Source organism: Ectobacillus ponti (genome assembly GCF_024294785.1).
Taxonomy (GTDB): Bacteria; Bacillota; Bacilli; order Bacillales; family Bacillaceae_G; genus Ectobacillus; species Ectobacillus ponti.
The window spans coordinates 1-57,514 of the sequence record NZ_JANCLT010000018.1 but is presented as its reverse complement, the minus strand read 5'-3'; the positions used below and the strand labels follow the sequence as shown (position 1 = coordinate 57,514).

General features: G+C 55.0%; 54 protein-coding genes and 1 riboswitch (1 of these 55 cut by a window edge). Of the genes, 13 read left to right on the top strand and 41 right to left on the bottom strand.

What is annotated here, in order from left to right; translation table 11 throughout:
- The 9 genes from NK662_RS21340 to NK662_RS21300 form a co-directional block, all read right to left on the bottom strand.
- On the bottom strand, positions 1-303 hold the 5' portion of the coding sequence (locus NK662_RS21340) for a riboflavin kinase (protein WP_254760998.1). The gene continues 87 nt to the left of window position 1, outside the view; 303 of the gene's 390 nt are visible here — the first part of the coding sequence; the start codon lies at positions 301-303; its stop codon lies beyond the left edge, outside the window.
- Positions 304-379: 76 nt separating this feature from the next.
- Positions 380-871, bottom strand: coding sequence for a flavin reductase family protein (locus NK662_RS21335; RefSeq protein ID WP_254760996.1), 492 nt, complete (start codon positions 869-871; stop codon positions 380-382).
- An 11-nt stretch (positions 872-882) separates the two neighbouring features.
- Entirely contained in the window at positions 883-1,440 is a 558-nt protein-coding gene (locus tag NK662_RS21330) for an NADPH-dependent FMN reductase (protein ID WP_254760995.1), read from the bottom strand.
- A gap of 12 nt (positions 1,441-1,452) precedes the next feature.
- A complete protein-coding gene (locus NK662_RS21325; protein ID WP_254760994.1) occupies positions 1,453-1,863 on the bottom strand; it encodes an ArsC/Spx/MgsR family protein in 411 nt (136 codons plus the stop codon).
- The gene (locus NK662_RS21320) at positions 1,860-3,017 is read right to left on the bottom strand and encodes an LLM class flavin-dependent oxidoreductase (protein WP_254760993.1); all 1,158 of its coding nucleotides are present in this window, start codon (positions 3,015-3,017) and stop codon (positions 1,860-1,862) included. Before NK662_RS21320 ends, NK662_RS21325 begins: the two co-directional genes overlap by 4 nt.
- A gap of 45 nt (positions 3,018-3,062) precedes the next feature.
- Positions 3,063-3,476 carry a thioredoxin domain-containing protein gene (locus tag NK662_RS21315; RefSeq protein WP_254760992.1) on the bottom strand — a complete coding sequence of 138 codons (414 nt, stop codon included), beginning with the start codon at positions 3,474-3,476 and terminating at the stop codon, positions 3,063-3,065.
- A gap of 15 nt (positions 3,477-3,491) precedes the next feature.
- Entirely contained in the window at positions 3,492-4,685 is a 1,194-nt protein-coding gene (locus tag NK662_RS21310; protein WP_254760991.1) for an LLM class flavin-dependent oxidoreductase, read from the bottom strand.
- A gap of 18 nt (positions 4,686-4,703) precedes the next feature.
- The gene (locus NK662_RS21305) at positions 4,704-6,227 is read right to left on the bottom strand and encodes an aldehyde dehydrogenase (RefSeq protein WP_254760990.1); all 1,524 of its coding nucleotides are present in this window, start codon (positions 6,225-6,227) and stop codon (positions 4,704-4,706) included.
- A gap of 12 nt (positions 6,228-6,239) precedes the next feature.
- Positions 6,240-6,923 carry a GntR family transcriptional regulator gene (locus NK662_RS21300; RefSeq protein ID WP_254760989.1) on the bottom strand — a complete coding sequence of 228 codons (684 nt, stop codon included), beginning with the start codon at positions 6,921-6,923 and terminating at the stop codon, positions 6,240-6,242.
- 238 nt (positions 6,924-7,161) lie between these two features.
- On the opposite strand from NK662_RS21300, the gene NK662_RS21295 reads away from it, so the two are divergent.
- A complete protein-coding gene (locus NK662_RS21295; protein ID WP_254760988.1) occupies positions 7,162-8,586 on the top strand; it encodes a sigma-54 interaction domain-containing protein in 1,425 nt (474 codons plus the stop codon).
- An 80-nt stretch (positions 8,587-8,666) separates the two neighbouring features.
- On the opposite strand, the gene NK662_RS21290 is transcribed toward NK662_RS21295, so the two are convergent.
- The 7 genes from NK662_RS21290 to NK662_RS23665 all read right to left on the bottom strand — a co-directional run bounded on the left by NK662_RS21290 (position 8,667) and on the right by NK662_RS23665 (position 16,696).
- Entirely contained in the window at positions 8,667-8,957 is a 291-nt protein-coding gene (locus tag NK662_RS21290) for a Dabb family protein (protein WP_254760987.1), read from the bottom strand.
- An 89-nt stretch (positions 8,958-9,046) separates the two neighbouring features.
- Complete coding sequence (locus NK662_RS21285) at positions 9,047-10,129, bottom strand: GerAB/ArcD/ProY family transporter (RefSeq protein WP_254760986.1); 1,083 nt, start codon at positions 10,127-10,129, stop codon at positions 9,047-9,049.
- An 18-nt stretch (positions 10,130-10,147) separates the two neighbouring features.
- On the bottom strand, positions 10,148-10,363 hold the full coding sequence (locus NK662_RS21280) for a hypothetical protein (RefSeq protein ID WP_254760985.1): 216 nt from the start codon (positions 10,361-10,363) through the stop codon (positions 10,148-10,150).
- Positions 10,360-11,541 (bottom strand): Ger(x)C family spore germination protein, encoded by a 1,182-nt coding sequence (locus NK662_RS21275; RefSeq protein WP_254760984.1) that lies wholly within the window; start codon positions 11,539-11,541, stop codon positions 10,360-10,362. Before NK662_RS21275 ends, NK662_RS21280 begins: the two co-directional genes overlap by 4 nt.
- Complete coding sequence (locus NK662_RS21270) at positions 11,538-12,992, bottom strand: spore germination protein (protein ID WP_438503652.1); 1,455 nt, start codon at positions 12,990-12,992, stop codon at positions 11,538-11,540. Before NK662_RS21270 ends, NK662_RS21275 begins: the two co-directional genes overlap by 4 nt.
- Positions 12,993-13,504: 512 nt before the next feature.
- Positions 13,505-16,255, bottom strand: coding sequence for a phosphoenolpyruvate carboxylase (ppc, locus tag NK662_RS21265; protein WP_254760983.1), 2,751 nt, complete (start codon positions 16,253-16,255; stop codon positions 13,505-13,507).
- Between the two features lie 306 nt (positions 16,256-16,561).
- Positions 16,562-16,696 carry a hypothetical protein gene (locus tag NK662_RS23665; protein ID WP_279665494.1) on the bottom strand — a complete coding sequence of 45 codons (135 nt, stop codon included), beginning with the start codon at positions 16,694-16,696 and terminating at the stop codon, positions 16,562-16,564.
- A 114-nt stretch (positions 16,697-16,810) separates the two neighbouring features.
- On the opposite strand from NK662_RS23665, the gene NK662_RS21260 reads away from it, so the two are divergent.
- Positions 16,811-17,434 carry an alpha/beta fold hydrolase gene (locus tag NK662_RS21260; protein WP_254760982.1) on the top strand — a complete coding sequence of 208 codons (624 nt, stop codon included), beginning with the start codon at positions 16,811-16,813 and terminating at the stop codon, positions 17,432-17,434.
- Here the strand turns inward: NK662_RS21260 and NK662_RS21255 are convergent.
- Positions 17,426-18,208 (bottom strand): arylamine N-acetyltransferase family protein, encoded by a 783-nt coding sequence (locus NK662_RS21255; RefSeq protein WP_254760981.1) that lies wholly within the window; start codon positions 18,206-18,208, stop codon positions 17,426-17,428. The two genes, NK662_RS21260 and NK662_RS21255, sit on opposite strands and share 9 nt — an antisense overlap.
- Positions 18,209-18,402: 194 nt before the next feature.
- Between NK662_RS21255 and NK662_RS21250 the strand changes: the two genes are divergently transcribed.
- The 6 genes from NK662_RS21250 to NK662_RS21225 all read left to right on the top strand — a co-directional run bounded on the left by NK662_RS21250 (position 18,403) and on the right by NK662_RS21225 (position 25,858).
- The gene (locus NK662_RS21250; RefSeq protein WP_254760980.1) at positions 18,403-19,803 is read left to right on the top strand and encodes a cytochrome ubiquinol oxidase subunit I; all 1,401 of its coding nucleotides are present in this window, start codon (positions 18,403-18,405) and stop codon (positions 19,801-19,803) included.
- Positions 19,791-20,804 (top strand): cytochrome d ubiquinol oxidase subunit II, encoded by a 1,014-nt coding sequence (gene cydB, locus NK662_RS21245; protein WP_254761008.1) that lies wholly within the window; start codon positions 19,791-19,793, stop codon positions 20,802-20,804. Before NK662_RS21250 ends, cydB begins: the two co-directional genes overlap by 13 nt.
- A complete protein-coding gene (gene cydD / locus NK662_RS21240) occupies positions 20,804-22,516 on the top strand; it encodes a thiol reductant ABC exporter subunit CydD (RefSeq protein ID WP_438503651.1) in 1,713 nt (570 codons plus the stop codon). The genes cydB and cydD overlap by 1 nt, the downstream gene beginning before the upstream one ends.
- The gene (cydC, locus tag NK662_RS21235) at positions 22,513-24,177 is read left to right on the top strand and encodes a thiol reductant ABC exporter subunit CydC (RefSeq protein ID WP_254760978.1); all 1,665 of its coding nucleotides are present in this window, start codon (positions 22,513-22,515) and stop codon (positions 24,175-24,177) included. The genes cydD and cydC overlap by 4 nt, the downstream gene beginning before the upstream one ends.
- A gap of 43 nt (positions 24,178-24,220) precedes the next feature.
- Entirely contained in the window at positions 24,221-24,991 is a 771-nt protein-coding gene (locus tag NK662_RS21230; RefSeq protein WP_254760977.1) for a hypothetical protein, read from the top strand.
- Positions 24,992-25,153: 162 nt separating this feature from the next.
- On the top strand, positions 25,154-25,858 hold the full coding sequence (locus NK662_RS21225; protein ID WP_254760976.1) for a vanadium-dependent haloperoxidase: 705 nt from the start codon (positions 25,154-25,156) through the stop codon (positions 25,856-25,858).
- A 36-nt stretch (positions 25,859-25,894) separates the two neighbouring features.
- On the opposite strand, the gene NK662_RS21220 is transcribed toward NK662_RS21225, so the two are convergent.
- Positions 25,895-27,193 carry an acetamidase/formamidase family protein gene (locus NK662_RS21220; protein WP_254760975.1) on the bottom strand — a complete coding sequence of 433 codons (1,299 nt, stop codon included), beginning with the start codon at positions 27,191-27,193 and terminating at the stop codon, positions 25,895-25,897.
- Between the two features lie 133 nt (positions 27,194-27,326).
- On the opposite strand from NK662_RS21220, the gene NK662_RS21215 reads away from it, so the two are divergent.
- The 4 genes from NK662_RS21215 (at position 27,327) to NK662_RS21200 (ending at position 31,321) form a co-directional block, all read left to right on the top strand.
- Positions 27,327-27,692 (top strand): hypothetical protein, encoded by a 366-nt coding sequence (locus NK662_RS21215; RefSeq protein ID WP_254760974.1) that lies wholly within the window; start codon positions 27,327-27,329, stop codon positions 27,690-27,692.
- A 179-nt stretch (positions 27,693-27,871) separates the two neighbouring features.
- Positions 27,872-28,114, top strand: coding sequence for a hypothetical protein (locus tag NK662_RS21210; protein WP_254760973.1), 243 nt, complete (start codon positions 27,872-27,874; stop codon positions 28,112-28,114).
- Positions 28,072-30,318 carry a putative bifunctional diguanylate cyclase/phosphodiesterase gene (locus NK662_RS21205; RefSeq protein ID WP_254760972.1) on the top strand — a complete coding sequence of 749 codons (2,247 nt, stop codon included), beginning with the start codon at positions 28,072-28,074 and terminating at the stop codon, positions 30,316-30,318. Before NK662_RS21210 ends, NK662_RS21205 begins: the two co-directional genes overlap by 43 nt.
- Positions 30,296-31,321: a GGDEF domain-containing protein gene (locus NK662_RS21200; protein WP_254760971.1), complete on the top strand. Its 1,026-nt coding sequence runs from the start codon at positions 30,296-30,298 to the stop codon at positions 31,319-31,321. Before NK662_RS21205 ends, NK662_RS21200 begins: the two co-directional genes overlap by 23 nt.
- Before the next feature lie 37 nt (positions 31,322-31,358).
- Here the strand turns inward: NK662_RS21200 and NK662_RS21195 are convergent, their stop codons facing one another.
- The 12 genes from NK662_RS21195 to NK662_RS21140 form a co-directional block, all read right to left on the bottom strand.
- A complete protein-coding gene (locus NK662_RS21195) occupies positions 31,359-31,907 on the bottom strand; it encodes a YARHG domain-containing protein (protein WP_254760970.1) in 549 nt (182 codons plus the stop codon).
- 29 nt (positions 31,908-31,936) lie between these two features.
- Positions 31,937-33,370, bottom strand: coding sequence for a TcaA second domain-containing protein (locus tag NK662_RS21190; protein ID WP_254760969.1), 1,434 nt, complete (start codon positions 33,368-33,370; stop codon positions 31,937-31,939).
- Positions 33,371-33,421: 51 nt separating this feature from the next.
- On the bottom strand, positions 33,422-34,906 hold the full coding sequence (locus NK662_RS21185; RefSeq protein WP_254760968.1) for a zinc ribbon domain-containing protein: 1,485 nt from the start codon (positions 34,904-34,906) through the stop codon (positions 33,422-33,424).
- Positions 34,896-35,384 (bottom strand): zinc ribbon domain-containing protein, encoded by a 489-nt coding sequence (locus NK662_RS21180; protein WP_254760967.1) that lies wholly within the window; start codon positions 35,382-35,384, stop codon positions 34,896-34,898. The genes NK662_RS21185 and NK662_RS21180 overlap by 11 nt, the downstream gene beginning before the upstream one ends.
- Before the next feature lie 114 nt (positions 35,385-35,498).
- Positions 35,499-38,057: an Ig-like domain-containing protein gene (locus tag NK662_RS21175; RefSeq protein ID WP_254760965.1), complete on the bottom strand. Its 2,559-nt coding sequence runs from the start codon at positions 38,055-38,057 to the stop codon at positions 35,499-35,501.
- Between the two features lie 57 nt (positions 38,058-38,114).
- Positions 38,115-39,281 carry a TcaA NTF2-like domain-containing protein gene (locus NK662_RS21170; RefSeq protein ID WP_254760964.1) on the bottom strand — a complete coding sequence of 389 codons (1,167 nt, stop codon included), beginning with the start codon at positions 39,279-39,281 and terminating at the stop codon, positions 38,115-38,117.
- A gap of 132 nt (positions 39,282-39,413) precedes the next feature.
- Entirely contained in the window at positions 39,414-40,727 is a 1,314-nt protein-coding gene (locus tag NK662_RS21165) for an APC family permease (protein WP_254761007.1), read from the bottom strand.
- A 133-nt stretch (positions 40,728-40,860) separates the two neighbouring features.
- Positions 40,861-41,310 (bottom strand): hypothetical protein, encoded by a 450-nt coding sequence (locus tag NK662_RS21160; RefSeq protein WP_254760963.1) that lies wholly within the window; start codon positions 41,308-41,310, stop codon positions 40,861-40,863.
- Positions 41,311-41,804: 494 nt separating this feature from the next.
- Positions 41,805-42,563: a DUF4261 domain-containing protein gene (locus NK662_RS23820; protein WP_254760962.1), complete on the bottom strand. Its 759-nt coding sequence runs from the start codon at positions 42,561-42,563 to the stop codon at positions 41,805-41,807.
- A gap of 64 nt (positions 42,564-42,627) precedes the next feature.
- Positions 42,628-43,893 carry an acetylornithine deacetylase gene (locus NK662_RS21150; RefSeq protein WP_254760961.1) on the bottom strand — a complete coding sequence of 422 codons (1,266 nt, stop codon included), beginning with the start codon at positions 43,891-43,893 and terminating at the stop codon, positions 42,628-42,630.
- Positions 43,894-44,053: 160 nt separating this feature from the next.
- Positions 44,054-45,058 (bottom strand): adenosine deaminase, encoded by a 1,005-nt coding sequence (gene add / locus NK662_RS21145; RefSeq protein WP_254760960.1) that lies wholly within the window; start codon positions 45,056-45,058, stop codon positions 44,054-44,056.
- 69 nt (positions 45,059-45,127) lie between these two features.
- Positions 45,128-45,226, bottom strand: a riboswitch (purine riboswitch).
- Positions 45,227-45,763: 537 nt separating this feature from the next.
- Positions 45,764-46,399, bottom strand: coding sequence for a glycosyltransferase (locus NK662_RS21140; protein ID WP_254760959.1), 636 nt, complete (start codon positions 46,397-46,399; stop codon positions 45,764-45,766).
- Positions 46,400-46,619: 220 nt separating this feature from the next.
- On the opposite strand from NK662_RS21140, the gene NK662_RS21135 reads away from it, so the two are divergent.
- A complete protein-coding gene (locus NK662_RS21135) occupies positions 46,620-47,291 on the top strand; it encodes a hypothetical protein (protein WP_254760957.1) in 672 nt (223 codons plus the stop codon).
- Positions 47,292-47,475: 184 nt separating this feature from the next.
- On the opposite strand, the gene NK662_RS21130 is transcribed toward NK662_RS21135, so the two are convergent.
- The 11 genes from NK662_RS21130 to NK662_RS21080 all read right to left on the bottom strand — a co-directional run bounded on the left by NK662_RS21130 (position 47,476) and on the right by NK662_RS21080 (position 57,401).
- A complete protein-coding gene (locus NK662_RS21130; protein ID WP_254760956.1) occupies positions 47,476-47,847 on the bottom strand; it encodes a cyclic-phosphate processing receiver domain-containing protein in 372 nt (123 codons plus the stop codon).
- Positions 47,844-48,281 (bottom strand): GNAT family N-acetyltransferase, encoded by a 438-nt coding sequence (locus NK662_RS21125; RefSeq protein WP_254760954.1) that lies wholly within the window; start codon positions 48,279-48,281, stop codon positions 47,844-47,846. The genes NK662_RS21130 and NK662_RS21125 overlap by 4 nt, the downstream gene beginning before the upstream one ends.
- 14 nt (positions 48,282-48,295) lie before the next feature.
- Complete coding sequence (locus NK662_RS21120; protein ID WP_254760953.1) at positions 48,296-48,853, bottom strand: restriction endonuclease; 558 nt, start codon at positions 48,851-48,853, stop codon at positions 48,296-48,298.
- A gap of 167 nt (positions 48,854-49,020) precedes the next feature.
- Positions 49,021-49,758 carry a glycerophosphodiester phosphodiesterase gene (locus tag NK662_RS21115; RefSeq protein WP_254760952.1) on the bottom strand — a complete coding sequence of 246 codons (738 nt, stop codon included), beginning with the start codon at positions 49,756-49,758 and terminating at the stop codon, positions 49,021-49,023.
- Complete coding sequence (locus NK662_RS21110; RefSeq protein WP_254760951.1) at positions 49,755-50,783, bottom strand: LacI family DNA-binding transcriptional regulator; 1,029 nt, start codon at positions 50,781-50,783, stop codon at positions 49,755-49,757. Before NK662_RS21110 ends, NK662_RS21115 begins: the two co-directional genes overlap by 4 nt.
- A 30-nt stretch (positions 50,784-50,813) precedes the next feature.
- Complete coding sequence (locus NK662_RS21105) at positions 50,814-52,373, bottom strand: CehA/McbA family metallohydrolase (protein ID WP_254760950.1); 1,560 nt, start codon at positions 52,371-52,373, stop codon at positions 50,814-50,816.
- 40 nt (positions 52,374-52,413) lie between these two features.
- Positions 52,414-53,247: an ABC transporter permease gene (locus NK662_RS21100; RefSeq protein WP_254760949.1), complete on the bottom strand. Its 834-nt coding sequence runs from the start codon at positions 53,245-53,247 to the stop codon at positions 52,414-52,416.
- Positions 53,244-54,404 (bottom strand): extracellular solute-binding protein, encoded by a 1,161-nt coding sequence (locus tag NK662_RS21095; protein ID WP_254760948.1) that lies wholly within the window; start codon positions 54,402-54,404, stop codon positions 53,244-53,246. The genes NK662_RS21100 and NK662_RS21095 overlap by 4 nt, the downstream gene beginning before the upstream one ends.
- A 2-nt stretch (positions 54,405-54,406) precedes the next feature.
- Complete coding sequence (locus NK662_RS21090; protein ID WP_438503650.1) at positions 54,407-55,465, bottom strand: ABC transporter ATP-binding protein; 1,059 nt, start codon at positions 55,463-55,465, stop codon at positions 54,407-54,409.
- A 3-nt stretch (positions 55,466-55,468) separates the two neighbouring features.
- Positions 55,469-56,290: an ABC transporter permease gene (locus NK662_RS21085; RefSeq protein WP_254760947.1), complete on the bottom strand. Its 822-nt coding sequence runs from the start codon at positions 56,288-56,290 to the stop codon at positions 55,469-55,471.
- Positions 56,291-57,122: 832 nt separating this feature from the next.
- Positions 57,123-57,401, bottom strand: coding sequence for a hypothetical protein (locus NK662_RS21080; RefSeq protein ID WP_254760946.1), 279 nt, complete (start codon positions 57,399-57,401; stop codon positions 57,123-57,125).
- Positions 57,402-57,514: the final 113 nt, after the last annotated feature.

Genomic DNA, 57,514 nt, shown 5'->3' with positions numbered 1-57,514 from the left:
CAATCCCGCAAACTTTTGCTCCGGCCGTATGTGCCCGACTACGCTGACCGTCAGTGAATGGCCGTAAATATGTTCATGGAAATCGAGAATATGAACCTCGACCGACAGCTGCTTGTCATCAGCCACAGTCGGCCGTCTTCCAATGTTCATGACACCTGTATACATCCGATCCCCATGCTGCACCAGCACCGCATACACGCCCTTGGCGGCAATGTCCCCTGTCAACAGCTCCAAATTGGCGGTTGGAAACCCGATCGTCCGGCCCAGCTTATCGCCGTGAACAACAATACCCGTATAGATCATGCTGTCACCATTCCTTCTCTTCCAGATTGGGGCAAGGGAGAAGGGACGAACTGCCCCGGCAATCCGTCCCCCGCAATCACACCGGCCAATGCTCCGGAATTTTGCCGACATGCCTGCGGAAATACAGCATCGGCTCCTTCTCTTCCTTCTCAATGGCTATGACTTCCCCGAGAAAAATCTGATGGTCGCCAGCCTCCATTTGCTGCACCTTCCTGCACTGCAGGACACCCAGCGATCCTGAGATGACAGGCAGGCCGTGCTCCGACTGTGCCCACTCCACCTTTCCGAAGCGGTCCGGCTCCTTGCCGGCAAAGGCCCAGCATACATCCTGCTGCTCCGCCGCCAGCACGTGCACCGCAAACACATCCGATTCACTGAAGGCTGCCAGGGCGGAGGAGCGGTTGTCGAGGCACCACAGCACGAGCAGCGGATCCAGGGATACAGAAGCGAAGGAGTTCACCGTCAAACCAGCCGGTGTGCCGTCCGCGCCTGTCGTTGTCACAACGGTCACACCCGTCGGATAGCTTCCCATAATTTGTTTAAAAGCGGCTGTTGCTTCGTTGTTCATTTCGTCCCCTCCTAATATAAGGCCGGCCCGAGCACCCGGCCCTCTGTCATCTGTGCCAGCTGCACCACATCGCGGCCAAACTGCTCCGCCTGCTCCCGTACCTTCTGCTCCACAATGCGGCCGTCTTCTACTGTAAAACGAGATTGGTAGAGAATGCCCGGTATGGTATGCACCCGGAAAAATGACATGGCTGTGCGAAAGCCCAAATCGAGTCCGAGATAATGGTGATCGCTGCCGCCGGTTGCTGCCAGTCCGGCCGTTTTCCCCTTTATATACGCGTCCGGCAGCAGGTCAATCAGATTTTTCAGCGCCCCGGTCATGGACCCCCGGTACATCGGGGATCCAAAAATATAGGCGTCCGCGTCACGCATGCGCTCAAGCACGCGCTGTGTCTCTGTGCTGTATGCCTCCGCTGCTCTTCCATCACAAAAGTCAAGCGTCACCTCTGACAAATCAATGATGTCTGTTTCCACGCCGCCGGCAAGCCGCGCCCCGGCCAGCGCTTCCTCCACCAATGCGCGGGTCCGCCGGCTGGAGGCGGAGCTGCCACAAATTCCGATTACAAGCATGTGCTTCCCCCTTTAGGCCATCGTGACGTCTTTTACTTTGACAAAGCGGAAGGTGTTCACGAGTGTCTCCAGATCATACCCGATGATGAGACGCTTGCCGTCCGTCAACAGCGGCGTAATGAGAAGGGACGGAAAATCCATGATTTTGTCCACGATCTCTTCCTGTGACAGATTGCCGTCCTGAATGATGGAAATCTGCCCCTTTTCCGTTTGCCGCTGCGGATTGATCATAGAAAACGAGAACGCATCCGGATACACAAGCTTGCGCGCATCACCCGCCAGCGCCGCCAGTTGTTCCACATCCGCCCGCTTCACATCATAAATGCTGCGGCCTTCATATGGCATACCGTTGTTCACCATCCATGCTTTCATGATATCAAAGGCCGGATTGCCTCTCTTTCCGTACAGTACCCACTGATTCATGCTTGCCCCTCCCCTACAAGTGCTTCCTGCTTCACTGGCAGACGGATGCCCTCCTGCTCTAAGAGCGGCAGTACCTGTTCATTGAAATATGGCATTTCCTGCAGATAATCCACAAAGCTGACAAGCGTGCCGGATACACCTGTTTTGGACAGGCGGATCATTTCATCAGCCACCTGCTCCGGCGTGCCGACAAGCGCCCAGCCGCCCCAGCCGCCGATGAAGTTCTCGCGCATCTTTGTCAGGAACTCCTGTGAATTGGAGGAGGATTCGATGCCGAACATATCGCAGATGATATTGGCAACCTCCCAATCTCCCTGCTCACGCACATAATAGTTGTAGTACTCCCGCGCTTCCTTTTCTGTCGGGCGGCAGACGACAAAGCTTGTCGTGAACGTGTTGATTTCCCGCTTGTACTTCTCCCAGGCCATCTTCTTCATTTGCTTTGTCCACTCGGCGGAATGCTCCAGTGACTCAATGAAGCCAAAGTTGAAGTCGGAGAATTTCGCCGAATAGTCCCGGCCGCGTGAGGACGTTCCCGCACTGATCAGCACCGGCCGCGGACTTTGCGACGGCTTTGGCTCCTGCCAGGCGTCCTTGATGTCGAAGAACTCGCCCTTATGGTCGAAGAATTGCTCGGACCAGAGGCGCAGCACGATCTCCATCCATTCGTTCGCATAGTCATAGCCCCGGTCATGCTCCAGCTTCTTGCCATTGAACATGTTCATTTCCTTCGGGAACCAGCCGGTTACCGTATTTAAGCCGATGCGGCCGCCGGAAATGTCGTCAATGGTGGCCAGCATTTTCGCAGCCGCAATCGGGTGCATCGTCGGCACGTGGGACGTGCAGAACAGATAAATTTTCTCTGTCACCGCCGCCATGGCTGCCGCCCATGTATAGGTTTCCATACAGCGGCCGTTGAAGTTGCTGGAGCCGCCGAAGCCGCGCCAGCGCGCCACCGGCACAATGCACTCATACCCGGCAGCCTCCATCATCCCCGCGATTTTGACGTTTGTGTCAAAGTCAGGGGTGAAGGTAGTCTCTGCCAGCGTCATGGAACAGGAATTGCTGACGTTCGGGCCAAAAATGCCAAGCTTTAATTGATTTTCGTTAAACATGGGATTGCCTGCTTCGCGGAATACATCAAAACGGCTCATCGTTTTCCTCCTTTTTTAAAAGGCCCGCCGGCAGCGGGCCCGCCCTTATGCCAGCGTTACGTCTTTTACCTTCACAAAGCGGAAGGTATTCACCAGCGTATCCAGATCATAGCCGACGATGACCTGCTTGCCATTTGTCAAAATCGGTGTCAACAGAAGGGCCGGGTGATAGCCCAATGTCTCCAGCGCCTCGGTTTCGGACAGCTTGCCGCTTTGGATCTCCGTCACATACTGCTTCTCCGCATGCTTTTGCGGATTGATGAGCGAGAAGGAGAAGGTGTCCGGATAGACAAGCTCCTTCACGCCGCCCGGTACAACTGCCGCAAGCATCGTGATGTCCTCCTGTGTCAGCTGGAATACACTCCGATTCTCAAACGGAATACCGTTGTTGACGAGCCATGCTTTCGTAATTTCATAGGACGGGTTGCCGACCCGGCCGTACAGAATCCAATGGTCCATGCTGATTCCCCCTTCTTATTTTGCTGCAGCCACTTCTGCAGCTGCGCGCTCCGCTTCCACCATGCCGGCTTCCGCGGCAGCGCTTTCTTTATTTGGCTTGCGCACGCCTGCCTGCTCCAAGAGCGGCAGCACCCGCTCATTGAAGTACGGCATTTCCTCCAGATAATCGACGAAGGACACAAGCGTACCGGACACACCGGTCTCGGATACCTTCACGAGCTTCTCCGCGACCTGCTCCGGCGTACCGACAAGCGCCCAGCCGCCCCAGCCGGCGATGAAGTTCTCGCGGAACTTCTTGTTAAACTCCTTGGACTGGGATGCTGTATCAACGTTGAAGAGACGGCAGATCATATCCGTTACCTCATCATCGCCGCGCTCCCGCACATAGTAGTTGTAATACTCCCACGCTTCCTTCTCGGTCGGGCGGCACACCACGAAGCTTGTCGTGAACGTATTGATTTCGCGGTTGTACTCCTCCCATGCGAGGCGCTTCATATGATTCGTCCATTCCTTTCCCTGCTCAATCGACTCGAGGAAGGAGAAGTGGAAATCTGTATATTTCGCTGCAAAATGCATGCCCGGGGCGGAGGAACCGGCATTGATCAGCACCGGCCGCGGACTTTGGGACGGCTTTGGCTCCTGCCAGGCATCCTGAATCTCGAAAAATTCACCCTTATGGTCAAAGTACTGCTCCGACCACATGCGCTGGACGACTTCAATCCACTCGGTTGCATAGCGATAGCCCTGCGCATGCTCCATCTTCTTGCCGAACATTTCCAGCTCCTTCTGGAACCAGCCGCACACCATGTTCAGCCCGATGCGGCCTTTGGACACATCGTCAATGGTTGAAATCATTTTCGCTGCCACGATCGGATGGACGGTCGGCACGTGGGACGTGCAGAAGAGATAAATCTTCTTCGTCACCGCCGCCATTGCGGATGCCCATGTATAGGTTTCCATACAACGCCCGTTAAAGTTGCTCGGCCCGCCAAAGCCGCGCCAGCGCGCCACCGGTACGATACACTCGTATCCGGCGTCCTCCATCATGTGCGCGATTTTCACATTTGTTTTAAAATCCGGCTTGAAAGACGTTTCTGCCAGCGTCATGGAGCAGGAGTTGTTGACGTTTGGCCCGAAAATGCCAAGCTTCAACTGGTTGTCATTGAACATCGGATTGCCGGCTTCACGAAATACATCAAAACGGCTCATCTTCATCCCCCTCGTTTTTTATAAAATTTTGAACGGATCCGTAATGACAGACCCAGTGTCCACCCATACGCTTTTTACCTGCGTATACTCATGCATTGCCTGGATGCCGTTTTCGCGTCCGATGCCGCTCGCCTTGTAGCCGCCGAACGGAGAGGCGTAGGAAACCTTCCGGTAGTTGTTGATCCACACCGTACCGGCATTGATCTTGCCCGCCATGCGGTGCGCCCGCTGCACATCCTTCGTCCATACCGCAGCGGCGAGGCCGAATTGTGTATCATTGGCAATCTGGAGCGCCTCCTCTTCATCACGGAAGCGGATGAGGCAGACGACCGGTCCAAAAATTTCCTCTTGGGCAATTCTCATGTCATTGCGCACATCGCCGAAAATCGTCGGCTCCACAAAAAAGCCGTTCTTCAGCTCCGGTGTCATCGGGCGTTTGCCGCCATACAGCAGGGTGGCGCCTTCTTCCTGCCCAATGCGGATGTAACGGAGCACCTTTTCATGCTGCCCCTCAAAGGCCACCGTCCCCATTTCACTCTCCATATCAAGCGGGTTGCCAAGCTTGATGCGGCTTGTGCGCTCCACAAGGCGCTCCACGAACTCATCATAGATGGAGTCATGCACGAGCACGCGGGAGCCCGCCATACATGTCTGGCCGGACGCTGCGAAAATGCCGGCAAGCACGCCATTCACTGCATTGGACAAATCCGCATCGTCGAAAATGATGTTCGGCGATTTGCCGCCAAGCTCCAGCGACACGCGCGCAAACTGCTCCGCAGAATTTTTGATGATGAGCTTGCCTGTTGCGGATGAGCCGGTGAAGGCAACCTTGCGGACATCCGGGTGCTTGGACAACGCGTCGCCCGCTGTCTGGCCGTAGCCGGTGACAATGTTCACCACACCTGGCGGGAAGCCGGCTTTTTCAATGAGAACCGCCAGCTCCAAGAGCGAAGCCGGTGTAACCTCAGACGGCTTGATGACCATCGTGTTGCCGGCAGCAAGCGCCGGGCAAAGCTTGAACAGGGTCAACAGCAGCGGGGAGTTCCACGGCACGATGGCGCCGACGACGCCAAGCGGCTCGCGCACGGTGTAGTTAATCATGTTCGGAATATCAATCGGGATGCTTTCGCCGTGCACCTTGTCGGCCAAGCCGGCAAAATAGTAGCACCAGCCCGGCAGCGATTTCATCTGCCCGAGCATTTCCCGGATGAGCTTGCCATTGTCCGCCACCTCGCTGATGGCCAATTCTTCGGCATGCTCGCCGATCAAGTCGCCCAGCTTGCGCAGGAGTGCCGCCCGCTGCGCCCCTGTATACCGGGACCATTCACCTGTTTCAAAAGCAGCCTTCGCCGCCTGCACCGCCCGGTCAATGTCTTCCTTATCGCCAAGCGGCGCCTGTGCCCAAACCTCTCCTGTAAACGGATTGACAGAGTCAAACGTCTGGCTGGAAGCGCTGTCCACCCACTCGTTATTAATAAACATTTTGTACTGCTTGATGCCGGTAAACGGGAGCTGATACACTGTTTTTGTCATCGTATCCATATGAAGCCTCCTCTACATTTTCATTAAGCTTTCTCTTTCACCCAGATAGGACTGCTGAAAATATTGCATGTCGCGGTACATATGCTCCTGCATCCGCTCCGCCGCCAGCTCCGGATTTCTCGCCTGCAGCGCATGATAGATGCCATAGTGCTCAGACAGGAAGCTGTCGCCGCGGTTGTATTGCTGAATAATTGTGTTGCGGCATAAGCGGACCAGCGAACGAATGTGATACATCATAGCTGACAGGCGGGCATTGCGGCTGCTGGACACAATAAGTTCGTGAAATTGTGTGTTCAGCGAAATGATTTCCTTTCGCTGCTGCTGCGCCACGGCCCGCTCGGCTGCCCCCAGCAAGTCCTGCAGCCGCCGCAGCTCATCCGCCATCGCATGCACGGCCGCCCAGTAAGCCGCCACCGACTCCAGCCCGACACGCACCTGGTACAATTCAAGCACATCCTGCAAGGATGGCGTGAACACCGTAACGATTCCCTCATGGTTTGTCAGCAGCCCATCGCCCTCCAGCTTGCGGAAGGCCTCCCTCACCGGGCTTCGGCTGACCCCGAATTCCGCGGCAATTCTCGTATCAATCAGCCGTTCGCCTGCGGCAATGCCGCCTGTCAAAATACTCTCCTCCAGGCTGTGGTAAATTTGCTCATACAACGGGTCCACCCGCTTAATGTTTGGCACCTTCCGCACCCATCCCCTCTTTCTCGTTCCTCTGCGATATACTGTAGATTGTCATCTGTCGACTATTCATCTATCTATATTGCAAGCAGCGTGCCAACCGTCTGACAGCCTTTCTATCCCATTTCTGTCTGATTTTCAAACATTTTTAACAAAAACCTATCTATCTTTCAGACAACCATCCGTTATATTGACAATATTCTGAATTAAAAGTATATTTTGGATATGAATTTGGCTAGGGGGTGCTGCGATGGTATTATCGGCAGTCCAAGTGGACATGTCCTTTCTTATGAATATGTTCGATGCGATTTATGATGGGGTAAAAATTATTGACCGGCACGGGAGGTTTCTTTTCATCAACAAGTCAGCCGAACGGAACATGGAAATTGTCCGTGACGAGTGGATTGGGCGGCATGCGGAGGAGCTGATTCCAAACTCCATTATCTTGAAAGCGCTTCACACCGGGACCCCGCAGATGCACCAGCACAGCGTTGTGCTCGGCAAGCACTTTATTGTCCATGCCTCCCCGCTGATGTACCAGGGAGACGTCATCGGCGCTGTCTCCACCCATAAGAATGAGGCCGAGCTGGAGCAGCTGAAAACCTCCTTTCACCATGCCCAGTTGAATAAGTACGTTGATTTTTTGGAAAATGAATTGCACCGCGCGCAGGAGCTGCCGGCGGAGCTGAAGGAGTTTGTCATCAGCAAGGGCAGCCCGCTCATGAGCCAGCTGGCGCGGCTGCGGAAGCTGGCCCCTACAGACATTCCGATTTTAATCCGCGGGGAAAGCGGTGTCGGCAAGGAAGTGATTGCCCGCGGCATTCATCAGTTGTCCAACCGGATGGGCAAGCCGTATATCACCATTAACTGCGCGGCTATTCCAGAGGCGCTGCTCGAAAGTGAGTTGTTCGGCTATGAGGAAGGAGCGTTTACGGGGGCAAAGCGGAGCGGCAGCAAAGGAAAGTTTGAGCTGGCGAACAAAGGCACGATTTTTCTCGATGAAATCGGGGATATGAGCTACCACCTGCAGGCGAAGCTGCTCCGGGTGCTGCAGCAAAAGGAGCTCGTCCGCGTCGGCGGCAGCACGGTCATTCCGCTGGATGTGCGCATCATCGCTGCGACAAACTGCAATTTGGAGTCCATGATGCAAAAGCAGGCCTTCCGCGAAGACCTGTATTACCGCATCAACGGCTTCACCTTCACCATCCCTCCGCTGCGGGAACGAAGGATGGATACCGATATGCTCATCGTCCATTTCCTGAAGGAGCTCTCCTACAAATACAACAAGCAGATCCGCATCAGCCGCGAAGCACATGAATACTTGCTGCAGCATCCCCTTCCCGGCAACGTCCGCGAATTGAAAAGCGTGCTCGAGCATGGCTTTGTGCTCGCAGAAGCAGACGAAATTCAAATCACCGATTTGCCCCACTTTCTTACAGGCGGCCAAGACCCGCAGCCGGCCCCTCCGCAGCCGGGCCGGCAAGAGACATCGTTCGACCTCACCGAGAATGTAGCGCGTCTGGAAGTTGAACTCATCGCCAAAGCCCTCCAGCACACAAAGCACAACCGAAGCCAGGCAATTAAACTGCTCGGCATCTCCCGGCAGTCCTTCTATGAACGGCTGAAGCGCTATGAAACGGAAATTGCCGCCCGCCTGCAGGAGCAGCGCGCATAACAAAATCATGGCGCCGGCACTTGGCGGAGAAGACATCACGAAAAAGCCCGGAGCTGCACAGCCCCGGGCTTTTTCATATCCTATAGGTTCAAATCCACGCCAATGCTGTCCACACGGCCGACTTCACGGATATAGGCCGCCACAGCCTGATGCTCCGGATGCACCGCATAAGAATCCAGTGCCTCCTGGTTCTCAAAGCGGACCATCAGCACGACCTGATATTCCTTGTTGCGCCCGGTGTTCAAGCCCGCCTGCACCTCCACCACGCCTTCCAAATGCTCCTGCAGCGCCTGGAAGCGGTTCACTACCTCCTGCAGCTGCTCCTTTGTTGTGTCCTCAGCAAACTTTACCAGCACGATTCGTTGGATCATGGAAACGCCCTCTTTTCGTTGTATTTTTATATGTAGGATTTACACTTTTTGATTGTAGCGGACGGCTGTTCCAAGTGCAACGAAAAGCTTTAATGGGCCGGCTTTTCCTGCTTGGCCGGCTTCTTCAGCCGCACCAGCAGATAGATGCCGACGGGCAGCAGCAGCTGAACCACCATGGCGATGGCTGTCCACTCCTTCGTGAAGGAGAACAGCTGCAGCGAGTTTTTGAAAAGCCAGAATGAGCAGACGAAGCCGAGCATGCCAAGCGGGGACACCGCCAGCTTCCATGGAATATCCGGAACGATCCGATGCAGCGCATAGGAAATGATATACAGGCTGTAGGCAATTTTCGTAATCATCGTCGGCGCCCAAACGCCGACGATGACCAAATCAAACCGGTCCAGAAAGTCCGTAACCCGGATTTGCCGGATCAATTCATAGTTTGGATATAAAAATTTGGCTGTCAGCTCGGGCCCGAGCACCAAAATATCGAGCATGCTCAAGATCATAATCAGCCCCACCCCAATTCCAAGCCCTATCACACCGTGCCGGAAGCGGAACGTATTGCCTGTACAAATGAAGGCAATGGCCAGAATTTCCCCGACATAGGAAAAGGCGTACCAGCCGCCGAGCACCACGCCCGGTACATCCATCGCAAAGAAGGGCCGCAGCGCGACCACCTCAATATCCTTTGTCACAAACAGCGGCAGCGTCAGGATCACAATGACAAACAGCGGCGCGTACAGCTCGGTGATTCTGCCAATTGCGGCAAGCCCGCCCCTTGCGATCCAGACCGTCGTGATGACGACGAGAGTGGATATGACCACCAAGGGCGTACTCGGCAGCAGGGCCACGCTGCAAAAATCCACGAACATGCGGACATCTCTGGTGTAAATATACAGATAAAACAGCAGCAGCGCGGCTGCGGCGGCCCGCCCCAGCACTGGATACGCCTTTGTCAAAGCCTGGAGCAAATCCTGTCCAGGATATCGTTTTGTCACCAGGCTCAGCAGCCACAATACGAGTAAAATGAAGGGGACAGGCACCAGAAAGCTGAGCCAGCCATGCTGCTTGCCGTGAAATGCCGTCTGTGCGGTCGTACTGACCAAAGAGCTGTCCAAAATATACATGGCTCCAATGAGAATCAATTGCCGGCCTCCAATTTGCTTCATGCCCTCATCCTCCTTCTCTTAAAATGGCAGCAGCCTCTCTATCATGTCATGCAGCCACACAGTCGGATACCAGATATGCTTGACCAGCGCGATATACAGCCACAGACCCCAGCTGACGCCGACACAAAGCAGGAAGAACCCTTTAACGGTTCGTGTTGCCTCTCTGAGCTGCGGCCAATGAAACAGAAGCATGCCGAGCGACCATAGGGACAGAATCGGAAACATGAGCCTCATTTTTCCTGCTCCTCCTTTTGAATGCCAAGCGGTGTTACCAGTGTGCCGCCATGCTCAATTTCTGAATCCAGACTGACGGAAACAGGCACCTTCGGGTACAGCTTGGGCCATTCATGATGAATGCTCTGCCACAGCTTTGGATTGTCTGCGTGGATGCTTCTGCCGATTCCCATCGCATCCGAGCCGGCCTTCTGCAAAGCCGCCACCCCTTGGATGACTTGCTTCTCAAGCGTACGGTTCAGCAAGTTTTGCAGCTTCTGCAGGTTATCCATATTGGCCATGCCCATTTTTGTATCATTTTCCACAATGAGCGCGCGCACCTTGCCGTGAATATGGACCTTCACCTGCTTTCCGCTGGTGACCGGATCAATGCGAATGCTTGTTTCCTGCACCTGCAGCGCCACCCCGTGCTTTCCTTTTTTCGGGAAAATGGATATTTCCGTTGCGCGGGCCCTGTTTAACGCAAACAAAACAGCTTGGGCTTCCTTATCGTTCAGCATGCCTGCCAGCTTATTCTGATCGTTGAATACCGCCATACCGGACACACCGACAGTCGACTGCGAATCCCCTTTCGCCCCCGGGTCCGTGTTTCTTTTTGTCACAACCGGCAGCGCGGGGTCAATGCCTTCCGTCAGCATTTCGCTGACCATATCCTTTAAGGTGGTCGGCTCCTCTGAGGAATTGGAAATCAGCTCGCGGACCATCTCAGCCGGAAACATTTCCGTCGGCGCCTCCACCTGCAGCAGCTCTGCCGCCCGCCCCTTGGCTATCACCGGAAACGAGGTCAGACGATTTTGCGGGGCACGGCCGAATAAATCGACCATCTGTTCCATCCCATCCTTGGCCAAATCCTCACCGATCATCACGACCCGCCGATGGGCGAAATACAGTCTTCGGGAAATGGCCTTCTGCTGCTTCGCATTGGACTCGCGGATTGTGCGTCCGGTTGCGGATTCAAGGTACCATGTTTTGGATCCGCTTGTACCGCCCCCGCCTCCGCCGCTTCCGACGCCGCCCATCTGGCCCGGCAGCGGAATTTGCACTGTGGAGCGGTACTTGTCGCCTTCTTTATCAAGGGCCGTCGCAATTACAAAGGCGACATCATTAATTTCCCGCCGGTCCCAGCAGCCGCTCAAAAGCGGAATACAGGAGAGCAGGAGGAGACAGCGCCTCATCATTCCTCTTCCCTCCCGACGAGACGCTTCCGATTGCCGCGGACAAAGGTCGCCGGGCGCAGCTTCATCTTCCACCAAGGTGCGCGGGCAAGGATGTCCTTTGCTTCTCCCTTCTTATACGGGGCAATGCCGCTTAAGTACGGCACGCCAAAGGAGGTCAGCGTGGCAAGATGGGTGCAAATCCACATCGTGCAAATAATGATGCCAAACAAGCCGAAGATGGCGGCAAACAGCATGATGGGGAAGCGCAGAAGCCGCACGGAAATGGCAAAGTTAAATTTCGGGATGGTAAAGGAAGCAATCCCGGTTAAGGAGACGATGATGACCATAGGCGCCGACACGATGCCGGCCTGCACAGCGGCTTGTCCGATGACAAGCGCGCCGAGAATGCTGACAGCCTGTCCGACCGTTTTCGGCAGGCGGATGCCGGCCTCACGCAGCGCTTCAAAAGCAAGCTCCATGATAATGGCCTCTACAAAGGCCGGAAACGGAATGGCCTCCCGGGCCGCTGCGATGCTCAAAATCAGCGTCGTCGGCAGCAAATCCTGATGATACGTAATAATCGCGATATAGAGCCCCGGCGTAAACAAAGCAACAAACAGGAAAGCAAGCCGCAGCCAGCGGATGAAGTTGGCGAACATGTAGCGGTCATAATAGTCCTCGCTTGCCTGCAGCATTTGCCAGGCTGTTACCGGACCGAGCAGCACAAACGGCGTGCCGTCGGTGAAAACGGCGAACCGCCCCTCAAGCAGCAGGGCAGCCACAGTGTCAGGCCGTTCGGAGTGCTGCAGCTGCGGAAACGGCGAATACCGGTTATCCTCCATGAGCTCCTCCAAATAGGCACTTTCCAGCACACCGTCAATTTCAATGGCGGACAGCCGTTTTTTCGCCTCTTCAATGATTTCTTCCTTGGCGATGCCCTCGACGTACGCAAGCTCCACCTTGGTGCGCGTCTGTGTCCCTATAGTAAATGAAATCAATTTGAAATCCGCAGTTTTCAGCCGGAAGCGCACAAGCGACGTATTGACCCGCAGGCTTTCGGTAAAGCCCTCGCGCGGCCCGCGGATGACGGTCTCGGAAGCCGGCTCCTGCACACCGCGCCGTGTGCCGCCCCTGACGCTCAGCAGCAGCGCTTGATCGGCGCCTTCCACAAGAAGTGCGGCATCCCCATCCAGAATCGCATGCACCACATCCTCCCACTTCGCCGTTGTCTTCACACTGGCAATGGAGGTGGCATCCTTCAGCTGCCGCGCTCCCTCATCCGGCGCCAGCAGGTGGTCCAGCACATGCAGCTCGAGGTCCTCTGTCTTCACCAGTCCGTCGAGATACACAAGCATGCCGGAAGCCCCGGCCCCGTGCACCTCCCGGAATACAGCATCAGCGCACTCCCGGAAAGCCCCCTTCAGCAGCGTCATGTTTTCCGATGCCGACCGGGACAAGTATTGCGGCAGCATGAGGCTGCTGATGCCCTTGTCTGTTTGCTTTTCATCTGTTGTCTGCAATCCAACCAACACCTTACAGCTGAGAATTTTTTCTTATTATGGATAAAACCTCAGTTTTCATGCGCCTATCCGTATGCTTAGCTGAACAAACGCGGGTGTACATAATCTATTTCGGTACATGATATTATCCCAAAAGCGGCAATAGCAGCCTCATGTGAAGCACGTTTTTCAGGCCGGCTTCTCTGCCAAATCGCCATATACGCTCCCAAATTGTCCCCCTCGGCACTGAATCACGTGTATATCGGGGGAAAATGGAAGAATGAAAAGGCTTCTTGACAGGAATTGTTTCATTTTTTGAGGGCATTGTTTCATTTTTTTAAATGATTGTTCCATTCCCCAAATTCGGTTTATAAGATCGTTTCATCCCCTTCTGTTTTGTTCCATCACGCCATGTATGGTTTCACCCCCTTATGGGCGCACAAGAAAAAGAGGGAACCCAAATGTCAGGTCCCCCCCTCTCTGTATCAGCCTGTATTGCGCAAGCCAGCGGCAACGCCGTTGATGGTTAACAGCACCTCGCGCAGCAACTCGCTTGTATCATCGTCGCTCTCTGTCTTTGAGCGGAGCTCAGACACGAGCTGCACCTGCAGGAAGTTCAACGGATCGACGTATGGATTGCGGAGACGCACGGATTCCTTGATATTCGGCACCTGATCGAGCAGGTCCTCCTGGTCCGTAATCTGCAAAATGATATCTCTCGTCTTATGATACTCCTCCGTAATCGCCCCGAAAATGCGCTGTTCAATTGCCCCGTCCTTCACCATGTCAGCGTACTCCGTAGCAGTCGTCAAATCTGCCTTGGTCAGGGCCATTTGCATGTTGTCGATGGTGGAACGGAAGAATGGCCACTTCTCATACATCTGCCGGAGCAGCTCCAAGCCATCCTTTTCTTCGGCAAACCGCTGCAGCCCTGTTCCTGCCGCAAACCAAGCCGGCAGAAGCTGGCGGCTTTGCGTCCAGGCAAATACCCATGGAATGGCACGCAGATCCTCAAAGCGGCTGCTGCCCTTCCGGCTCATCGGACGGGAGCCGATGTTGAGGGCGCCCAGCTCAAGAAGCGGTGTTGCTTCCCGGAAGTACGTCAGGAAGTCCGGATCCTTGAATACAAGAGATTGGTATTTTTCCAGCGAGTAGGCTGCAATCTCGTCCATGGCTTCCACCCACTCAGAGGAGCGCAGATTATCCGGCTCCGCCTCCTTGGACACATGGGCAATCGCCGTCAGCAGCGTGCTCGTTGCCTGCTCCAGACTGCGGTAGGCAATGTCGGCAAGCATGTAGCGGGAGGACAGCACCTCGCCCTGCTCCGTAATTTTCACGCCGTCGCCGAGTGTTTCCGCCGGCTGGGACAAGAGGCTCCGGTTCAGCGGACCGCCGCCGCGGCCCAGCGAGCCGCCGCGCCCGTGGAAGAATTTCAGGCGGATACTGTACTGCTTCGCCATGTTATGAATCTCCTGCTGCGCCTTGTACAGCTTCCAGTTCGCAGTCAGTGTGCCGCCGTCCTTGCTGCCGTCCGAATAGCCAAGCATAATTTCCTGCAAATCGCCGCGCTTTTGCAGATGCTCGCGGTACAGATCCATTTGGAACAGCTGCTCCATAATGCGCGGCCCCGCCGTCAGGTCGTCGATGGTTTCCAGAAGCGGCGCCACATGCAGGCGGCTTACGACCTCGCCGTCCGGATAGACGCGGTACAGGCCGACCTCCTTCGCCAGCACAAGCACCTCGAGCAAATCGCTTGCCGACTGGGTCATACTGATCAAATACACTTCAATGGCGCGCTCGCCAAACTCATCCTTCGCGCGGCGGATCATCCGGAACACTTCAATGATCTCCTGTGTTTCCGGTGAGTACGTATCAAAAATGGAAATGAGCGGGCGGCGGTCCTTGAGGACTTCCACCAAAACCTTCATTTTCTCTTCCTCTGACAGTGACTTGTAATCCGGCGCCACATTCACCGTGCGGAAAATCTCGGCAATCGCGGATTCATGCTCCCCGCTGTGGTTGCGGATGTCAAGCGTCGCCAAATGGAAGCCAAACAGCTCGATCTGGCGCTTCAGCTTGCGGAGGCGCTTCAGGGTGTAGCCGTTCGGGTGATGGTTTTTCATGCTTTGCTCAATCATCACAATATCCTGCAGGAATGCATCAGCAGACTGATAGCCGCCCTCTTCTTCGCCGCAGCGGGCCAGCTTCTCCAGCATGATGGCCACTTTTTGGCGATACAGCTCATCGCCGTTGCGCCACTGCTTATCGTCGCCGAGCAAATGCTTCTCCAGGGCAATCGATTGCTTCAGCTCTTCACTGACATCCACCCACTTCACCGACTGGCTCAGCCGCTTCACAAGCTCCCGCAGCTCCTCCCGGTACTTCCGCAGCGCGAGTTCGCGCTGGCGCTTCAGCGTGCGCCACGTCATAGCCGCCGTTACGTTCGGGTTGCCGTCGCGGTCGCCGCCAATCCAGGAGCCAAAGCGCAGGAAGGTCGGCACATCCCACTCACAGTCATACCGCTCCGCCAGCAGGTCCTCCAAGTCCTGGTGCACCTGCGGCAAAACATCAAACAGCGTTTCATCGAAATAGTACAGACCGTTCGCCACTTCATCCATGACGGTCAGCTTGCGGTCGCGCAGCTCATCCGTCTGCCACAGGGCCGTCACTTCGTTAAACAAGCTTTCCTCCAGGCTCTTGCGGTCGCGCTTCGTACAACGCTCATCCAACCGCTCCAGGAGCGCCGCGATGCGCTGATGAATTTGCAGCACCGTACGGCGTGTCGCCTCTGTCGGATGCGCGGTAATAATAAGCTCCAGTGACATCGTTCCCAGCGCCTGCGCAACAACCTCTTCACTGATGTTATTCTTCAGCAGCGTCGCCACGCCATCCTCAAGAGATCCCGGCTGCGCTACGTCATCGCCCTGATACTGATACTCCCGGCGTCTGCGGATGCGGTGGTTCTGCTCCGCAATATTCACAAGCTGCAAATAAATGGAAAAGAAGCGGATCACTTGCTGGCGCACCGGCGGCTCCAGGCTGGCAATCTCCTCCTTCAGCTGCGCATAGTAAGACTCGCTCTGCTCTTCCCGGCGCAGCTTGGCAATGCTGCGGATGCTCCGCACCTTGCCGACAAGCGCATCGCCGCCTTCATGAAACAGCACTTCATCCAGTATATCGCGCAGCATGCGAACGTCCCGCTTCAGGGGACCAAATGGTTCCTTTACAACTGTCATTGTCTCACAACCCTTCAAATCAATTCCAAATTTTCACATAATTCGAGTTATTCTATAACTTAGCATTTGCATGATTATAGCATACATAGGGACATATCTCCTAGACTTTCATTTTAAAAAAGTATGCCAGAAAGATAAATCTATCGTTTGAGTCTCCAAAAAACGCTTCCGGCAACAAGAAAGCGCTCTCTTTTTCTACTATTTGCATATATTGCCGCGACAGGAATGCGCTTACATCTAATTTGTATAAAAATGCAAATTATATGTATAAAAAGTGGAGCACAGCTCCCCGTGCTCCAGCTTATCTTACTTGCCGCTCTTCTTCTTGCTGACACTGCGCGGATCATTCGGCTCCGTGCCTGTATTGCGGGCGCTTTGCTGCTCGACCTGATCGCCCGTTTGATTGTTGTTCATCTTTCCTGCACCGTGCTGCTTGCTCATCCCATTCCCTCCTTCCCGATTACAGACATATTGTGTCGCAAGCAGAAAGGCTTATGCATCCGGCGGAAATACGCTGTATACTGAGGAAAAACGCTGCCATCAGGAGGGAATTCCATGCTTGCCATTCTCGTTCACGGCTTTTACAAAAGCGGCGCAGACATGCAGCCGTTGGCGCGCCAGCTCGAACAGCTTGGCTACACGTGCCTGGCGCCCGACCTGCCGCTCACCTATCAGGAATTTGTCCATGCGGCCGGAGAATTGGAGGTGCTGCTGGCAAACCTGCGCGAGCCGGTGATTCACCTCGTGGGGCACAGCACCGGCGGCCTCGTCATCCGCAAACTCCTGCATAACACGAAGCACGCGGACCGCATCGGGCGCTGTGTGCTCATCGCCACGCCGAACCAGGGCAGCCGGCTGGCGGATACGGCGGCGAAAATCGGCCCGTATATCCGCACCTACAAAACCCTGCAATCGCTCCGCCCAGGCTATGTGGCGGAGCAAGGCCTGCAAAACCCGCATGGCATTGACATTGCCGCCATCGCAGGCAACCGGAGCGACCTGCTGCTCGGGCGGCTGCTGATTGGCGAAAATGACGGGCGTGTGGAAGTCGGCTCAGTGCCATTTTCCGGTCTGTCCGCTTTCATCAAGCTGCCATACCATCATAAGGACATTCATCATCAGCCGGAGACAGCACGGCTCACCGATGCTTTCCTGCGCACAGGGCGGTTCTCAGGATAAATGGATGCCGAACCGCTCCCGTGCCAGACTCTTAAAACGCGCCTCGTCCAGCTCATCCTTCTGCAGCTTGCCGTGCTTCCATTCTGTCAGGGAGGCGTGCGTCAGCGTTACACTGCCGCCTTCTGTCAAACGGGTGAGCAGCGGCGTTTTATTGAAGGAGGAGGCCGGATGCGCGCGGATGACGGCCTGAATTTCACTCAGTTCGGACGGCTCGGCCGGTCTTATGGAATCGAAGGCATAGCCAAGCTGCCAGTCTGCATCCTTATGCTTGATTTTCATCTCAAACACAAAGTCGCCGTGCTCCGTATGCAGCGGACGCGCGCGAAACTCTCCGTTCGGTGACGTTACCGTTTCACCTGTCAACGGCACAGGCGCAAGCGGGATATTGCTGCCAAAGCCGCTGTCAATCAGGTATAATTCACTTTCATACGGGAGCAGGTTCACCACATGTGTCCGCCCCGTGCCGCTCCACTCCTGCCGCACCGGGTTGTACACCACGCCGCGCACAAGAACATTTGAAAACCCGTTTTCCTGGAGCACAAAATATAACAGCCCGTTCAGCTCATAGCACAGGCCGCCTTCCCCGCGCTCCAAGATTTTCCCGGCCAAATGCCCGCTCGTAATCTCCTTCGCCTCTTCAGTCAAAACACACAGATTTTCAAACGGAATCGTTCTTGAGGTCCGCTCCAGCACCTCCGGCAAATCCGCAAACGCCAGGGGCCCCTCCTTCGAAAAGCCAATGCGCTTCCGGAACCCTGCATCAAGTCCAGTCATCTCTCTTCCTCCTTTTTTATTCCATTATAACGCATCCATCCCCGGCATGCGCCTTCCTGCCTTGCCACAATTTCTCTATATTCCTGCCATATTTTTGTCAACATTCCAGGGAGAATCGGCAGGAATATCCTCTACAATAGTGTATGTGAATCTGTGAGCAAAATCACAGTCAAGCTAATATAGGGGGGAACGATATGTCAGAGCTTATGCTCGCACGACTGCAGTTCGGCGCCACGACCATCTTTCACTTCTTATTCGTGCCGATGTCAATCGGTCTCGTATTCATGGTCGCGCTCATGCAGACAATCTATGTGGTAAAAAACGATGAAACGTACAAGAACATGGCCAAGTTCTGGGGACACCTGTTTCTCATCAACTTTGCGGTCGGCGTGGTAACAGGGATCATTCAAGAATTCCAGTTTGGGATGAACTGGTCCGAATACTCCCGGTTTGTCGGGGACGTCTTCGGGGCCCCGCTGGCGATTGAAGCGCTGCTCGCCTTTTTCATGGAGTCCACCTTTATCGGACTCTGGATTTTCGGCTGGGACCGCCTCTCAAAAAAGGTGCACCTGGCATGCATTTGGCTCGTCTCACTCGGCACGATGCTGTCCGCCCTTTGGATTTTGGCAGCCAACTCCTTCATGCAGGAGCCGGTCGGGTTCGCAATCAAGAATGGCCGCGCGGAGATGAACGACTTTTTTGCCTTGTTAACAAATCCGCAGCTATTCGTGGAGTTTCCGCACGTTGTGTTCGGCGCGCTGGCAACCGGCGCCTTCTTCATCGGCGGCGTCAGCGCCTACAAGCTGTTGAAAAAGCAGGAAATTGACTTTTTCGCGAAATCCTTCCGCATCGCCATGATTGTGGGACTCCTGTCCGGTCTTGGGGTCGCCTTCAGCGGACACGCGCAGGCCAAGCATTTGATGGAATCACAGCCGATGAAAATGGCGGCAAGTGAAGCGCTCTGGAAAGACAGCGGCGATCCGGCGGCCTGGACGATTGTGGCCGGCATTGATACGGACAAGCAGGAAAACCGCTTTGAGATTTCGGTTCCGTATTTGCTGAGCTATCTCGCTTATGAAAAATTTGAGGGCAATGTGCCGGGCATGCTGACCCTGCAAAAGCAATATGAAAAAACATATGGACCGGGCAACTACATTCCACCGGTGAAAACAACCTTCTGGAGCTTCCGCGTCATGGCGGGCGCCGGCATCCTGATGATTCTCGTCTCAGCGCTGGGGCTTCTGCTGCAATACCGCAGCAAGCTCATGGGAACAAAGTGGTTCCTGCGCACCATGGTGGCGCTCATTTCCTTCCCGTTCATCGCGAACTCCGCGGGATGGATTATGACTGAAATCGGGCGGCAGCCATGGACGGTGTTCGGGCTGATGACAACCGCGGCCTCCGTATCACCGAATGTATCGTATGGCTCTCTCTTATTCTCCTTCATTGCCTTTACGCTCATCTATCTCGTGCTGGCCATTTTGCTTGTGTACTTGTTCGTCAGAGAGATCAAGAAAGGCACAGAGCATCATCATACAGAAACCGGGACAACATTTGATCCGTTCGGCAAGGAGGCAGTGCAATCATGGAACTGAATGAGCTTTGGTTTGGACTCGTCGCAGTTTTGTTCATCGGATTTTTCTTTCTCGAAGGCTTTGACTTTGGCGTCGGCATGGCCGGCAAGCTCCTGGCCCGCAACGACCTCGAGCGCCGCATGCTCATCAACACGATCGGGCCGTTCTGGGACGCCAACGAAGTATGGCTGCTGACCGGCGGCGGCGCGATTTTCGCGGCATTCCCGCACTGGTACGCGACCATGTTCAGCGGCTACTATATTCCTTTCGTGTTTGTGCTGCTTGCGCTGATCGGGCGCGGCGTTGCCTTTGAATTCCGCGGCAAGGTCGACAGCACCAGATGGACCCATTCCTGGGACTGGGTCATTTTCATCGGCAGCACCTTGCCACCGTTTCTGTTCGGCGTTCTCTTCTCCAGTCTGTTAAAAGGGATGCCGATTGATGAAAGCATGACGCTGCGGGCCGGCTTCTCCGACTATGTGAATGTCTACACAGTTACCGGTGGGATTGCAGTCACGCTGCTGTGCTTGCTGCACGGCTTGCTGTTTACTACGTTACGCACCGTGGGCAGCTTGCAGGAGCGCGCCCGCCACATGGCACAGCGTGTCGTCTTCTTTGTTCTCATTGGCCTTGTGGCCTTTACGATACTGTCCTACTTCCAGACAGATCTGTTCACGTACCGCGGCTGGGCCACAACGCCGATGATTGTCGCCATCGTGCTGAGCTACAGCTTCAGCGGGCTGTACATCGCCAAGCAGCGTGACGGCTGGGCGTTCGGCATGAGCGGGCTCGGCATCGCGCTCACCATCGCGACCATCTTCACCGGCTTGTTCCCGCGCGTCATGGTCAGCTCCCTCGACAGCGCGTTCAACCTGACCGTCTACAATGCTTCGTCCGGCGCGTATTCGCTGAAGGTGATGACGTTTGTGGCGCTCGGCCTGCTGCCGTTCGTGCTCGGCTACCAAATTTGGAGCTACTACGTCTTCCGCAAGCGCGTGGACGGAAAGGATATGGTGTATTGATGAAGGAGTTGTGGCAATACAAGGGAATGCCGGCCATCCTCTTGGCACTTACCATTGCTGCCATCCTGCAGGGAGCGGCCGTCCTCCTGCAAGCCATCTGGCTTGCAGGAGCGGTCACGCGCCTGTTTGAGGGGAGTTCCCTGCAGGCCGCACGCAATGAAATTCTCTATTTCGGCCTCGCCTTTTTGGCGCGACACCTCATTCAGCACGGCAAGCAAAGATTGGTGCACCGCTATGCCGCAGGGCTCAGTGCGGATTTGCGCGAGCAGGCCATCACTCGTTTGTTTCAGCTTGGCCCCCGCGCCGCGAAGAAGCTTGGCACCGGGAATGTCGTCACGCTGCTTGTGGAAGGCGTCGCGCAGCTGAAGCAATACCTCGTTCTCTTCCTGCCGAAGCTCTCCAGCATGCTCACCATCCCCGCCATGGTTGCTCTCTGCGTATTTTGGAAGGACCGCACGTCCGGCACCATTCTCGTGCTGGCACTGCCGATTCTTGTGCTGTTCATGATCTTGCTTGGTCTTGCCGCGAAAAAGCAGGCCGATCAGCAGTGGCGCACCTACCGCGTCCTCGCCAACCATTACGTGGATTCCCTGCGCGGGCTGGAAACGCTGAAATACTTGGGGCGCAGCCGCGCCCATTTACAAAGCATTGTGAGTGTAAGCGAACGCTACCGTGCGTCCACCATGCGCACGCTGCGGATGGCCTTTCTGTCCTCATTCGCGATGGACTTTTTCACGATGCTGGCAGTGGCGACCGTGGCCGTCTTCCTCGGGCTGCGGCTGGTGGACGGGGACATCACCCTCGCGCCGGCCCTGACGATTTTAATCCTGGCGCCGGAGTACTTCCTGCCGATACGTGAAATCGGCGCGGACTATCATGCGACGCTGAACGGCCGGGAAGTCGGCACACGGCTGCGGGAGCTCATCAGTCTGCAGCCTTTTGCGCCTGAAGACGGGCAACCGCTTGCTCCCTGGAGTGAGCATTCGCAATTGGAGCTGCTTGATGCGACGGTGCAGCACGATGCGGATGGCAAGCCCTCGCTGCAGGATGCCAAGCTGGCTGTAACAGGATTCCAAAAAATCGGTATCGTCGGTGCAAGCGGCGCCGGCAAGTCCACGCTGATTGAGGTGCTCGGCGGCTTTCATGCCCTAAGCGGCGGCCGCCTCACAGTGGACGGACAAAGCTTCACCCACCTGCAGCGCGGAGATTGGCAACGGCAGGTGGGCTACATTCCGCAGCACCCCTATCTCTTCCACGGCTCTTTGCTGCATAACATTCGCTTTTACAAGCCGGATGCTTCTCGGCAGGAAGCCTTGGCGGCCGCGAAGCAAGCAGGTCTTGCGGAGCTGGTGCGGGAAATCGGTCTGGAAGAAGAAATCGGCGAGGGCGGCCGGGCGCTGAGCGGCGGCCAGGCGCAGCGTGTGGCCATTGCCCGCGCATTCCTGGATGACCGGCCGATTCTGCTGCTTGATGAGCCGACTGCCCACCTTGACATTGAAACAGAGTATGAGCTGAAGGAAACCCTGCTGCAGCTGTTCGAGCAGAAGCTTGTGTTTCTTGCGACGCACCGGCTCCATTGGATGCCGGAGATGGACTATATTTATGTTGTGGAGCATGGCCGGATCACCGAAGCCGGCACACACGAGGAGCTCCTGCAGCGGCGCGGCGGCTATTGGCGCCTCGTGCAGGCACAGCTGGGAGGTACAGCATGAGCATTGGATCCTATATCAAAGAACAGAAGCGGCTGCTGCTGCTCGTCATCGCCCTCGGCCTGCTGACAGCCTTCTTCGCAGCTGCCCTGATGTTCACTTCAGGCTTTCTCATTTCAAAGGCAGCCACCCGTCCGGAGAATCTGCTGCTGATTTACGTGCCGATTGTGGCGGTGCGGGCCTTCGGCATCGGGCGGGCCGTGTCCCGCTACGCGGAGCGCCTGCTGGGGCACCATGCCGTGCTGAAAATCGTCTCCCGGATGCGCACTACGGTATATGAAATCATCGAACCGCAGGTGCTGTCCCCCTTTGCCAGGTTCCAGACGGGCGATGTGCTCGGTTTGCTGGCAGAGGACATTGAAAAGCTGCAGGACATCTATCTGAAAACGATTTTTCCAAGCCTGGTCGGCCTCACTCTCTATCTTCTGTCCGTCCTGCTGCTCGGCCTGTTCTCCTGGCCGTTCGCCCTGCTGATGGCCGTCTACGCTGCTGTGCTCGTCTTCCTCTTCCCCTTCGTTTCACTTTTGGCGACAAAAGCGCGGGTACGGCAGATGAAAACAGAGCGGCATGCTTTGTACGAAAAGCTGACAGATGCAGTCATCGGCATCGGCGACTGGCAATTCAGCGGCCGGCAGGCGGACTTCATCCGGGATTATGAGGCGCAGGAGCAGAAGCTGCTCACCATGGAGCTGCGCCAGCAGCGCTTCCTGCGCTGGCGGGCCACGCTCGCACAGGCCGTGGTGCTCCTCATGGTAATTTCCATGCTGGGCTGGGCGTCCGGGCAGGCGGCAAGCGGTGCTCTGGCTCCGGTCATGATTGCTGCATTTGTGCTTGTGCTGTTCCCGCTGACGGAGGCGTTTCTGCCGCTTTCTGATGCAGTCAGTGAAATTCCAGCATACGACAGCTCCCGGGCACGCCTGGCCGGTCTGGAAACGCAGCTGCCGGACACGGTTCCCGTCAGCCGCGGCGGCAGTGACGCCATCTCGTTTTCCGATGTATCCTTCCGTTATGGAACATCATCGGTGCTGGAGAAGCTCACCTTTTCGCTGCAGCCGGGCGAAACGCTGGCGCTGCTCGGACCGAGCGGCGCCGGCAAATCCACGCTGCTGAAGCTCGTGCAGGGCGTGATTGCGCCAAGCAGCGGCACGGTTGCGGTAAACGGCGAAGTCGCGGTGCTGAACCAGCAGCCGCACCTCTTTGACACCTCGGTGCTGAACAATATCCGCCTCGGCAATCCGGCGGCGACGGATGAAGAGGTGCAATGGGCCGCGAAGCAGGTGAAGCTGCATGACTATATCTCCTCCCTGCCGAACGGCTATGATACGCCGATGCAGGAAACCGGCATGCGCTTCTCCGGCGGCGAACGGCAGCGCATTGCGCTCGCGCGGGTTCTGCTGCAGGAGAAGCCGATTGTCATTCTTGATGAACCGACCATCGGACTTGACCCGCTGACAGAGCGGGAGCTGTTGACCACCATGTTTGACGTACTGCGCGGCAAAACCGTGCTTTGGGTGACCCATCACCTGACGCTGGCAGATACTGCCGATCAAATTATATTTTTGGAAAAAGGACGAATGGTACTGCGGGGTACGCATGAAGAATTGCTGCAGCGGGAGCGCTATGCCCGCCTGTACCGCTTGGACCGCCCGTTTTCTGATGGATAAAGAATGCTCTCTTGTCCCACACTAACACATTGAGGTGAGATAAATGAGCAAATTTTATAAGCATGACATTCATGAAGAAAATGGTTCCTATATCATCCGCCTGTACACGCATGAAACGATGGAGGAATTCTCCGCGGAGCTGGGTGAAGCAGGGACGGACAGCCTGCAGCAGGATGCCTTGGCGTATGCCAAGCAAAAGTTCCCATATTTGTCTGTAAAAAGCGTGAAGGTGATGGCCGGCACCGCCATGGTTGCTTCCATGGCGATCGGCGCCGGCGCCATGCCGACACAAGCGGCGGGCAAAGCGCCGGTGAAGGTAAGCGCACCGAAAAGCGAAACCCATGGCAAAGCCCATGCCGCCAAAGGAAAGCATACAGTGGCTGTGGCCACCGGCAGCTATGATCTGCACATGGGCGGGCGAACAGGGCGCTATCAGGCCGCGGATGCGGCCTTGAACGGAACGGAAACGTATACGTACAACGGCGCAACCTACCGTGTGGACGTCCATGCCACCCTGGCGCGCAATCCGCACAGCCACAGCCCAATTGTGGTGCAGGGAAAAGCAAGCGGCACATATACCATCATGACGCTCGACGGGACGCTGGTCGCGACGCAACCCTTCAGCAATCTGTCCTTTGTGCTGAACACCAAAACAAAGGTTGCGCAGCTGCCGCTGACCTATGAAGCGGTCATTCAGGCCTACCTCGATGCCGCGCCGGCAGCGGGCACCGCACCTGCAGCACCTGCTGTTACACCTCCTGCTGTCACACCGCCTGCACCGGCGGTTGATCCAACAGCCGACACAGGCCTGTAAACGAGAAAAGCGATTGCTTCCGGGAGCGATCGCTTTTTTCTTGCACTATAAGCTGTACCTGCATGATACCAGAAGGACATTTCAAACCCCCAGATTATTCTAGGAATACCCCTGCAGGAGTAAAATGAACAAAGAAGCTCTACATGCAGGGAGGACTGCCCGATGCGAACCATCTACAGAAAATGGTCCGAATACCCGTACCCCGGCGAGCAGGAGCCGCCAAAGGGCTCTGCGGCACCGGGCTACTGGTCCATGTTTTTTATTGAAAAAGGGACGAACGGACAATTTTTGGACTTGTCCGGACGCGTCATCACCTGGAGCATTAAGCACCCGAACACCGTCAATTGGGGCAGCGAGCTCGCTTTGCTGGAGCAGACGCTGCATGCCCAAACCAACCAGCATATTCAAATCGCCAAGTACTGGGGGACCGGCGAAGTTGCCGCGAAGATGAACAGCCTCGCCTACTCCTTGGCTGAGGCCTACCGGTACGGTTCACCCGAGACAGCCCGCATGACCGCTTATTTGAACGCTGCCATCCATGATACATGTGTGATCACCTGGATGCTGAAATATAAGTGGGATGTGGCGCGCCCGAACCAGTACGGGCACAGCCTGCCGACCGTCCTGTTCACGCCGCGCTTTCCTTCTTATCCGTCCGCGCATGCCACCATTTCCGGCTGCGCCGAAGCCGTTCTGACTTACTTTTTTCCGGCCTACTCCGCCCGTATCCAAGAGATTGTCAGGGAGGCGGCGCTGTCGCGCTTTTACGCGGGCGTGCATTTTCAAGCAGATAATGATGAGGGCCTCCGGCTCGGGCGGCAGATTGGCAACATTGCCCTGCGGGAGCTGGGTGCGGGGCAAACATAAAAACAGAGCTGACGCAGCGCCAGCTCTGTTTTTTCTTTATCCTTTTACATACTGCGCCCGCACAAGCCCGGTCAGCTTCGCCCGGTCCAAGTAGGGCAGCGGCACGAGGAAGGTTACCGTGACAACGCCGGGATGGCGGCCAATTTCAATGGAGCCGGTGATGGTCGCCCGGTTCAGCACCTCCTGCACGGTGATGCCAAGCACCTCGGCCGCCCGGCGCAGGCCGTTGTCCGTCGCTTCATTCAGGTTCGCGCCCGTTCCAATGAAGGATACCGGCAGCGATTCCTCAAGCTGCGGCACACCCCAACGCTCCGCCACGCGCAAAGCAGCAGCGCGCTCCTCCTGTGTTACCGGCTTCGCCAAATACGGCAGATCCTCCGGCACCGGCAGCAGCATCGGGCCGTCGATCGGCAAATTCTTAATGACCTGCACCTGCAGCGTGACAAGTCCGGCCACGTCAGCCGTATGCCCGGCAATCTCCCCGTCCCCCTGCATCGCATGCATATCGCCAAGATACACGCCGCCGCCCGGCACCTTCACCGGACAAATCAGCACAGCGCCTTCCCGGACGCGGTTAATATCCATATGTCCGTCTGTTTTATCCGTGAGCTGCTCCGCCGTGACGCCATACTCATGCGGCGCGCCGATTAAAAATTGGCCGAAATCGCCGGCGTTGTGGGAATCCGGCAGCGGCCGGGACGGTGTTGTGCCAAGCTGTCCCAGGAATGGGCGCATTCTGGCCACTGTACCGACCAAATCATGCGGGGCAAAGGTGACAATCGGATTTTGCACGGAATTCTCCGGTGTCGCCATGAAGGCGTGCCCGTCGCGTGCGATCTGCTCCGCAGCCTCCTGCGGCAGCGTCACCCCGACAGTCCGGTCCTCGTTAAATGCAATGGTATAGCCGTTCGTGAACACAAATGGCGTCACATCCGCCTCACAATTGGCGCAACGGATCGCTTCCGGCCCGACGCCGACGATTTTGGTCTCCGGATACAGCGTGCCGCACTCCGGACATTTCACCGCCACAAACGGGTCGCCCAGGAACCGCCCCTCCACCGGCCGGTCATTGCCGGAGGCTGTCGCAGTTGAGGTCACCCGGATGGACCGGATGTGGATGGCGATGGCATCGCCGACCTCCGCGCCTTCGACATACACAGGCTTTGTCACCTCATGTCCGCCGCGGATGCACGGCGTGATCATCGGCCCCCAGCAGCCGGGCGCCGTATTGGCCACAATATAGCCGCCGTCCTGAACCGGACCGAGCATTGCTTCTGCAGGATCTAAGATGCCGTTCGTGAACTCATTGACAAACACAGTTTGCTTCGCTTCCATGCAGCTCCCCCATCCCGATATGTAAATGGCTTACAATTCTATTATAAGCCCGGCACATCTTGATTCCAAAATATAAGTTCGAAATTTCCGAAAACTTTTTCGTGGCATACTACTGAAAAAGGAGGGTTACAGCATGGAAGAAAACATCATTGACGCCCTGCCGCAGCACATACAGGACATGCTCCGCGGCATGACCTTCACCAAAAACTTCCGCTCCGCCACCGCCGAGGAATGGTACGTGTTCCTGCCGGGCTTTCAGGATCCGCGTTCGGGCGGCGCGGCGGGAAAAGCCATCATTCATTACCATTTGTACGGCAACCGGGATGTGTTCATCAACACGACGGTGATCCTGGATGACCCGGCTCTTCATCACCCGGATTTGCACCGCCTTGTCTATGCGGTGGCGGATGAACTCGTCAACCGTTTGGTCGGCTACGCGGACACCCTGCTGTCTGTTCATGCCGGCAGCAATTCCTATGACGCCGAGTATAAGCAATAAGAAGCGGCCGGCTGCCGCTTCCCTCCTGTATATACTGATTTCCTCCCATACCCTTAATTTCCACATTATCTTTTTATTAAAATATTTATTTTATTTTATGTTTCGTTGTATGATTATTATACGATACCATCGCTATAATCAATCCAATGCTTCATCAAAATACAAAATGGGGGAGAGCCATGTTATTTGCTCCTTTAATCATGATTAATGTGATTGCGGTTTGCGTGTACTATATCTTTCTCACCACCAATCACCAGATTCAAAATACAGATCTGCAGCGGGAGCAGGCACAGCTCATCAGAAAAGGAACGCTTGGGATCGGACTTCCTACAGGAGCCGGCAGCTTCTATACACTCTGTCCGTACAGCATATGGTCAGTATGGATTTCCCTGATGTATGCTTTGTCATGCTTTCCTCCCTGATTGGCGCGTATCTGATTCTTCGAGTCGTGAACGCTTCTTCTGTCAGCCGCACTCCGATGTGCTACCTTCTTGGGTCCCTCGTCGTGACAATCGGCACCATGGGCATTCTGCTGTCCACCAGCTATTTGTTCTTTACGGAGCCGCTGCACATCAGGCCCATCCGGCTGGCCATGGCACTTATGTTGACATCGGGATATTACCTGGCCAGCATCCGGTATACCCTGCAATTGAGCAATGAGAAGGACGAGCAGAAGCTGGAGCAATGGAAGATTTGGGGCGCCATCACCGGCGGCATTTCGTATGCCGGGCTGCCAATCATTTACTTCCATTCCGTAGCAGACTTGCAGAACCCGTTCCCGGGCGCCAGTGCCGACAGCATTTTTCTTCCCTATCTCCTTGAATTGGTGTTCGTGTCGGTTTTGGGCCTTGTTCCCTCCTTTTTCAGCGACCAGAAAATACGGGAAAAGGATCATTTGCTTGCGGAGAACCAGTCCAACTACGATCTTGTGTTCCAGGATCAGCCAAACCCGGCCTTTCTCGTGAACACCGCGGGCCAATTCCTCGCGATGAATACGCAGGCCGAGAACCTGCTGAGCGCCAATAAGGAAAAGCTGCTGCATCAAACGTTTTTCAGCCTGCTGCAGCAGGAAGAGCGGGAGATTGCTTCCCATTATTTCCAGATTGCCCTGGATGGGAGCAGCACAAGCTGGAAAATGCATGTGCAGTCCAAGCACGGCAGCGGCTATGAGCTGGATGTGACGGCCATTCCGGTGTTTGACCATCAGCTGGTCAGCGCCGTTTTGGCGATTGTCAAGGATGTCACGGAGGAGAAGCAAAGAGAACGCCTGATTGAACAGTATGCCTACGAGGATGACCTGACCGGCCTGCCCAACCGCCGCTCGTTTTTGAAGCACCTGCAGGACGTTCATCAGGCGGCTGAAGCAGAAGGGCAGTCTTACGCCCTGTTCTTTTTGGATATGGACCGCTTCAAGCACCTGAATGATTCCTTCGGCCATTCCTTCGGCGACAAAATCATCCGGGAGTTCGCAGCGCGCATCCAAGGCTGCCTGTCGCCGCAGCACCTCCTGTTCCGCCTGGGCGGGGATGAATTTACCATCCTGATTCCAGACGCGGCAAAAGAAGAGCTGGAAGCGCTCGCCCGCCTGATCATCCAGCGCATGAACCGCCCGTTTCAGGCGGATGGGATTGAAAGCTACGTCACGGCAAGCATCGGCATTGCCATCTACCCTGTGGATGGCACGGCGCCTGAGCAAATGATGAGCCGGGCTGACGCTTCCATGTACCAGGCGAAGGGAAACGGGAAAAATACGTTCCGCTTCTACAGCCAAGAGGTGCATGAGGCGGCCGATTGGAGAATGAAGCTGGAGGGCGACCTTCGAAGAGGCATTGAAGAAGGACAGCTCGTTCTGCACTATCAGCCCAAATATAATATTATGACCAATACCGTCACGAGCGCCGAAGCATTGGTGCGCTGGAATCATCCGGTCTACGGCATGATTCCCCCGAACCAATTCATTGGTGTTGCTGAGGAAACCGGGCTCATCGTGCCGCTTGAGCGCTGGGTCATCCGGCAGGCATGCGAGGATATGGCCGGCATTTGCCAAGAGGGGCTGGGGCTGTGCCATGTGGCGGTCAATCTCTCCCAGGTGCATTTTCACCAGGAGGATTTGGTGGACTATATTCAGCAGGCATGCGAGGAAACGGGCTTTTCCCCGTCCGGCCTGGAAATTGAAGTGACGGAAAGCACGATGATGAACAATCAAGAGGTTGTCGTGAGCAAGCTGTGCAGCCTGCGGGAGCTCGGCATTCAGGTCTCCATGGATGATTTCGGGACAGGCTACAGCTCACTGAGCAGCCTGAAAACATTGCCGATCAATTGCCTCAAGATTGACCGTTCCTTCATTCAGGATGTTCTGCAGGATGAAAGCAGCGAAGCCATTGTTTCCCTGATCATCTCCATGGCGGAGCACCTGAACTTAAATGTCATTGCCGAAGGCGTGGAAACAGAGCAGCAGGTGGAATTGCTGCGGCAGCTGGAGTGCCGGGAAGTGCAGGGCTACTTCTACAGCAAGCCGCTGCCCCTGGAGCAGCTCATCGCCTTTTTGCAAAGAAGCGCCGGCGCGCATTCCCTGGCGGCGCTCCTCAAAGAGGAGGGGCATCATGAAGCGCATTCGGTCGGTTGAAGATTTGAAGCGGATGATCTATCTCTGGTCCATTCCGCCCATTGTTCTGGCTTTGGGGATTTACAGCCTATTGGCGCCCCATTTGGCGGAAGCACAGGGCTTCTATATCATGGCCAGCCGTCTCCTGCTTGTTTGGTATACGGCCGTCTGGCTGCTCATTTATCGAAAGAGGTTCATCCGCTTTGTGGAGCTTGGCACACTCGCCCTGCTCACCTTCGCGCATATTGCAACGGTGTATGACGGCATATTCCATAGCATGGCACAAGGGAAGGAGCCTGTGCTCGGCATTTCAGCCATTTGGATGCCGGCGGTCCTGCTCGTCTTCTTCCTGATTCTGTCTGCCAGACCGGCACTCATCTACTCTTTAACGATTTTCGGGGTTCTGCTTTGCTTTGGGGTTGGGAAGCTTGCTCATGTTTCTCATGAGAACCTGCTCTCTCTCTGCCAATTTTATATTGCGTATATCGTCTATATTTTCATGTTCTACTTCGCGCACTACCTGTTCCGGCTGTTCGCTGAACTGGAGAATGTGAAAAAGAGGGCGTTGGCCGATGCGCTCACAGGCATTCCCAACCGCCATCAAATTGATATTTGGCTGGAGGAACGGATGGAGCAGCGCTCCCCATTCTCCATCATCTTCTTTGATATGGACCATTTCAAGGCCATTAACGACACGTATGGACATAAAGTCGGCGATTCCGTCCTGCAGGAGCTGGCCGGATTGGTGCAGAAGCGCCTGTCAGAGGAGCAGCTCTTTGGCCGGTGGGGCGGAGAAGAATTTCTGATTCTGATGCCCGGGCCGGCGGAGGATGCCCTGCAGTTGGCGGAACAGCTGCGGCAGGCCATTCATGCATACAGCTTTCTGGCGGCAGGAACGCGGACGGCCAGCTTCGGTGTAACAGCCTTCCGGTCCGGAGAAACGGCGGAAGCCCTGCTGGACCGGGCCGACCGGGGTCTCTATCAATCCAAGGCGGACGGCCGCAACCGGGTGACCATGACGTAAGGGAGCCGGCACATGCCGGCTCCCTATTTGCCTGATGCTACTGCTGCTCCTTGCGCTGCAGCAGCTGCACATTATACGACTCCACCCCGCCCAGCTCCCCTTTATAAGAAGGATTGGCATGATACCAGTGCTTTCGGGCGAAGTAGCTCTGCAGCTCCGCATCCGCAAACATATACCCGTGCCGCGCCAAAATCTCGCTGCGGGCGATGCGCAGCTGCTGCTTCGTCAGCATATACACATCCGCCTCCGTCAGCTTGCGTGTATCGCTGTCAGACAGGATATAATCGGGCGGCTGAAACACCTGATCCAGTTCCTCCTTGCCGGGCAGCTTGGCAGTGATGATGTTCCCGCTTGCATGCTTTGGCGCGCGCTCCGGCGCCTGCCGAAGCATGCTTATGCTGATGACAAAATAGACGAGGGCCAGGAGCGCAAGGCCAACGAACAGGTTCCGCTTCGGCTTCCTTCTGCGGATGCGCGGCTTCTGTCTGTCCGCTCGTTCCTCCAGCTCCACCCATGCCCCGCAGCTGCCGCAATAGCAGGGCAGCTGCGTTTCCACTTCCTGCTTGCAGTTCGCACATATCCTCATTCCGTTCACCGTCCCCATGCTGCTGTGCACTACTCTTTCCTGCCGAGAAACTCTGTCCCGGATATCGCCTGCTTCGTCTTCAGGTTCACGTAAAAGTCCATGCTGCTTCCCTTGCCGCTGCCGTTATACGTACAAAACACAAAGCCGGGGTCCGAACTGTGCTCCATCGTACAGCTCAGGGCCGATCCCTCATTTTGCCGCAGGATGAGGCTCACATCCTCTCCGGTCCGCTGCAGGATGTAACTGCGAACCGCCGGATACAGCTCCGGACTGACAGAGAAGAAGCCTTTCACATCCCCGATCTGCCGGCCATACGCCATCTCAATATAGGTGCGGGTCCGCTCCCGGTATAAGGCATTCTGCTGCCCTTCCTCCGCATTGATGACCGCCTTTTGCGCAATCCAGCGGATCAGGCCGTTTTCATAAAAGTAATACCGGTTCTCTTCCCCTCCATGGCTGTGAAAGGCAAAAAAGACCGTGCCGTCCGCCCAATAATAAAATTCGGTTTCGCCATCAGCACGGGACAGCACCTTCTTGCGAGTCATGCCATTCTCATCCACATACCGTACGCCCCCGGCCATGTTCTCCTTCTTCAGAGAGGCAAGGCCGCTGTTGATGGCATTATATTCCGCACGGATTTTCAGCACAAGCGGCTCAACCTCGGCATTGCGGATGAAGCCGCCGGTGACCTGCACGGCGGACGGGGCAGGTGCGGGAGCATCAGCCGGCTGCGGAGGCGGAGCGGTGTTCTCCTGCTTTGCTTTCGGCAGCTGCACCTGATAGTCCTCCTGTCCCTCCCACACATACAGTGTCTGCGCGGCTTCCCCCTCAATTTGGATGTCCTGCCTGCCGGGCAGCTGCGACAGCTCCAGCCGGCCTTCCTTCGGTGTTTCCTTTTTTCCATTCACCCTAACAGCCGCACCATCCGGAACCGCAACAGTGAGAGTGACTGGCTGAATCTGCACTTCATATTGCGGAGCAAACAGCCACTTCTTCTCTTTCTGTTCCTGCAGCTTCAGCAGAAACGGGCGCACGGAACGATGACTGCGCAGCGCCTGTTCCTGCTCCTGCAAAGAGCGGACCAGCCGCTTCTCTGTGGCTGCATCCTCCTGAATCGCTGTCAGCAGCCGCTCCGCCTCCTCCTGCGTCAGCATATGCTTTTCCAGCGAAGCAAGCTCGCGAAATGCTTTCGCATCATGAGTTTCCACCGCATGGATCACCCGCTCGGTGAACCGGCCGGGCTCCTGCTCCAGCCAGGAATAGGCGTAGCCGCCGCCTCCTGCCAGCAGGATGATGGCAGCCACTATACCGATCCACATGAGGCGCCGCCTTCGTTTGACCTTCGGCTCCTCCGCCACCTCCGCGGGTGCAGGCTCGTCCGCGGGAAACCGTTCACCGCAATGCACACAGACCCGATCCTCCAGCCGTTTTTTCACCTGGCCGCAATTCGTACAAAAGCTCATCTCCACCCCTCCTTACCTAAAAGGGAGGGCCAAATGCAGCCCTCCCCGCTTTCACCAGCGAACCCCGCTTTTGTACAGCCGCCAGCACAGCCCCGCGTAGTGGGCCGCCGTCAGCAGCAAAAAGGCGAGAAGCATATTTCGCAGCATGGACGGCTCCCAGACAAGCAGCTCCCGCAGCTTTCCTGTGCCGCCAACCGCTGTGATGCCCGACTGCATGAGATACATCCAGCCGCCTGAGAAAACCGCGAAGCAGGCGCCGAAAACGGCGCTGATCTTGACAGCCTCCATTTGTGTCATCTGGCCGGGATGCCGGTATCCGCGCCAAACTGTATACAGAATCAGAGCAGCCAGCGCGAACAGGACAATGCTTTGCATGGCATCCACCCCTGCCAAATCCGCTTGGAGCAGGCCACCGTACATGCTGTTCGTGTTTTCCAGCGACCCAAGAGAAAAGGTTCCATCGAAGGTCTTTCCGTCAAGCATGCTGGTCGTCTTCACATGAAAGGAGCCGAACGGCACAAGCAGGCACAGATTCAGCGCAAGCATCAGCAGGAGCAGGAAGGACATCATGGCAGAGCCGCCTGCAAAACCGTCTTCAGCGAACACCCATATAAGCGTGGCCACCGCAACAAAGGCCATCAGCAGCCAATGTGTCCGCCATGCCGCCTTTACAGCAAGCTCCAGCAGAGATTTGCCCTGCTGATACAGCATGCCGGCAAAGCTGAACAACGCCCCAATTACAAATGCATGCAGGAACGCACGCCAAAACGGAACACGGAGGCTCATGGTCACCTCTTCAACCGTCAGCGTCTCTCTCGCAAAGAACGAGAGCACAGCGGCGCCAATGGCAAACATCACGCCAACAAGTACGGCAGATATGGCGGATTCCAGCCAAGAGCGCCGGCTGCCGCGTCCGGCTGCCCGACCGACAAAGAAGAAGACGGCTGCGATGAGCACGCCGAGCACAGAAAGCGGAATTTGCATATCCAGAGCATAGCTCTGCTCCCCCAGCTTCGTTCCAAAGCGGAACGATGTCCCAAGCGACTGCAGGAACAAATTCGCCGTCCCCAGCAGCGCCGCAAACAAGCCCTTGGCCGACTCTCCCATTTGGCCGAAACCGGGAAGCAGATCCATCGTCCCGCCCAGCACCCCGGCCAATGCGTCTGACGCCTTTCCTTTGATATACAGGGATAAGGCAAAAAAGAACAGCAGCAGTCCGCCAAACGCGGCGGCAAACGGCAGCAGCAGCGATTGCAGCCTGATCTCAATCTCCAGCTGCCGGCCGGAAGATTCTGCCGCCTGCGGCACCGACTCCGCATGGGCCGGTGCCACCCCAATGCTGTAGTGCGCCAGCGCTTCGCCGCAGTTCATGCAATGATTGCTCCCCTTCTCATTGTGCGTGCCGCACGCCTTGCAAAACGGAAACACCTGGGCCAGGAACCGCGCTCCTGTGTGATAGAGGAAGCCATCCGCACCGCAGCTGATGCAGTAGGGACCGGAGGAATAAGCGGCTGTGCCGCACGCTCTACAGTGCATGCTGCCCCACCTTCGCGCCGCATACATGGCAGAAGGCCGCGCTGGCCGGAATATCCTGTGAACAGGCGGCGCACACCGTTTCCGGCTCCGGATTCGGCTCGCTTTGTCTGGCCCCGCAGCCGCCGCAGAACTTATCATCCGCACCGATCGGCTCCTGGCAGCTCGTGCATAACCGGTCCATGCTGCTTTCCTGCAGCGCCTCCAGCTTTTTCTGGAGGGTAAAGATATGTACATCCAGCTCCCGCAGCTCGCCCGCCGGCACTGTAATCCCCTCCGGCAGCCGCTCGCCGCGCCTTGCATGGCTATGTACCTGCCTGCCAAGCTCCAAATAGAAGCCGGCCTTCTGGTTGAACAGCGCCTGCAGCTGCTTTTGCAGCGCGCTTGCCTCCTGGCTCTGGGCAATCCGCTGCTTCTGCTGCTCCACCGCCTCTGAAACCTTCGATCCCAACTCTCCGACCTTCTGCTGCCAATTGCTCATGCAACACGCTCCCTTCTCTATCGGCAGAAAGCGGTACAACCGCTCCTCCCTACGATTCCAATATATTTCTATATACCTTCCTGCATGATTGAAAAATTCACGTACGAGTGAAAGCTACTTGACCTCCCCAACTCCCGTAGCACCGGAGCTGTCGAGCAGCACCCGCTTCGTGCGGTTTTCCTGTACGTCTCTCACCTCAAATAAGTAATCCTTGCCCCCGTACGCGGACGGCTTGTCGCCAAGATAGAAAATATCCCGGTACCGCCCCGTGCCGGCCACCACAGCCTGCGCCATTTCCACCGTCAATTCTTCGTTATACGGATGCTCAATCGTTTTACTGATTTTCCAGACGCCCGCCTCCTGCACCATATAGGCATCATAAATGGAATTGCCGGATTCCACATTCAAATCCAGCAGGCGGCAGTGCACACTGTTGCTTTGCACCTCGCACTGCAGCGGCGTAACATCAGACCCTGGAAGCGGGAATGTGTCCAGCACACCCTTGGAATGTTCATAAAAACGCTTAAGGTCCGACTGGATATACTCCTGCGTGGCGATGCGCTCCAAGGCAGGCACGATGCTTGCGAAAGGCGGAAGCTCCTGCTGCTCGGCAAATTGATAGATTGTATGCACAAGCTGTCCGTACAATTCGCCGAACCGCTTGGCGGCTGCCAAGTCCTCAGCCTTCAGATTGAATGGCAGGGAAATCTCGACCGGCACCTTCGTTTCGTATTGCTTCTTCCCCTCCTGGTACAGGACCGTAATCACAGCCTCCTTCTTCTTCGCATTCTGGTTCACCCGCACCTTGCCCTCCGGCGTCACCGTGAGCACACTGCTGTCGCTGACCTGAAAGGACACCCTCTTCTGTGTTTCCTCCTTTTCCAGCAGCTTCACCTTCTTTGTTTCCAACTCATAGCTGTCGGCCACCAACGCTGATACAGACAGGCTCTTCTCCTCCCCCGGCCGCATGCGCAGCGTTTTCGGCGCTGCCTCCAGCCCCTTCACAACCGAGCAGGCATCCGCCAGCTTTTTACCCGGAAACTTCCTTTTCAAAATCTCATAGCTCAGCTCTCCTTTATCGCGCGCATCATTCCGGAAGTACTTTGCAACCTTCAAATTGGCCTTGCTTTCAAAAAATGTCCCGACCTCCGCCTGCAAACAAGCGCTGAGGCGGACATCCCCGCTGCCCTCCACCCCGGCAGCCGCCTTCGCCTGCACATATACGCCGCCATTTCCTTCCACACCGACAACCGGCAGCTTCGCCACATTTGCTATGATTTCGCCGCCGATTCCATCCCGTGCCTCAAAGCTGAACTGGCCGCCAAGCTTCGCCGACTCCTCGTGGCTGACATGCGAGAACGGCTTTACCTCTCCTTCACTGACATGCACCCCGAAGCCGGCCTTTTGCTTGGCCGCCACCCTGACAAGGGGCTGGCTCTTTTTGTAGTCCCATTCCACATACGCATAAAACTCCAGGGTGCCGGTAAGGATGCCGGAAATCGGAAACTGCAGGGCAAACAGCTTTTGCTTCAGCTGCACGTTGCTGTAGTCCGGCCCCGCACTGTGCTTGACGACAGACAGCTGCACCTTCTGCTCTGTTGTCACATCCTGCCCGACTGTCAACCGCTTCAGCTGGCCCAGTTCAAAGTCCGCATCAAACAAAAAGTCCGGATTCAGCGAAACCTCGCCGTCCATGACAAAATCATGATTGTTTTTCCGCAGCGTGAAGCTGTTGAACTTCAGCACCCAGGCTCCGTCCCCATTCACCCCGATATCCAGACCTGTACCGCCCTTATTCCGCACCTCAGGCTGTGACACCGTGAAGGAGGTCGCTGTGGCAGACAACAGCTTTGGCATCGCCGTTCCCCCTTTTCCCGCCGGCGGCAGCGTGTTCACCGCTGTCTGCATCGGCTGCAGCTCCAGGCCCGGCGCCATGCTGCCCGGCACCACGACTGCATCCTGTAAACTCAAAATCTTGTATACATCTATTTTGGACACCACCTCATGGAGCTCCGGCTGCCCGTATGTGACACCATACAGCTCTCCCTGCTCAGTGACCGCCTGCACCTTTACAGCGCGGACCTTCTCAATTGGTTCCCCGGTCGGAATGAGGAGCACCTGCCCTTTTGCCGGCGGCTTTCCCACAGCGCCCTTTGGCAGCGTGAAACGGTTGCCCTGCACAGTGACACCGGCTGTCTGTGATACATCTATTACACCTTCCTTATACTCCACAACTCCATAGTCTTCCCGGCGGATGAGGAAGGGAAGCTTCGCTGCCCCCTCTTCCCGCCGCCCCTCCTTGTATTGCACGCGATCCTGTATGTACAGCTCGTAATATGCCCCTTCCCTATAGCCTTCCTTTGGCGGCAGCACCCGCAGTGTCTTGCCCCCGGAAGCCAGCTCGGCCTGCACCTTCACCCGCTTTTGCTTAATATCTGTAACAAACACGGTCGCTTCCGACACCGTCCCTGCATCCAGCGGCTGATCAAAGCTCAGCTCCCACACATAATCCTTAGGCAAATTCAAAGCAGGCGGATAGTCATGATAGTTTCCCTGCACATCCGCTTCGGACACAGCCGGGGCTGACCCCTTCCCTTTTCCGAAAAAATAGCCCGCATAGCCGGCCACACCCAGCACCATAAGCAGAAGCAGCCAAAGCATCCACTTCCTCATCCCATTCCCCCTGTCATTCTCGCCGCATAAAAGAAACCGCCCCGTACGGGAACGGCACTACAGCTGCTTCTTCTCCACCAGCTCCTCCTTTACAATCCGGCGGGTGACAAAGCGTCCTTCCGCCTCTACAAGCTGATAGATTACGTGATAGCTTTGGAATCTTCTAGTCTCGCCCTGCTGATACGAAATGTTGTAGCGGGAGAACACTGTGACGTTGTACACCCCCGGCGCAATCTGTTCCACACCCTGCACCTCCGCCCCCAGCAGCTCCTCATAGATGCCGCCCTTTTCCAAAATCGCCAAATACGCCACCGTATCCTTCAGCAGCTGGCTGCCCGGCTCGACGTACGGCAGCACATACTGCATATCGCGGGCATTATAGGTCTGCACCCCGGCACGCAAATACTGGGTGATGAACTCCTGCATCTGCGCCAGAGTCGGCCCGCTTGGAGCTGCCTCTGCTGCAGGCGCTTCCATAAGCACCACCTCATCCTGCCCGAAGGCCGCCACCGCTTCCGCCAGTTCGGCTGTATCAATCTCCTCGGCCCGCCACGCCTCCAGCGTCGCCTCCTCCTTCCGGCCGTCCTTCTCCATGACAACCTCATGCACCCCAGGCATAATGTCCCTCATCGACACCGTCCCCTTGCCGCTGACCTTCACGCTCTTGCCGTCGAGAGACACCTTTGCCCCGTCAGGTACGTCAAATTCCAACACTACGGGCACCAGCACGAGCTCATACTGCGGAATCACCCACCACTTCCTTTGCTTGCTTTCCTGCAGCTGCAGCACGAACGGCTCCCGCGCCGTGCCTTTAGCAAGCGCCTCCCGCTGCTCCTCAAGCGAAGCGGCAATCTGCTTGCGGACAGAGCTTGCTTGAGACAGATCCTTCACAAATGCCGCCGTTTCCTCCCCCGACAGCAGCACATTTCCTTCCTTCTTCACATGGTCCCCCAGCCAGCCGGCATCCGCACTGCGGACCGCCTTCCCGGCTTCATTCACAAAGCGCTCCATGCTGTATGTATGCTTCACGTACCCATAGCCGAACCCGACAGCGGCGCCAAGCACCGCTACCACCGCAATCCATTTCATGAAGGAACGCGCCTGCGGCTTCCTCTCCTCCACAACCGGCTCGGCAACCGGCGGCGGAAACACGCTGCCGCAGCCTGTGCACACCTTATCGCTCTCCCGCCGCTTCGGCTGCCCGCATTGTCTGCAAAAATCCATCCGCATCCCCCCTGATAGTGGCCTACCTTAACGTATGATTGCGCATAAAACGATATACACATTTCCTTATTCCAATTCCCGCATAATCCGAATGAAAAAACACCCGGGCCAGACTGCCCGGGTGCTGCAATATTATTCAAATTGAAACGACGGAACCGTAATCTCCTTCGTCTTCCGCACATACAGCAAATAGACAATGCCGATGGCAGTCCAGCTCAGACCAAACCAGAGAGAAGCCTTTTCCAGGCTTGTCCACAGAAACACGACAAAAATGAAGCCGGTCAGCGGCAGCAGCAAATACCGGAACGTATCCGAAAGAGAACGCCGCCCTCGTCTGATATAGTAATGCGCAATCACAGACAGATTCACCGCGCTGAAGGCAACCAGCGCGCCAAAATTAATCAGCGCTGTGGCGCTCTCAAGACTGAGGAACACGGCCGCCAGCGAAATCACGCCGATCAACAGCACGTTCCACACCGGCGTTTTCGTGCGCGGATGGAGATAGCCGAACACCCGGCGCGGCAGAAACCCGTCCCGGCTGATCGCAAACAGGAGGCGCGAGGCGCTCATGTGCGAAGCAAGGCCGGAAGCAATCGTGGACGTCAAAGCGGCTGCCACAAAGATAGACTGAAAGAGTGTGCCGCCAATTTTATAGGCAATTTCCGCCGAAGCCCCTTCCACATCTGTAAACAGCGATGCCTCTGGAAACAGCAGCTGCGCGAAGAACGAAACGGTGATGAACAGAAAGCCGCCGATGAGCGCTGTCAGCACAATCCCCCGCGGAATTGTTTTTTTCGGCTGCACCGTCTCCTCCGACAGCGTGCTGATCGCATCAAACCCGAGAAACGAGAAGCACAGAATGGACGCCCCCGCCAGCAGGCCGCTCATGCTGGCGCTTTTCCCGGTGAACGGCTGCAGGCTCCATTGGCCGAACGACTGCGTTGCACTCAGGAGGATAAACACAATGGCTGTCGTAACCTGAAAGAGTACGAGAATCGCCCCAAAGGAAACCGTCATTTTCACACTGAATATATTAAACAAGGTGAGAAGTGCGGCAAATCCGACAATGAACACCCAGCCCGGCACCCCGGGAAACATGGAGCTGAGATAAATATCCGTCAGCAGGGCATTTATCATCGGCAAAAATAAGTAGTCCAATATCGCTGCCCAGCCGATCAGAAAGCCGGCATTCGGGTGCAGCGCCTGCTGCGCGTAGGTATAAGCAGAACCCGCGCCCGGAAAGGCCTTCACCATGTGGCCATAGCTCAGAGCCGTACAAAGAATCGCTGCCAGCGTTAAGGTATAGGCGGCGGGAACATGCCCCGAGGTAATCTCCGTTACAATGCCAAACGTATCAAACACTGCCATCGGCGCCATATAGCCGAGCCCGATGGCCACCACGTGCCAAAGCTTCAAACGCCGTGTAAATGCTTCAGCCAAATCCATCACATCTCCTTCCAAAATGAATAACACATGCAAGCTACCCAAGACAGTGGGTGGAACACAATGGATATTTTATCATAACCATGAATATTTTTGTGCAAAACACAAAGAAAAAAGCCCTTATGTCAAAAGGACCTCACTCCCTGACAATCGTCCACAGCTCCCGGTCCTCCAGCACCAGATCATATGGTGTCTGAATCTCCTCCCAACGCACTGTCTTCCATTTCAGCAGCAAATCCTCTTCTTCCCCGTGCCAGCTCGCAAAATACTCCACAACCCCGCTTTGCTGCAGCGCTTCCTCCACATACTGATACAACAGCCGCAGGCACTTCTCCTCCTCCGGCGTCCGGCGCACCCCGCGCTTCACCGGAATGCCGTACCAGAGCGCCACCTGGTATTCATAGGTGAGGTGGCTGCTGAAGGGAGTTCGCCGCTGCTGCTTTTCATTCCAGTTGTCCTCGAAATGGATATGGGCAAAGTCCAGCTCGGTTGCATACACATTAGGCTGCTCCGGCGACACCGGGTTCAAGCCGAAGGAGCCTGTCGACAGCGGGGATGGCGAGGAGATGTAAATATGCTGTGTCATTTGTATTCCTCCTTTAAGCGTTGGGAGCACCGTCTCTACCCTCTCAGTGCCAGCTTTGCAGCGCATTTTTATCCTGTCTTGCTCCCTCCATGCTTTAGTACAGTTATGGGCAGCGTGTTTACCAAAAATAGGATGATGTGTAAAATGAAGTATCCTATTCAAGGTTCTTCACGGAGACTTCATAAAAGACCCTGACATTCCTCCTGTCAACACGCTACAAATAGATCGAAGAAGACTCTGTGCTTCCGGTCTGGAGCAAGCAGTGTGCGAATTCATGCATTTCTTATCTTGTAGCATGACTTTCCTACAATTCGTTTGGCCTTTCCTACAATTCACTTAGCCTTTCCCACAATTCATTTGACCTTTCCTACAATTCATTTGACCTTTCCTACAAATGGATAAGATGCAAAGCAGTTCAGGCAAACATAAAAAGGAGGACGATCCAGAAGACCGCCTGCAGGCAATCCTTTGGTCGTCCCCCGGATGAGATACATTCAATTCTTCAACATCCCCTTCATCCGCCCCCAAATGCCGTGCTGCACCGGCTCCACCCACAGCATGCCAAACGGATTATAAAAAGCATGGTCAGTCTCATATCGGTCATCCTCGGTCCAATGTGTGCTGTACGAGGAGTCGTCATCAAAGCTTACTGTTTGTCCATCCTCGATAATCGGCTGGTCCGCAATGCGGTACATGTTAAAGCCATTCAGCACCACCACCGCTTCCTCCGGTGCAAGCGTGGCCGGAACGCGGGCGTCCGGCAGGCCGAATGCCTTCATGCCGCAGGAGGAGTAGCCGTCTTCATCACCGGACAGCGCCACAAAGGCCGCATAAAATGGCAGGAGCTCGTCCTCCTGCAGCAGCTCCTCCCACGCGTCCTTTGTGTGGGCCAGAGCTGCTGTCTCCACCAAGACGGCCATGCCGCCGGCGCGCAGCAGGGCTGCCCCCGCCTCGACAAGCCGCTGCAGACCCTCAAAGCTGCCGACCTCTGCCGTCACATACACCGTGCACGCATGCTGGCGCAGCTCCTCTAATAAACCTTGAGGCAGCGTGGTTCGGCTTGCATATGTAAAAGCCTCCATTAAATGTGGGTCATGCTCATACACATCCAGGCCAAATCCCAGCTCCCGCTTTGTATCGTACAGCGTATGCCCGGCCAGCACATAGCCATCGCTTTTTTCAGCCACCTCCTGCATGAGGTCAGGCCAGCTCTGCCACCTGCCGGGAATTCCAATTGTCACCTTTGCTTCCACTCTATCACTACCTTCACATGCCCTTTTCTACTATTATAATAGATTTTAAGGGAAACCGCAGTTGTTACCGCTTCGTATGGCACCATTCATAGATGAAGGAAAGCATCACCTTCGTAAACTCCACAAGCTGCTCCACACGCACCTTCTCATTTACCGCATGCGCTTCCTCCAGCGTACCCGGTCCATAAATGGCTGCCGGAATGTTGAAATCACTGAACCAGCCGCCATCTGTGACCGTCGGCGACATATCGATGACAGCTGAACGCCCCAGCGTATTCTCATGAAGGGAAGCAAGCTGCTGCACCGCCGGATGCTCACGGTCCACCTCAAGCGATGGGAAAATTTCGCCGCGGTCGATAATCATGGATTCCCCGCCCCACTGAAACTGTGGCGGGTGCTCGCGCAGCCACGGATCAGCTGCAGCAAGCCGCATCACATACTCCTCAACCTCAGCAGCGACCTGCTGATGCGTTTCGTTCGGATAAAAATGAACCGTGATCCAGAGACGGCATTCATCTGCAATGAACGCTGCATGGCGTCCGCCCTCAATCACAGCCGGATTGATCGTGGTCATGCCGGCCGGATAGCCCTCGTATGTCTTCATCACTGCCCAGTGCCGCTCAAGCTCCTGCAAGCCCTGCACAATTTTGGCCATCTTCTCAATGGCACTCGCACCAAACAGCTGTCCGCCCGCGTGAATCATCCGGCGGCGTGTGGCATCGTGGAACGTCTGCGGGCTTTTCACTGTAATCCAGCCGGTGATGACGCCGCCCTGCCCTTGAATATGTAAATCGCTCGTGTCCACCACAACCGCAAAATCAGCCGTATATCCGCGCTTGCAGCATTGCAGCGTGCCTGCTTCCCCCACCTCTTCGCCGATAACAGACTGAAACAGCAAATCTCCCGGCAGCTGCACACCGGCCTCCTGCAGCAGCTTAATCGCAAACAGCGCGCCGGCCATGCCGCCCTTCATGTCGGCAGCGCCACGTCCCGTCAGCCAGCCATCCTGCACCGTCGGCTCAAACGGCCCGGTCACCCATGGCTCGTCCGGCTCCACCGCCGCCACATCCACATGCCCATTGATGATGAGGCTCTTGTACTCGTCCGACTGCGTCCCTTTGCGGACTCCCACCACATTCGGATCACCCGGATACACATCCCACTTGTCGATGGAAAACTCGCATTGCTGGAGGAAGTCTGCGATAAAAGCTTGGATGTCACTCGTGTTTCTTGCCGGCGGTGCCGGCGTTTCGTAGGCGATGAGCTGCTTTGCCAGTTCAATTAGTTCGTCCTGCCGTTTTTCCACCTGTCGGATCAGCTGTTCGCGCATGTTCACAATCCCCTTTCAAAATAGAAACATATGCTTCTATTGTGGCACAGGGGACAGCGAAGTGGAAACTCCTATTTTCACACAAACAAGAACGCTGCTTTTACAATTTATATTCAGGATAGTGGGTTACGCGCAGCTCTTCTACAGGGTAAACTGACAGCTATGTTCTCCTTTCATATTGTGCCAAGCACCATTCTTTGGTTCCTTGGTCAGCAAAGGATGCTTCTACACTGTTTTCATATATTTGCCGGCAGTCCTCTTCACTTAGATGAAATTCATTTGTAACCAAGTGGAATTCTTTTGACATGGTAGTATCAGATACTGTTCTGTTATCCGTACTGATTGTGACTTTGATGCCATCCTGATGAAACTGATAGATCGGATGCTCAGCATACTGCTGAACGGCTTTTGTTTGGACATTGCTTGTCGGGCACATCTCAAGCACTACCTGTTTCTCTTTCACTTTCCGGTAAGCCTCGGCACATTCTGTAATAAATACTCCGTGGCCTATTCTTTCAGCACCCAACAATTCAATGGCATCCAACACGTTTTTGCCTATACCCGTTTCACCTGCGTGAATTGTGACCCTGTACCCATATTCTTTGGCTAATGCGATTGGTTCTACGAATCTTTCACAAAAGCCCTCTTCTTCTGCTGCACACAGGTCTATGGCTACCACACCTTTTCCAAGGAATTTCTTCCCCTTTTTCACGACCTCGAACGCACTTTCCACTGACATGGACCTTAAGCAGGACAGGATGATATTCCCCTTTATCTCATATCGGCTTTCTGCTTCCCGCATCCCCTCTATCACACTTTCAATCACCTCTTCAACATCTAATCCTTTTAATATGTGAAGCAGCGGTCCAAATCTAACCTCCAAATATTTCACATTTTCCCTTGCTGCATCCTCAAACAGCTCGAAAGTAATTCGCCTTAAGCTCTCCTTGGACTGCATGACCAAATTGGGAAGAGCAAATCTTTTTAAATATTCCACAAGGGAATCACATTCCAAAGGAGCGACCAGCTCCTTCTGCAAGCCTTCCTTATCCAGAAAGGGTAACGGAATTCCTTCCTTCCGGGCTATATCCATGATGGTTTCAGCTCTGACGCTTCCATCCAAGTGACAGTGAAGCTCAATTTTTGGCAGCTTGATAAAGTTCATTTTGACCTCCAAATATAGTTTTATATATTCAAATGCAAAATAAAAAAATTCCTGATTACGAAGAAAGTACAAGATTTGCATTTTCTTCGTAATCAGGAATTTCGGTTCCTGGTAGAGACCTCCAAACCATATTATTGGAGTTATACGAAATGGTATGGAATTGATAAACACTTTTTTAAAGAATAATAAAAAAGGGTCAGATTGTCAATGTCGTGTCTCACAGTGAAATTCCTTGATTAAGACGGCTTTCTCACCTTACGCAGCAGGCTGTCACCGTATATATATATCCAGGTCTATTGCGCAACAAAGGACGCAGGCAGCACTGGGTCCTCTCATCTATGAACCCTCAAACAACTCATCCATCAGTGCTACAGTCCTTCATGGGACTGAAAAACTTGGCCGTGACTCCTTTTAGCGGAATGGTCACATTCTCCTTCACGCTCTTAATCTTTAAGCCTTACTTCTGGACAGCCAGCAGGAAACCCTTGTACGCAAGTGTCGTACTTGCCACCTTATAAGCAGCCGACATCGTTGTCCCGCCTATGCAATTCTAGGCTTCACTGTATCAGAACTCCTGCAGGTTCCTGTAATTCCCTGGTTGTAATTGTGCTATATCATATATTTTGGTGATTCCGCTTCGGAAACATAAAAATGACCAACCCGGATGTGTACCGGGTTGGCCGTTCAGGCAGGGAGTTTTCCAAACTATCCCTGAAACTTCTCCGGAAATTGCTTCACAACACCCGCTGAGATCGTGTCAGCCATCAGAATGATATGGGTGACTCCCTCATCAATCGCAGTGATTCTTGCCTCCCAGTCTTTCTTCAGGCTTGCCGATAAGTCGTTTGCCACCAATTCCAGATGCATAAACAACAGCTTTTTCAAGTCCTCATCTTTCAAATACGGGTTGGCGCCGCTCAGGAACGCCGCCAAATCAGAGGCATTTTGATGCCATTCCTTGTTCAACTGATTCACCGAAGCTGTTTGCCCTGCCTTCGCCGCATCGACAAGTTTTCCGGCAATCACGATATGCTCCTTCAGCAGCGCCGTAAGCTGATTTCCACCCTTTTCCCCGTATACCGGCTTCACCGCATTGCCAAGATCCTCTTGATTTCTCAGCAGTCTGGCCAGCACCTGCTGTTGGTCCTCTGCCCCTGCTGTCGTTGCACTTGTAATGTAATTACTTGTCCACAATACATGATCCAGCCACAGCTTCCTGAATTCATTCTCGAACCTCACTTCCGATTGGCTCAGACGAGTCTCCGCAGCGGCACTCACTGGCCCAGCCGGCATGTTCAGCGGACCCAACAGCAGCACCCCCGCCAATAATAGCTTCTTCACACACCCTGCTCCTTTCAACATGGAATCATTGTCCCTCTTAGGATGTGTGAATGAGAAGATTGCATCCTTACAATTCATAAAGTTCTTATTTACATTCTGCGCCACTTCTTTTATATTCTTTATAAAGAACTGCATATACGGATATTTTCGAATTCTATAGCAAAAAACGAAATCTATGGACTCTCCAGGCGAGAGACATGAACGAAACAGGAGACCCAATATGTTAGAGCAAAGCATCCAGGCGTATGCATATGAGGAACAGATTGCCCTTCAGAAGGATCGTCTGCAGCAGCGCCTCTCATATCTAAATACCCTTACATTAGAAGATATCAAACTAGACATGACGGAAAAGGAAAAGGCATTGTTTGAGACACTCCTCAGCAAGCACAAGCTGTATGACCAAAGTTTTCCGGGCCTATTCAGCGTCAGCACAAGCCACAGCTTTGTCATCCAAACACCGCCGCAGCTGTGGCAGCTCTGGATTTACGATACATACATCCACGGCAAAACCGCGCCGCAGGACAAAATTTGGGTGCCGCAGGTGAAGGACATCTTCTACACCATGCATAAAAAGGGCATGTTCCGCCTCACCTGCACCTTCGGCGATCCGCACTTCCCCTCCGCCATTCAGGAGTACTTCGAACGTCTTGGCTTGCTGGGGATGGTCAGGTCGCTGGGGCGCCATACTGCCAAATGTCAGCAGATTCTGGCCAATCAGCTTCCAGCTCATACGGGGAAAGAGCTGCACAGCTCTGTCGCCTGCTATTTGTCATGGAAGCATGAAGCATTTGCTGAAGCGGTTCTTACAGAGGAGCTGCGGGAGGCGGCTGCGGCGTATAAGGAGATGATGCAAGGGGAATGCCTCACAAGAAGCACACAGGAGCCGGAATAAGCTTCCGACCGCCATCCTCAGACCCCCCCTTCTGTGGTGCCCGGGGATTCTAAGGGGAGAAGTTTTTCTTCATTTCTCCCCTTCCTGTAACATTGTTCTTCACTTTCTTGATCATCTTTCGGAGAAACAACCATAACAAAGCAGACATCCGATTATGACACAAATGCAGCTCTTCCCCAACATACTAATTCCCGCTGTACCTGTTTGGCGTAATGGAATAATGATAGATTTCAATGTCATCCTCAATAAACCCGCGCCGCTGCGCGCCCTTCAGCGTCTCAAACATATTTTCGCGCCCGACACCATTATCGGTATGCAAATATATTTGATCGGCCCGCAGCCCCCTCTCACAGATGTACTTCACCAGGTCATAGCCTGTCGGCAGCAGATTGTGCGCCTCGTCTTCCCCCAAATCATGGTCCAGCGATAAAATATGAACACGATAGTTTTCTAAATAATGAATGGCTTCCTCTACCGTTCTGGCAATCGTAAACCCTTCCGGACAGTCTCTTAGATCATCTACGTACAAATTGATTTGCTGTTTCTCTACAGTCATGCATATTCCCTTCTTCCTGCTGTTTTAAAGAAGACGAGTTCCGGATCCCCCTCATCCAGATGATCCACATAGCCGCTCTCGACATACTGAAGCGAACGAAACACCTGCTGCATCTCCTCGTTGGATTGGTTCGTTGACGAGAAAAGCTTCTCTGTCAGACAGCAACGCTCCATGTACTCCATCAGTGCCCTGGCCACCCCCTGCCTCCGCATGGCTGGATGCACAATCACGAGGTCCATAAATGCCTGCTCAAAAAAATGCTGATGATACACCAAAAAGCCGGCAGCCCGGCCTTCCCTCTGTGCAAGCAGGCACCTGTTTTCCTGTATTGCCTTCCGCAGCTTCTCTTCCCTGCTTCGGTCTCCCATCACCAGCGCATCCATGCCCGCAATGTCCTCCAGGTCCTGCAGCGTTGCCACTCTGACTTCCGCCATGCCCAAATTCCTCCCTATACGGCCCTTCTCTTCCCCCGGTTTGCCTGCAACCCCAACCGAATCAGCTTTTGCCGATCCATGAGCACGACGCCGTTTGCCTGCGCCAGCTCCTGAGCGGCTTTGGTGAACTTGCTGTTCGTAATCACCCACATGCCGTCTGCCTCATAATAGCTCCGCGCCGCCACAACCTCCTGCACAGCCGACACCCCGACGGCGCCCTTGTAGCGCTTGGCCTGCACCACAATCTTTTCCTCTCCATCATGGAGCACCAAATCGGCCCCGAAGTCTCCCGAGCCCTTTGTCACCTGTGTTTGATATCCCAAGGCGGTGAACATTACGCCCAGATACGCCTCGAACTCATGCCCGTTCATCATATCAATATCGTGGATGCCGGAGCGGCGCAACTGACCTCTCTGTCTCATCCGCAGGTACAAGTACAGTGCCAATCCTGCCGCACTGAGGCCGACCAGCCACGTGAACAGCTCCTTGCTTGTGACGTAGGCAATGAGCAAGAGTACCAGGAATGGTCCGAGGATACCGCCCTTCTTTTGCTTGTTTCGTTGTTTTGCCATGTTGTTTTCCTACCTTCTCTGCTCGTTCTTCGTTATGTATGCTATCTATTTTACAATGAAGCTTCCTTTTCTTCACCTTGAAATGAAAAAAAGACAGAGGCGCACTCTGTCTCATTTCATCGTTGATTCGCAGCAGTTCCTTGCATTCGGACAGAGTCCCTCTTCCTTTATCGGAGCGGCGCAGCTGCAAGCTGTTCGCGCATATGCACAAGCGTGGCGACTTGATTGCTGGTAATGCTGTGCACACCCATATGTAAGTAGGTTTCCATGTCCTCCGCCTTGTCTACCGTCCATACAAACACCGGCAGGGAGCGCAAGGCGGCCGCATGCAGCAGCTCCTCCGTACAGCATTTGTAATGGATGTTAATGCCGCAGCAGGACAGCTCCGCCGCCTGGCGGCACGTTTCCTGAATAAAGCGGGCATACTCAGCCTGATGCTGAAGCGCCAGCGGAATGCTTGCATTCAGCAGCACCTGATACGGGCGGTAGTGCGCCGTGACGCAGGCAACCCGCTGCTCTTCGCACCCGGTCAGCAACACCTGCTCCCGCATGCCAAATTCCTCTACGATGCGAAGCATTGGCGCGATGGCCGCGTCTTCCTTTACGTCCAAATTCATCACGCGATTGGCTTCCCTCACGAACGGAAGCACGTCCTGAAGCAGCGTAATCTGCTCCTTCGGCCCAAGGGCTTGCAGCTCCCCGAGCGTCACGTCCTGTGCGCGAACCGCTCCATGCGCGGTCAGAACGGCTTCATCATGCAGCAGTACAACTGCGCCGTCCTTCGTTGAGCGGACATCCACTTCAATCATATCTGCGCCTGCCTCAAGCCCCGCCATGACAGAGGCAACAGAATTCAGCGGCGTCTGCATGCAGCCGGTGTGCGCTGTGATTAACGGTCTTCTCATTCCGAACACTCCCCTTTGTATAAAGCTGTTGATTCCCGCACAATCAGCCGGGGCTGATAGACGGTCTGCCTTTCCATGCTTTCCTTCTGAATCAGCTTATGGAGCAGCCGCACCGCATCCCTTCCCATTCGATCGGTATCGACGCGGACTGTGGTAAGCGGCGGGACTGCCATAAGCGCGTGTTCTGTGTCATCGAAGCCGGCAACCGCAATATCCTCCGGCACCGTCCATTGCTGTTTCCAAAACGCCTGCATCGCGCCAAGGGCAAGCGCATCGTTTGTCGCAAATAAGGCGGTCGGCTTCAGGGCGCAAATCGGCTCCCACAGGGAGAAGACACCCTCATAGCCCTGCATGAAGGCCGATGTCGCAGATTGGTGGATGAGCTGGGGGACAATCCGGCCGCCCAGCTCCCGCATCCGCTCGCAAAAGCCTGTAAAGCGCAGGTTGTGGCTGCGGTGCGCCTGCGGGCCCGCAATGATGCTGACGTTGCGGTGCCCCTGTTCATATAAGTGCTCCGCCACGAGCGCCCCGCCCGTGCGGTCTTCATTGACAAGCTGGACAACATCACCCTTGTCCGTCGTGCCGTTCACCATAATATACGGCACCCCGAAGGACCCGATATGGCCGATTACCTCCTGGCTCAGCCGGCTGATCAGAATCAGCCCGTCGACGCGCTGCTCCATCATAAAGTCCGCTGACTTGGCGGACATCTCCCGTTCGGTCGTGACAAACACCGAATATTGCAGCTGAGATGCTTCCGCTAAAATCGCATCCAGCATTTTTCCGTAAACAGGGTGAGAGGCGATCGGCTGCTGCTCCCGGTACAGGATGACACCGATGTTGTGCGTCCGCTGCGACGCCATCGCCCTTGCGATGGCATTTGGCTTATATTGCAGCGCTGCGACCGCCTGCAGCACCCTGTCCCGTGCCGCTTCGCTCGTATAGCCCTTGCCGGAAATGACGCGGGATACCGTTGACTTAGACACACCGGCCAGGGCAGCAATATCATGGATGGTATAGCTCACAAAGAATCCTCCTGTCATACTCTTTGGTTGCTATTGTACAAGATAAATCGGATTTGTAAATGCTGCCAGCACATGCAGGCCGTCCACCGTGCCGTACAGCTCCGCCCGCACCCATGCAAGGGAATCTGTAGCATGAACGACATGCAGGGAGGCAGAGCCCCGTTCGCCGGCCACCAGCGTGCCGAGGTTGCTGACAAGCTGAATTTGCAGGGAATCCAGTGCAATGGCCGCATGCAGATGCTCTGGCATCGTCATTTGAATTTCAAACAATGCGTGTCCGTCCGGGTTGTTCACACAGTCGCCAATCGTATGCGTATGGGAGGCAGTGTGCATGAGCAGGTCGAGCACCGGACCGAGGGAAACCGTCATCCTGCCCTCGCGGATAGCCTGCAGCAGATCCTCCCGGAAATCCTCTGTTCCTGCAGGCACATGGACGTGTGTGACCGCAATCAGCGGGTTGCTTTCTTCGTTGCCATGCCAGTCCCGGCCGCTTACCGCAGGAATGAGGTAGCCCTGATTCAACAGCTCCGTCCAAAGCTGAAAGGCCTGCTGATTGCTCCGTTTGCCCGAAGGAAAGACCGAATTCCAAACCTCGATGTAGTCAAACTCGGCGATGTCCTCAATCGCAAACTCCCAGTAGCAGCCCGTGCAAACCGGATTGCCAATCCGAAACGGATGGGCAATGCCGGCGAGCGCGCCGAGCCGGTGCACCTCTTGAATGCCGGCATGAATATCCTCCGGCCCCGCCGCCCGCCAGTCCGTATATTCGGCCGTGCGGTAGCCGAGCGTCAGCATATGCCCGAAGAAGGTCGTCCACTCCAGGCCGTTCAGAATGCGGATGCCGGTCTCCCGCTCCACCGCCTCCTTTTCCTGCAGCGGGCTTGTCGTATTATGGTCGGTGACAGCCACGCAGGCAAGATTGAGCTCCTTGGCATGCTGCGCCATTTCCAAAAGCGTTTGCCTGCCGTCGCTGTGAAGCGTATGGGCATGCAGCTCGCAGGCCATCCAGGTTCTCTCGCGGCTGTTCTGGCGCAGGTCTGCTGCGGTGCGTGGATAGACAGGAAACGGCCGCTCAAGCGGCTTGTTTCTCCAAACGTATCCATCCCTCCGCTGCACGCTTTCCCCGTGAGCCGTCACCGCCACCCGATAGGCCAATTCGTCTGTGACAATCGCGTGCATGCTGACGGTGAGCGTCCACATGCCTGCCGGAAGCTCCCCCTTCAGCAGGCCCGGCGAGGCAAATGCTTCGCTGATGGTAAGCTGCTGCGGGCCGCCGCGGTGGCAGGCGCCGCGAAATCCGTTCGGATCCGCGAGGGAGAGCGTGGCTAAGTTTCGCAGCGGCAGCAGTGACAGAGCCACCTCCTCTGTATGCTCCTCCCCCTGATAAAAGGAGACGGCTGCCTGCGCCATCTCCAGCCCCTTTGCGCGGTCCTCCAGCCATTCCGGCTCATAGGAAAAGGACAGCTGCAGGCGGGACACGCCCGCCGGCACGTAAAAGGAATGCGCCACGTGCGACTGCACACTTGCTGCTGAAACAGCAGAGCTTGCTTCCAATAGCGTAATAGCGCGTGTTTCTGTGGTTGACTTCATGATTCCCCGCTCCTTTTTTCTCTCTGCAAACGCTGATGCGCTATAAGCCCCGTTTGTCTTCCTTCATCATGCTTTGAATATATACATAGCCGACCGCCGCGCAGATGAGAAACAGCACAACCGCCATACTGCTCGCTTTGCCGAGCTCATGATAGGAGGAGAAATGCTGCTCCATGGCAACGCCGTACATTTGCGGAGCGTTCTTATCGACCAGAAACGGAACGGTAAAGCTGCCGATAATGCCCATGAATAAGAAAGTGAACGCCACGAGCATCGTTTTCATCGTGAGCGGCATAATGAAATGAAAAAATACCCGCAGCTTGCCGGCGCCGATGTCCTTCGCACTTTCGATGACAGAAGCCGGAATCGCGGTGAGCGCGGAATGCAGCAGCATCGCGGTAAAGGGGATGTGAAACCATATACTGAGTAAAATCACGCCCTTTACGTCATATATGATAGGAGGCAGCACGCCTTTTCCGATGATTCTGGCCATCCAGCCATTGTCCCGGTACATATTAATCACGCCGTATACGGCAATGATGCCGGGCACAAACATCGGCAAAATATAGAGCCTGCGGACTATTTTCACAGCCCATCCGCTTCCAAAGCGCATATAAACCGCCATCGCATAGCTGATGCATAGCACGAGAATGCTGGATACGAGCGTAACAAACAGCGTGTGCTGCATGTTGCGGAGCATGGCCGGATCAGAAAACAAGTAGGTGTAATTCGAAAGACTTATCCCGCCCTTTTGGTCCTTAAAGCTTTCGCCAATGGAGACAATGACCGGATACATCACCAATACAACAAGAGTAAGGAACGATGGCAGCACCATCGCTCCTCCCAGCAAGCTTTGCTTTACCGTCCTGCTCATTGGCCGGCAATCTCCTTCTGCCAGCGCTTGTTGACCTCTCCGCCCAGCTGGCCGCCGTTGAAGAAGCGGTAGCCGCCGCTTACACTTTCAAACTGCTTTTGCATATCCTTGGACAAGTATTTCCAGTCAATGCCCGGATAGCCGAACATTTTGTTTGCAACCGTCTCCTGCGTCTTCACTTCCAGTGTGTAGTTTAACAGCGTTTCAGCAGCCTTCAGGCGCTTGTCGTTGCCGTTCTTTGGCAGCAGCAGGTAGGCTGGTCCGCCCGTAAAGGCCGGCTTGATTTGCTTCAGCTTCACTGAGGATGGGAGCGTGCCTTTGTTCAATGCCTCCAATGACATGTCAGACCATGCCGGAATCATATCGACTTCGCCGTTTGCCAGCAAATCCAGCGTTCCTTGGTTTTTGCGCGGGTACACACCCTTGTTGTATAAATCAGGCGCTAAACTCTTGAGCATGGCAAAGCCCTTGTCCCACTGCTGCATGATGCTTGGATCTTGGCTGTTCATCGCATCGGCCGGAAGCGTGTTATATACAGTGCTCAGCACGAAGGATGCGCCGGCACCGCCTGTGTTCGGGTCGTTGTACGCGAAGCGGCCTGGATGCTGATGAATCCATTGGTACAATTCATCCGCTGTATTCGGCACATCCTTTACCTTGTCAGAGTTGTAGGCCAAGACAACAGAGGAGGCGCGGTATGGCACCGCATAGCCGCCGGAGCTCTTCAGATTTTCAGCCGCCACTTTGCTTAAGTTCGGAATCGCTTTTGTATCGAGCTTTTCGAACAAGCCGCCTTCCTTCTCGCCGCGCACAATATCCTCGGCGCCGCCCTCATAGACGTCCACCTCGGAGTCCGCTCCCGCCTTTTTCGCGGCAATCAGCTTGTCTATCGTGCTCTGTCCGCCCTGGCCGGCAGGAAGGAAGACGAGGTCCACCTTAATTTCCGGATGCGTCTTCTCAAATTCCGGCAAAACCGTTTCCCAGAACTTCTGCACGTTGAGCGAGCCACCGGAATACAGCTTAATTGTTACCGGATCCTTCGGCGCAGCCGTCGCTGCCGTCTCCTGCTTTCCGCAGCCTGCCGCTGATACGAGCACTGCTGCCGCTGCCCCCACTACCGCTGTCTTCTTCAGCACCTTCTTCATTTGCTTGAACATCTTCATTCCTCCTCTGTTTTGTTCGGAAATACGTGTGTATGTAAGCATGTAATGCGGATGCTTTCTCCTGTTGCATATTGCGGCATGCGGGCCCTGTCAATAAACATCTTGATCGGCCCAATCGCTGTTTGCACCGTCACCTCAGCATAATGGCCGAGCATCATGACCTTTTCAATCCTGGCTTCCAAAAACGGCTCGCCTTCGCCGGCAAGAACAACATCCTCCGGGCGGACGCACACCGTAACCCCGCCCGACTCCGCCCCGTTATAATCCTGCTGCAAATCTCCGATATGCAGCTTATGATGGCGGATTTCTCCAGGCAGAAAGTTCATTCGGCCGATAAATTGCGCGACGAACAAGGAGGCTGGATTGTTGTAAATCTCCTCCGGCGTGGCAATTTGCTCGATGCGCCCTTTGTTCATGACGACGATGCGGTCGGAGATGGATAACGCCTCCTCCTGATCGTGCGTAACAAACAGCATCGTTAAGTTTTGGCGCGCCTGAATGTCCCGCAGCTCTTCGCGGAGCTGATGGCGCAGCTTGGCATCAAGCGCGGAAAACGGCTCGTCGAGCAGCAGCACCTTCGGCTCAAGCAGCAGCGCCCGCGCCAGCGCAATCCGCTGCTGCTGGCCGCCGGACAGCTCGGACGGATACTTTTTCTCCGCACCGGTCAGCTGCACAAGACCAAGCGCCCATTGCACCTTTTGCTTGATTTCCGCTTTGCTCTTTTTGCGCAGCTTCAAGCTGAATGCCAAATTGTCATACACTGTCATATGCGGCCATAGATTATAGCTTTGAAACACCATCGCAGTCGGACGCTTCTCCGGCGGCAGGCGCAGCACGCTGTCATCCGTAATGCGGATATCGCCGCTTCCCGGTTCGATAAAGCCGCCTACCGAACGCAATACCGTTGTTTTGCCGCAGCCGGACGGGCCGAGCAGCGTCACCATTTCGCCTTGCTTCACCTGAAGACTGATATCCCGGATGCCCTCTCCTGTCGGATACAGCTTCGTCATGTTTTCAATAGAAAGCTGAATTGTCATAATGTCACCGTATTTCATAGATTATTTCATTTGGAATCCGTTCACGAGCGCATCTGCCCCGACAAAGCGTCTTGCCGCCAGCAGCAGCACAATCGTCGGCAGCGTCAGCAGGATGGAGAATACCGCCCCTGCCATGCTCGGATAATCGGCAATGATGGAGTACATGATCACCGGCATGGTCTTAAAGTTTGGAATGCCGACAAGCAGCGTGCCTTGCGCCTCATCAAGAGATGAGAGGAAGGTGAACACCGATGCGACCGCAATGCCCGGCGCCGCCATGGGCAGCGTGATGTGCCAAAACACCCGAAGCGGCGATGCGCCTGCATCTCTCGCAGATTCCTCCTGCGACTGATGCACATTTTGAAAAGCGGCTGACGGAATCCAGGTCATGTACATAAGCGTGTTCATCACATGAATGAGCACGACCCCCGTAAAGGTGTTCATCAGGCCGAGCCGGTAAAAAATTACACCGATGGCCACGTACAAGCCCATTTTCGGAAACGCATTTGTCAGCAGAAAGGAAAAGAGAAAAAACCGTCTCAGCGGAAACTGAAATCTGGCGAACGCATACGCCGCCGGAATACAAATGACAATGGATACCACGGTCACCACCACGGCAATCCAAAAGGACAGACCGATTGAGCGGAGCACCTGCGGATCCTGCAGCACATATTCCCACCATTGCAGCGACCAGGATGTCGGCAGCTTTGCCGGAAACTGCCAGCCCTTTGCGAACGCGAGCAGCAGCAAATTCAACAGCGGCCCGAAGAAAAACACGCAAAAGATGACGAGAAACACGAACTCTAGGATTCTTCCTTTTTTCAATGATTTAAAATACCACACTACCGTTACCCTCTTTCTTTGCTGCAAGCCGAATCAAGCTGATGCAAGCCTCCCTTCCCGTTCTTCGTCCTCTTGACACTCCTTCAGCATTGTTTGTGGGATCGTTCCCACAGATGCTTCCTCTCTCTTACAAAACCAAGTATACAGAGCGTTTGTTAATGCTGGGGAAGCAAGCTGTTAATCCTTCGTAAAGAATTGTGAATTTCTGTCAAGTGGATCCCAGGAATGGTTCCCCCGTTACTGCAGAGAAAGCAGGACCTAAACTAACAGCAAGGCTGGTTGCAACTTGAAACACAAAAAAGCACCCGAATGTATGGCCGGATGCTACAAACTATATTGTGTATATATGAGATGCTTGAATCTCGGATGTAATGTGGGATCTATTGCTGCAAGCGTAGCAAGCGATACATATGAAAGTGATCCTTTTGCTACACTTCGTAAGTATAATTTTGCAGAAATGGCAGCCTATAAATTAGGTGACTTACGAGCGGTAGTAGCTGTTAAGCTGCCTACTACTTCACAGGTAACTATAGCAGGTTCTTCTAGGGGAAGCACTAATATAGATTCTGAATCCCAGATTATAGTTTATACAATTGAGTAGCCTACTATGGCAAGCTAGGGATTTATTGATTACTATTCCAAACGGATGTATTCACATCGCTTTGCAAAGACCAATGACATTGTTCCTGATCTCTCTAAAGGGGGCTGAATGACTCAAACTTGGACCTTATTATTTGTCACACCCCTTATCCAAGCAAATACAAAAAGACCGAAAACATATATTCAGTCTCTTCAAATAACAGGGATACACTGTTTGCTGAGTTATACCGTTTTATGTATCTTGCATAATAGGGCCTGCGTGCTTGCCGATAGCATCCAGATAATCCCTTTTACCATCATCATAATTGGTGCGGATGGAGCAATGATAAGGATGCTTGAGGCGGGCAGCAATTGGCACCTTTAGCTTTCCACACTTACGCATTTGCTGCAGGGTCTGTTCCACCTCTTTACTAACCGGGATGATGACCTTTGGCTGTACAATATCCATTTCCTTCAAAAAGCTGTCTGTGAACTTGGCCTGCAACTCCGTGGGAAGCGTGTAGTAATTCACATTCTTCCCCTCCGCTTGAAATCCGAGCCATGATACTGGATGGTCTACACTTAGTTAGACAACTCGTATCAGGGCTAGTACACTATACTTACTAACCTGAGGAGCGTGTCGTC

What these genes read in the sequence shown, in the direction of transcription:
- NK662_RS21335 (WP_254760996.1), bottom strand. Translation starts at nt 871, where the DNA reads ATGAACAACGAAGCAACAGCCGCTTTTAAACAAATTATGGGAAGCTAT.
- NK662_RS21330 (WP_254760995.1), bottom strand. Translation starts at nt 1,440, where the DNA reads ATGCTTGTAATCGGAATTTGTGGCAGCTCCGCCTCCAGCCGGCGGACC.
- NK662_RS21325 (WP_254760994.1), bottom strand. Translation starts at nt 1,863, where the DNA reads ATGAATCAGTGGGTACTGTACGGAAAGAGAGGCAATCCGGCCTTTGAT.
- NK662_RS21320 (WP_254760993.1), bottom strand. Translation starts at nt 3,017, where the DNA reads ATGAGCCGTTTTGATGTATTCCGCGAAGCAGGCAATCCCATGTTTAAC.
- NK662_RS21315 (WP_254760992.1), bottom strand. Translation starts at nt 3,476, where the DNA reads ATGGACCATTGGATTCTGTACGGCCGGGTCGGCAACCCGTCCTATGAA.
- NK662_RS21310 (WP_254760991.1), bottom strand. Translation starts at nt 4,685, where the DNA reads ATGAGCCGTTTTGATGTATTTCGTGAAGCCGGCAATCCGATGTTCAAT.
- NK662_RS21305 (WP_254760990.1), bottom strand. Translation starts at nt 6,227, where the DNA reads ATGGATACGATGACAAAAACAGTGTATCAGCTCCCGTTTACCGGCATC.
- NK662_RS21295 (WP_254760988.1), top strand. Translation starts at nt 7,162, where the DNA reads ATGGTATTATCGGCAGTCCAAGTGGACATGTCCTTTCTTATGAATATG.
- NK662_RS21290 (WP_254760987.1), bottom strand. Translation starts at nt 8,957, where the DNA reads ATGATCCAACGAATCGTGCTGGTAAAGTTTGCTGAGGACACAACAAAG.
- NK662_RS21285 (WP_254760986.1), bottom strand. Translation starts at nt 10,129, where the DNA reads ATGAAGCAAATTGGAGGCCGGCAATTGATTCTCATTGGAGCCATGTAT.
- NK662_RS21280 (WP_254760985.1), bottom strand. Translation starts at nt 10,363, where the DNA reads ATGAGGCTCATGTTTCCGATTCTGTCCCTATGGTCGCTCGGCATGCTT.
- NK662_RS21275 (WP_254760984.1), bottom strand. Translation starts at nt 11,541, where the DNA reads ATGATGAGGCGCTGTCTCCTCCTGCTCTCCTGTATTCCGCTTTTGAGC.
- NK662_RS21270 (WP_438503652.1), bottom strand. Translation starts at nt 12,992, where the DNA reads ATGCTGCCGCAATACTTGTCCCGGTCGGCATCGGAAAACATGACGCTG.
- ppc (WP_254760983.1), bottom strand. Translation starts at nt 16,255, where the DNA reads ATGACAGTTGTAAAGGAACCATTTGGTCCCCTGAAGCGGGACGTTCGC.
- NK662_RS23665 (WP_279665494.1), bottom strand. Translation starts at nt 16,696, where the DNA reads ATGAGCAAGCAGCACGGTGCAGGAAAGATGAACAACAATCAAACGGGC.
- NK662_RS21260 (WP_254760982.1), top strand. Translation starts at nt 16,811, where the DNA reads ATGCTTGCCATTCTCGTTCACGGCTTTTACAAAAGCGGCGCAGACATG.
- NK662_RS21255 (WP_254760981.1), bottom strand. Translation starts at nt 18,208, where the DNA reads ATGACTGGACTTGATGCAGGGTTCCGGAAGCGCATTGGCTTTTCGAAG.
- NK662_RS21250 (WP_254760980.1), top strand. Translation starts at nt 18,403, where the DNA reads ATGTCAGAGCTTATGCTCGCACGACTGCAGTTCGGCGCCACGACCATC.
- cydD (WP_438503651.1), top strand. Translation starts at nt 20,804, where the DNA reads ATGAAGGAGTTGTGGCAATACAAGGGAATGCCGGCCATCCTCTTGGCA.
- cydC (WP_254760978.1), top strand. Translation starts at nt 22,513, where the DNA reads ATGAGCATTGGATCCTATATCAAAGAACAGAAGCGGCTGCTGCTGCTC.
- NK662_RS21230 (WP_254760977.1), top strand. Translation starts at nt 24,221, where the DNA reads ATGAGCAAATTTTATAAGCATGACATTCATGAAGAAAATGGTTCCTAT.
- NK662_RS21225 (WP_254760976.1), top strand. Translation starts at nt 25,154, where the DNA reads ATGCGAACCATCTACAGAAAATGGTCCGAATACCCGTACCCCGGCGAG.
- NK662_RS21220 (WP_254760975.1), bottom strand. Translation starts at nt 27,193, where the DNA reads ATGGAAGCGAAGCAAACTGTGTTTGTCAATGAGTTCACGAACGGCATC.
- NK662_RS21215 (WP_254760974.1), top strand. Translation starts at nt 27,327, where the DNA reads ATGGAAGAAAACATCATTGACGCCCTGCCGCAGCACATACAGGACATG.
- NK662_RS21210 (WP_254760973.1), top strand. Translation starts at nt 27,872, where the DNA reads ATGTTATTTGCTCCTTTAATCATGATTAATGTGATTGCGGTTTGCGTG.
- NK662_RS21205 (WP_254760972.1), top strand. Translation starts at nt 28,072, where the DNA reads ATGGATTTCCCTGATGTATGCTTTGTCATGCTTTCCTCCCTGATTGGC.
- NK662_RS21200 (WP_254760971.1), top strand. Translation starts at nt 30,296, where the DNA reads ATGAAGCGCATTCGGTCGGTTGAAGATTTGAAGCGGATGATCTATCTC.
- NK662_RS21195 (WP_254760970.1), bottom strand. Translation starts at nt 31,907, where the DNA reads ATGAGGATATGTGCGAACTGCAAGCAGGAAGTGGAAACGCAGCTGCCC.
- NK662_RS21190 (WP_254760969.1), bottom strand. Translation starts at nt 33,370, where the DNA reads ATGAGCTTTTGTACGAATTGCGGCCAGGTGAAAAAACGGCTGGAGGAT.
- NK662_RS21185 (WP_254760968.1), bottom strand. Translation starts at nt 34,906, where the DNA reads ATGCACTGTAGAGCGTGCGGCACAGCCGCTTATTCCTCCGGTCCCTAC.
- NK662_RS21180 (WP_254760967.1), bottom strand. Translation starts at nt 35,384, where the DNA reads ATGAGCAATTGGCAGCAGAAGGTCGGAGAGTTGGGATCGAAGGTTTCA.
- NK662_RS21175 (WP_254760965.1), bottom strand. Translation starts at nt 38,057, where the DNA reads ATGAGGAAGTGGATGCTTTGGCTGCTTCTGCTTATGGTGCTGGGTGTG.
- NK662_RS21170 (WP_254760964.1), bottom strand. Translation starts at nt 39,281, where the DNA reads ATGGATTTTTGCAGACAATGCGGGCAGCCGAAGCGGCGGGAGAGCGAT.
- NK662_RS21165 (WP_254761007.1), bottom strand. Translation starts at nt 40,727, where the DNA reads ATGGATTTGGCTGAAGCATTTACACGGCGTTTGAAGCTTTGGCACGTG.
- NK662_RS21160 (WP_254760963.1), bottom strand. Translation starts at nt 41,310, where the DNA reads ATGACACAGCATATTTACATCTCCTCGCCATCCCCGCTGTCGACAGGC.
- NK662_RS21150 (WP_254760961.1), bottom strand. Translation starts at nt 43,893, where the DNA reads ATGCGCGAACAGCTGATCCGACAGGTGGAAAAACGGCAGGACGAACTA.
- add (WP_254760960.1), bottom strand. Translation starts at nt 45,058, where the DNA reads ATGAACTTTATCAAGCTGCCAAAAATTGAGCTTCACTGTCACTTGGAT.
- NK662_RS21135 (WP_254760957.1), top strand. Translation starts at nt 46,620, where the DNA reads ATGTTAGAGCAAAGCATCCAGGCGTATGCATATGAGGAACAGATTGCC.
- NK662_RS21130 (WP_254760956.1), bottom strand. Translation starts at nt 47,847, where the DNA reads ATGACTGTAGAGAAACAGCAAATCAATTTGTACGTAGATGATCTAAGA.
- NK662_RS21125 (WP_254760954.1), bottom strand. Translation starts at nt 48,281, where the DNA reads ATGGCGGAAGTCAGAGTGGCAACGCTGCAGGACCTGGAGGACATTGCG.
- NK662_RS21120 (WP_254760953.1), bottom strand. Translation starts at nt 48,853, where the DNA reads ATGGCAAAACAACGAAACAAGCAAAAGAAGGGCGGTATCCTCGGACCA.
- NK662_RS21115 (WP_254760952.1), bottom strand. Translation starts at nt 49,758, where the DNA reads ATGAGAAGACCGTTAATCACAGCGCACACCGGCTGCATGCAGACGCCG.
- NK662_RS21105 (WP_254760950.1), bottom strand. Translation starts at nt 52,373, where the DNA reads ATGAAGTCAACCACAGAAACACGCGCTATTACGCTATTGGAAGCAAGC.
- NK662_RS21100 (WP_254760949.1), bottom strand. Translation starts at nt 53,247, where the DNA reads ATGAGCAGGACGGTAAAGCAAAGCTTGCTGGGAGGAGCGATGGTGCTG.
- NK662_RS21095 (WP_254760948.1), bottom strand. Translation starts at nt 54,404, where the DNA reads ATGTTCAAGCAAATGAAGAAGGTGCTGAAGAAGACAGCGGTAGTGGGG.
- NK662_RS21090 (WP_438503650.1), bottom strand. Translation starts at nt 55,465, where the DNA reads ATGAAATACGGTGACATTATGACAATTCAGCTTTCTATTGAAAACATG.